This is a genomic window from Undibacterium sp. Ren11W, from assembly GCF_049340485.1.
GTDB lineage: Bacteria > Pseudomonadota > Gammaproteobacteria > Burkholderiales > Burkholderiaceae_D > Undibacterium.
Window position 1 is genome coordinate 57,672 of the sequence record NZ_JBMPPB010000011.1, and the last position, 57,671, is coordinate 115,342.

Consider the following 57,671-nt stretch of genomic DNA (forward strand, 5'->3'; position numbering starts at 1 on the left):
GGCTCGTAGTCCTGAAAGTCTAGACTCACGCTTGGGCTGGCGACGTATTCCCGAAAAATGTTGATGACGCGTTCTAAGTCGTCCGGGAAGTGTGCGGGTTTGATCTCTATCATCGAGTAATTTTAGCTTATGAAGAAAGCGTAGGTGCAGGTGGTGGCTGGTTTACAGGGATTTTTCTTTGCTAGGCAAACGCCGAGTTCAGCGGCAGTTTTCAAGTTGTGGTTTTATGGAATATTTTTTGCGCAGAAAAACCATAAAACCGCGACTTAAAAACTGTCCAGCACGCGTAGCGTGCGAGCTGCAACGACTTGTTATGCTGTTTTTTTACTTTTACGTGTAACACAACGACCTAAAACCTTCTAACGGCGAAAATAGTTATGCCTAAGTAATTTGTTGTGCCGGAGTTTCCTTTTGACATAAATACACTTCATAACTCGCTAATAGAAGACTAACAGACCAAGTATAAGCCCCATAAGAAAACCTAAAATCTTCCACACCACGCGAAGCTGGGCTAAAGCGATAAAGAATAGTAATACTCAAGGCAGTAAATAGCAAAAACAGCAGAGTAAAAGAAGGCGCTCTTATTTTAGTACTTGAAGCTTTACATAAGATGACATAGAAATACGCAATATTTGCGAACCAACGTGGCTCAGCAAAAATTATTGCGAACCAACCTACTGCTAAAACTTCTATGCCGAGAGGCCCCTTATCTATAGGCCAGGCATGTGATTTATATGCAGGCAGAAATAAGCTCACGAGATAAACTAATATTGATGCCTTCCAAAATATATTTTTGCCCATAAATTTCCTTAGCATAACTTGATATTTGCGTCACCGTGACGGGCGAATCGGACGGGTGACGCATAAAACGTTAAGAAAAAACTCTCGAAACCCGCTAGCAGACTAGCTTTGGAGAGTTTCGCTAGATTTTCAATACCACTAAAAAAACTGAAACCCGTCAGCTTATTTTCTTTCGATCATATCAATTAAATTAATGAAATTGAAATACTTTCTAGCTCGGTAAGTCGCAATCTTTGCGTAGGGCGTCAATTGCCGCAGGCGTATTGCGCCGTAAGCAATCTCAACAGGCAGCGCCACTGCGCATATTCCATGCGCGTCTTCAAGCACATAGGCCTGTAGGCCGCATGGGATATGCGTGCTGGCGGCATGCTGTTTTTGATTTGCTTTTGCCTGGTCGTGTTTTTACTTCTGTCGTTGGTGTACGATTGATGGCCGGTGGTAGACCGGCGGCTACTCCCTTTTCTTGCTTCGCCAAGAAAAGGAAGCAAAAGAAGGCGACGCAAAGTCGCTGCCCTTCGGGTGCCCGCCTGTGCAGGTCAAAAAATGGGAAATGAAGCAAACTCGCTGCGCTCAAACAGCTTCATTTCTAATCCATTTTCTGCCATGCACAAGCGGCAGCGCCACATGCGGAAAGCGAAAGTCAACACATCCGTGGTGCGACTTCCATTCCTCTAAAAACGCAATTCCAACGCACATCGAGCTACGGCAATCCGGTGCTTTTGACTTGGCTTTTGACTTGGCTTTTGACTTGGCTTTTGAATTGGCTTTTGAATTGGCCTTTGACGTGGCTTTTGAATCGAATTCGCATGTGGCGCTGCCAATTGTGCGGGGCGGAAAATGGATCAGAAGTGAAGCTTGTCTGAGCGTAGCGAGTTTGCTTCATTTCCCATTTTACGACCTGCACAATTGGGCACCCGAAGGGCAGCGACTTTGCGTCGCCTTCTTTTGCTTCCTTTTCTTGGCGAAGCAAGAAAAGGAAGTAGCCGCCGGTCTACCACCGGCCAGCAATCGCACATCAACCACAGAAGTCAAAACAAGACCAAGCAACAGCAAATAAAAACACCACCAAGCCACTGCGCATATCCCATGCGGGCTACAGGCCGACATGCCCGCAAACCCGCATGGAATATGCGTGAGCGGGCATGCCATTAAAAATTTTCGGTGTTATTTTAACTGTTCAGTCCGCTATGAAACGACACCAAACACAATCGCTATCGTCATACCGGACTTGATCCGGTATCCAGAATTCACCTTCTGGGGTGTCAAACTGGATGCCGGATCAAGTCCGGCATGACGGTTAAGGAATATTTTCATATTCAAAATATGCTCGGTCCGTAAAGGACTGAATAGCTACCAGTTATTCCAGATGCTTAGGATGGATACGTACCAGCAGGATACGTGGGCCGTTCATTTTTTTAACCACGGCATCAAACTGCGGGAACGCTATCTTTTGGCCTTCTACCGGCAGATCGCCCAGCTTAAACATAATCAGACCGCCTATCGACTCTACCTCTTCGCTATCGAGATCGATGCCCAATGCGATACCTAAGGTAAACAGCGGCAAACTACCCTTACCGATCAGGGTGCCATCGTCTAAGGTGGTCCAGTCATTTTCGTTTTGGCGGAACTCATCGCGAATCTGTCCAACTAAGGCGCTGAGTAAATTATCCAGCGTCAAAAATCCTACCGGTTTGCTGCCCTTATAGCCGACCATGGCGAAATGCGGTGCGCCCTTGCGGAAGCGCCGGAATAATTCTAATGCCGGCATATTCGGCGGCACATATTCAACATGGCGTAGATGCTTACTCAGATCACTGAGCGTCTTACCGCCTTGCTGAGCGAAGAATAAATCCTTCAGATGCAACATCCCCAACACAGTTTCATCATCGCTATCAAAGTAGGGATATCGGCTGAAACGGTTGCGGGTCGCGGTATCCATGTTTTCTTGTAGCGTAGCATTCTTATGCATGGCCACTACTTCATTGATGGGACGCATCAGATCGGAGATTTCCAGATCTCCAAAATCGAGCATCTGTGCCATGATGCCCCACTCGTCCGGCGTCAGATTTTTACTCACATGGCTGCCACGCAAAATGAGCTTGAGCTCTTCTGGCGAATAATGCGCATCGCCACCGTGCGCGGCATCCAAGCCAGCCCAGGATAATATTTTATTGGCGCTGTTATTAAGTACCCAGATAGCCGGATACATGGCCCAATAAAACACATACAGGGCTGGTGCGGTCCATAAAGAGATTTTTTCCGGCTGGCGTATCGCCATTGATTTCGGGGCTAACTCACCGACTACGATGTGTAAAAAAGAAATGGTGAAGAAAGCGAAAAAGAAGGAAATACCATGTACTAATTTAGGTGCGGTGACCCCCAAGGCGGTCAATAATGGTTCGAGCAATCGGGCAAAGGCCGGTTCGCCTATCCAACCTAATCCCAACGATGCAAGCGTAATCCCCAATTGGCAGGCGGATAAATAAGCATCCAGTTTTTGATGCACGGTCGCCAGCAAGCGCGCGCGCATACCACCAGATTTCGCCATACTGCGAACCCGGGTCTGACGCAATTTCACCAGACCGAACTCGGCCGCCACAAAAAAACCATTCAAAACCACCAAAAACAAGGCGGCAATCACAAGCAATAAATTATCCAACTGTACACTTTCTTTTTTGAGAACAGACGCTACTGTAGACTACATCGGCTCGCAGTGCAGCATAATTGAGCCGGGTCGACCAGACAGTTAACCAAAATATGCCAAAAATCCCAGACCGAGACGCATAGGTTTTCCGCCTGACACCATTGTAAATGAGTACATTATCCCCATCTACAACAATCGATACTAAGGCCACATCGCCGATACCACACAGCCGCCGTGAATAATCTCCGCGCGCAAAAATCGAATAAAATCCAAACTAGCGATGAATGGCAAACAATTGGAGAGTCCCTTGTCAATAGACACTATTCTGGAACGTATCACCCTCGCGACACAGCAAGACCCACACTACCGCGAGATAAGTTTATTACGCGAATTAGTGGCCAGCCTGAGGCCCAAAAAAAGCGATGATATAGCACAAGCGAGCGACAACATTCGCGCCCTGTGCTATCTGCTGGAGCAACAAGCAAGCTACAAAACCGCGTTACGCATGTATCTGCTGCAAGTGTGCGTGTCACGCAAATTATTGCATCTGCTGACCGATACTGGTATCACGCAAAATAAGGGCTTCTGGGGCGCCGCATGGCAAACCATCATGGATAAATTTTTACCCCCGCTGATCAATGATGATTACGTCAAAGACATCTTTGGTCAGCTGTTTGATCACAATCAAGATTATCTTTGGGTGCGTGGGGTCGAGGATAAAATCTGGCTAGATCTGATCAAGATGCTCGATTTTCTTCCGCAACGCGCCGGCACCGCCTACTCTAGCTTGACGCAGGAAACCTTGAGCGCAGTACAGGTCTTATCGTATCGCATCAGCGCCATCGGTCTAGAATCAGAATTAGTCAGAAACTATCCTGACATAGAGCGCTTCGAGTCGCCCTTCCTACGTCAGAACGATGAGGTGAATAATTATGTGATTCGCTACAGCGAGTCATTGGTGGACAACGCAGTGCAAGCAGACGATGCAGACCAAATTGAAGTACTGCTGCTGCAATGCGAAGAGGTCGTGCAAAAGATACGCCGCGTCGCCGCCGTGCAAGGGGTCTCTATCAGTCTGACCCGGCTACTGCTGCGCCTAACCCAGAGTATAGACAGGCTGCGTCATTTGCTCACCCTGCTAGACGCCCAACACTCAGGCGAAGCCGCGCAAATAAGTGTAGGCCTGCTTAAAGAGCTGGTATTGGCCGACAACCAGCGGCATAGTCTGCGCCAATTAATTCGGAGTAATACCGAGTTACTCTCTCTGCAAATGACCGAACGCGCCGGTAAAAGCGGTGAGCACTATGTCACCGGCAACCGTGCTGAATGGCTGGCGATGTTGTACTCCACTATGGGCGCGGGTTTCATCGTCGGCTTCATGGCGATGATCAAACTACTCTTCGGTAAATTAGCCCTGGCACCATTTGGCTTCGCCCTGCTGTACAGCCTGAATTATTCCACCGGTTTTATTTTGGTACACGTATTACATTTTACGATCGCCACCAAACAGCCCGCCATGACTGCGGCACTGATAGCCAAGTCTATCGATGACGGCAGACAGAAACTGGAAGAACTGATTGAACTGATAGTGCGCGTACTGCGCTCGCAATTTATTGCCATCATCGGCAATATCGCGCTCGCCATGCCGACCGCTTATGCCATCGCCTGGGCCTGGTATGGCATCTATGGTACACATCTGGTCAGTCCCGATAAGGCGGCACATCTACTACAAGACATCGATCCGCTCAGAAGTCTGGCACTACCGCATGCCGCGATCGCCGGTGTCTGCCTGTTCTTGTCCGGCTTGATTTCGGGCTACTACGACAATACCGCCAGTTACGCCAATATCCCGGCCCGACTACGCCAATTAAATTGGCTGAAACGTCTGCTAGGTGAGCGTCGCCTACTCACCATGACCACCTACATAGGAAATAATTTAGGCGCATTAACTGGTAACCTATTCTTTGGCATCATGCTAGGTACCATAGGCCAGTTAGGTGTGTTTTTCGGCCTGCCTATCGATATCCGCCACATCACTTTCTCCAGTGCGAATTTCTCCTTCGCCCTGGTCGGACTGGATCATCAGATGAGCTGGAGGCTGGTAGTCAACTCGCTGAGCGGCATACTCTTGATCGGGATGGTCAATTTGGGTGTCAGCTTTACTCTCGCGATGCTGGTAGCACTACGCTCACGCCGCGTCAGCCTGGATCAGGAAAGAACCATTTCGAGAATGATATGGCGACGTTTCCTGTCTGCTCCCAGAGATTTTTTCTTCCCGCCTAAGTCTGAAACGAAGAATGACACACTGACACGTTAAAAAAAAGATGACATATTTTAATAAATTTATGTCATCTTTTTTTCATCTGCCGCGTTGTTAGCTTTATGGCCTTAAAAACTAAGGGCTAGTAAACCCAGACACGCCTATTTTGAAAGCGAACCATGACATTTCCTTCTAAGCTCAGCATCGCGCTGTTGACCCTAACATTGGGCCACGCCGCTTCTGCGCACGAATATTCGGCACAATTAAGGGCTAAAAAATATGCCGAAGTAGAACAAGCAGTGGGGGCAAAACTTGCTGTGGATGCCCACAACCTTGATGCCCTGGTAGCGAAAACTCAGTTGATTATTATTGAGGGCAAAGAAAGCCGCCTGGATGAAGCTGCCAAAATTGCGGAAATTTGTATCAGCGCGCATCCGCAAAGTTCGGATTGCCATCAAGCCTTAGGCAATGTGCTGGGTACCAAGGCAATCACCGCTGGCATCATGTCGGCCATGAGTTATGCCGGAAAGGTAAGAGACTCATTCCTCAAGGCGATAGAACTAGACCCGCAAAATTACAAGGCCAGGGCATCGCTACTGCAATTCTATTTGCAAGCGCCCAGCTTTGTAGGTGGTGGCAAGGGCAAAGCCCAGACTTTAATTGCCGAAACCAGCAAACTTAATCCCACGGCAGGCCTGCTAATGCAAGCCAATTTCGATCTCAGTGATGAGAAAAATTCACAGGCAGAAGCCTTAGCCTTAAAAGCCAATACGACCGGATCAGATGTTTTTCAGGATATGCAAAGAGATGTCTTGGTGAGCATAGGGCATAGCTATATACAGGATAAAAAATTCGCCGATAGCGAACGCGTGTTTCGTGACCTGACACTACGTTATCCAAATCAGGCCGTAGGCAGTTACGGCATGGGAAAATCCTTGCAAGAACAAGGCAAACATAAAGAAGCAATCGCCTATTTAGAAAAATCCATAGGCATAGAGGCGAGTGCTTATGCCTACTATCGCGTGGGACAATGCTGGCAAGCGAGTAGCGACAAATCCAAGGCCATCCTTGCGTATGAAAAAGCGCTGACAATCAAACCTGAATTACGAAAAAAAGTAAAAACGGATGTGGAAGAACAACTGAAGAACTTAAAAACCTGAACCAGGGTAATCGCGAAGCATGACGTACAACTGGACGTAAAAAAAGGAGATGAAAATCTCCTTTTTTTATGCGCAGCAGCGAAAAATATTAAGCCATAGTACGATCAAAGCTGGGGATCACTATATGCCTGAATTTATTCGAAAAACGTATCTGTTTGGGCGCATGTTTTTTGGCAATCTGACGTGAGACTTCACGCAAAGTATGACTACTCATCCTATCAAAAAATTGCATTAATGATTTTTTCTGAGTTTGCGCATTAATCAAAGTAATTAGTTGTTCAGGACTAAGAAAATATTCATACCCCTTGCCAAGTCGATTCGAGAGCACCGCCTGCGAATCGAGCACCACGTAATTATGAAACACCGGCTGTAGCTCACGGCCAAAGCGGGTAGGCAAGTCCAGATACCTGAACAGTCGCTTCAAGGCGACTTTATTCCGTTTCAGCTGCTGAATTGGGGATGGAATGGCGCAGGACTCAGAGCGCTCATCGGTACTGGTGAAGTGCCTGTCCATACTGAGTGTGAGTTTGCGTTCGGCAGTTCTCGATTCCACAATAAAGATATGGAAATTATCTGTAATGAACAAATGATCAATATGCAGATGACCTTCATTCACAGAAAAACGCAGGTCATGCAAAACTGCCACATCCTGCCTGTCTTCAAAAATGGCATTAAAATCATCGGCCGTCACATAGGTGGCATCAATCGCACTTTGGGTCTTTTTTTTGTCCAGAAATAGTTGACGCTGATCGGAATTGGCCACCAGTTTCAGGCGCGACTCGGCATAATCTAAATGGGTAGGGACTGGCTGTAGACGTTTAATAAGCACTTGAATATTCCTGTAACTATGTTGCGGCTGCGGTATTTTTTACGCGGCACTTTGACAATATGTTAATCATAACATCAGATATTCCTTGTAATACTTAGTTACACCTATCGGTAGTTAGTAGAGTTTGTCTAAAGAATATCGATTAGCTGCCGATTAGTTGAGAATTTCCTTTCTGATTGAGAATTTAGCGGCAAGTAGTCCTAAGCCGCTATTTTATGTAGCTAACTTGCATCAAAACTACGCCGCAAGCATGACCGTAGTCCGAATAAGGGCTATTGTTATGAATGCACAACAAGCTATAAAAAAACCATGGCTTTACGTAAGTCTAATGGCATACGCCCCCGCACTTTCGCTGCTATTTGTCTGAGCGGGCTGCTGCTTGGCTGTCGCTCTTTGCCGGATAATCCGGAGCGCAGCATGTTGGATAAAGCACCTGCCGAATGGCAAAGCACACTGCCAGTAGCTGAAAATGCTACAACGTTGAACACCTGGTGGGCTAGTTGGAACGACCCTAGCCTATCCGCACTATTGAATCTGGCACAAGAACACAGCCCTACTATGGCGCAGGCCAGCGCCCGCATCGCGCAGGCACGCGCCAGTGCCAGTGCTGCCGGAGCCCGCTTATGGCCCAATATTGATCTCAATGCCAGCTATATTCGCGGTCACTATCCGCTGCTACCTCAGAACTTAGACCAAACAGTACTGACCACAGGTCTGGACGCCCGATGGGAACTTGATCTGTTCGGCGCCAACGCCGCCACCCACGACAGCCTGTTGGCGCGCCTCAGCGCACGCGAATACGAATGGCATGATGCCCGTATCAGCTTGGCCGCAGAGGTGGCCAATACCTATCTGGCCTTACGCAGTTGTGAGGCGCAGGCGCAAGACGCTTATGCAATATTAGCCTCGCAGACAATCAGCCAACGCATGTATCAAGAAAAATTGACAGTCGGTTTTATCTCTGCCAATGACTTGGCGCAACAAAATGCAATCCTGGCCGCCAGCACCGTGCAAGAGCAACAGCAACAAAGCGAATGCGCTATCTTGTTGAAATCTCTGGTGGTCTTGGTGGATATAGCCGAACCAGAATTGCGCGCAAAACTAGCGATGGGCTACGCCACCTTGCCGCAATCCGGCAATTTTATTGTCGCCAGTCTCCCCATCGAGGTTTTACTCAAGCGCCCGGATATGCGCGCCGCCATGCAAAATCTGATGGCAAGCGCGGCCGAGATCGATGCCGCCGAGGCGCGGCGTTATCCGTCAATTTCCCTACTTGGCTCTATCAATTTATATGGTGTACAAATTTCAGGACAAACTGCCAATCTAAAAGGCTGGTCGTTCGGACCTAGCCTGAGCTTGCCATTGTTCGATGCTGGCGCCCGCAAAGCTGATGTGCTGCAGGCACAGGCGCGCCATGCCGAAAGCCAAGCTGGGTTTCGGCGACAAACGCTGATGGCTGTGCAAGAAACGGAAGTCGCCATGCTCAGACTCGATCTGGCGAATCGTCAACTGCAGCAACATCAGCAGATATTGGAAGCGAAAAACCTTGCCCTACAGGGCGCCGAGGCCGGCTGGAAATTCGGTAGTGTCAGTCTGCTAGAACGAGAAGAAAGCCGGCGTCAGCAACTGGCAGCACTGAGCACGCAATGGCAATTGCAGCGTGCACGCGGCAGTGCCTGGATCGCTCTGTATAAGGCGGTGGGCGGTGATTGGCAAGCGCCCGCAAGCCACGACAGCGATAACAAAAAATAGGCGGCAAAATAGGCGGCAATACCCGCATCAAGTACACCCATCATTGAGCTGGTCACCAGAATGTTCTGGCAGACCAGCCCACAAAGAAGTGGAGCAGGATAATGAAAGCTGGATTCGACAAACGCATCATTTTTGGCCTGGTGGCAACGCTGATCTTCGTCGGCATGGGGATCTTGCTATTGTCCAGCAAAAATGCCGAGACCGCCGATTCCGGCAAAACGCAGACTGCCAGCGCGGCGAATGCGGGCAATCCGGCGTTGACAGTCACCGTCTCAACACCAGTCAGCAGCGCCTGGAATACCAGCCTGACTGCCACAGGCAGCGTGGCGGCATGGCAAGAAGCCATCATAGGCAGCGAACTCAATGGAGTACGTCTGCAAGAACTACTGGTGCAAGTCGGCGATCAGGTAAAACGTGGGCAATTACTGGCCACGTTTTCTACTGACTTACTCGGCACCGAGCAGGCGCAACAGAGCGCGGCGCTGGCCGAGGCCGAGGCGATTTTTGCCGAAGCCAATAGCAATGCCAGACGTGCCATGCAATTGAAAGAAAGCGGCTCTATCAGCGACCAGCAAATCAATCAATATGCGACCTCCAGAAATACCGCGGCGGCGCGCGTTTCTGCCGCCAAAGCCAGCCTGCAAGCGGCCGCATTAAGGCTGCAACATGCACGGGTGCTGGCCCCCGACGATGGCATCATCTCAGCGCGCAGCGCCACCGTAGGCGCAGTACCACAAAATGGTCAGGAATTGTTTCGTCTGATACGCCAGGGAAAACTGGAATGGCAAGCTGAGCTTAGCGCAGATGAGAGCATGCGCCTGAACCTAGGACAAACCGTCAACATTTACTACGGAGAACGCCAGAGCGAAATGATCAAAGGCAAACTCAGAATGCTGGCACCGACGCTCGATCCGCACACCCGCAAAGCGTTAGCGTATGTCGATCTGGAGGCACCAGCCAACAGCAAGCTCAGACCTGGGATGTTCGTCAAAGGTGAATTTTTTATGGGTGAGAGCACTGCGCTGTCCGTGCCTGCCAGCGCAGTGCTGATGCGCGACGGTTACGCCAGCGTGTTCGTGCTGGAAAACGCCAACAAAGTGAAGCAAGTACGTGTCAGTACCGGCCGTATACAACAGGGCCGCGTAGAAATTACCAAGGGCATCAGCAGCAGCGCCAAAGTGGTCGACAGCGGCGCTGGATTTTTGGGCGATGGTGATACCGTCAAATTAGTCAACGCCCAAACTAGCACCAGCCAAAACGCAGGCAACGGGAAAAGCGGCAACATCAAAGCGGCATCAGGAAAATGACATGATCAATTTTTCTTCCTGGTCGATCAAAACACCGATCCCCGCTCTGCTGTTATTTATACTGCTGACGCTGGCAGGCTTAACGGCCTTCCACAAGATGAAGGTGCAGGATTTTCCTGACATCGATCTACCCATGGTGACCGTGGCCACCGCGCTTCCAGGTGCGGCACCGGCCCAGATAGAAAACGAAATCACCCGCAAACTCGAGAACGCCTTCGGCACCCTGCAAGGCATCAAACACATCTATTCCACGGTGCAAGATGGTCTATCGATTACCACCATCGAGTTCGTCATGGAGAAGCCCGTCAACGAGGCCGTCGACGATGTGCGCAATGCGGTCAGCACCGTCAGAGCTGAGTTACCGGGCGATACCAAGGACCCGATTATTAGCAAAATTGAGTTTTCAGGCGTGCCGTTTTTGGTGTACACGGTGGCCTCTGGCAAACTTGATGAAGAAGGTCTGTCCTGGTTAGTCGACAATCAAGTCACGAAGGCTCTGATGTCGGTACCAGGTCTGGGAAAAGTAGTCCGGGTCGGTGGTGTCAATCGCGAAATACGGGTAGAACTGGATCGCGAAAAAATGGCGGCCTTAAATGTCTCGGCGGCCGAAATATCGCGTTTGCTTCCCCAGATACAACGCGACGCCTCTGGCGGCCGCAGCACCGTAGGCAATACCGAGCAAGCGATACGCACGCTGGCTGGTGCCAGCGATGCTGAACAACTGAGCCAGCTAGAATTAGCGCTCAATGATGGACGGCGTTTGCAACTACGGCAGATTGCCAGGGTAGTCGATACCGTCGCAGAGCGGCGCTCGATCGCCCTGCTTGATGGCAAGCCGGTGGTTGGCTTTGAACTCACGCGCAGCCGTGGATCGAGTGAAATTACGGTCGCCAACGGCGTGCATGCGGCACTACAAAAACTGCAATTAAGCCATCCCGACGTTAGGCTCGACGAAGCCTACAATATGGTCGATCCGGTACAAGAGTCGTTCAGCGGCTCCATGTATGTCTTGATCGAAGGTGCCTTGCTGGCGGTACTGGTGGTCTGGTGGTTTTTGCGCGACTGGCGTGCCACACTGGTCTCGGCTGCGGCCCTGCCGCTGTCGGTGATCCCTACTTTTTTGGGCATGTATCTATTTGACTTCACGCTCAACACGATTACCCTACTGGCGCTGGCCCTGGTGGTCGGGATACTGGTGGATGATGCGATTGTCGAAATCGAAAACATCGTGCGCCATCTGCGCATGGGCAAGACCCCTTATCAGGCGGCGATGGAAGCGGCCGATGAAATAGGCCTGGCAGTAATCGCCACCACCTTCACGCTGGTGGCGGTGTTCTTGCCTACCGCTTTCATGAGCGGCATTGTCGGTAAATTTTTCAAACAATTTGGCTGGACCGCCGCGCTGGCAGTCATGACCTCATTAGTGGTAGCGCGCTTGCTGACACCGATGATGGCAGCGTATCTGCTCAAACCGATACTGCACGAGAGCGGCGATGGAAAAATCATGCAGCAGTATATGCGGCTAGCCAAATGGTGTCTGGAGCATAGACTGATGACGAGTATTTTTGCCGGGCTGTTTTTCTTTGGCTCGCTGGCTCTGGTGCCCTTATTGCCTACCGGCTTTATCCCGCCCGATAATCGTTCCCAAACCGTAGTCAGAATAGAGCTGGCACCGGGCGCACGTTTTGATGACACTATGGCGATGGCCGAACTGGCCAGTAACCTACTCAAGCAGCGCAAAGATATCAGCAAAATTTACACCACCATAGGGAGCGGCAATGCGGGTTCCGATCCGTTTGCACCGTCTGGCAATAGCACGGTGAATAAGGTCAATCTCACCCTCACCTTGTTGCCGCGCTCAGCGCGCACTTTCACCAAGAGCGAAATAGAAAACCAATTGCGGCAAACCCTGCAAGTCTTGCCCGGCGTGCGGATTACCATAGGCATAGGCAATGCCGGCGAAAAATTTCAACTGGTCTTGACCGGTGAAAATCCCGACACCTTAAGCAGCGCCGCAGAGGCGGTACAACGCGATCTGCGCACCCTGCAAGGTATAGGCGCGATTAACTCCAGCGCCAGTCTGCTGCGCCCCGAAGTCATCATCAAACCGGATTTGGCAAGAGCGGCCGACCTGGGTGTCAGCACCAGTGCAATTGCCGATGCCATACGCATTGCCAGCATTGGCGATTTTGATACCAGCCTGGCCAAACTCAATCTACCGGAACGTCAACTGCCCATCGTCGTCAGGTTTTCAGAAAATGCCCACGCCGATCTGGCCCAATTGGCGCGACTCAATGTCGCCGGAAAAAATGGCGATGTGATGCTGGGCCAGGTTGCCAGCCTCAGCCTCGGTAGCGGCCCCACCCAGATCAGTCGCATGGACAGAGCGCGTAATGTCAGCTTCGACATAGAGCTGAACGGCAAGACCCTGGGGGAAGTCAGCGATGCTGCCGACCGCCTGCCCAGCCTGAAAAATCTACCGGCCGGCATCGTCCGGCGCGAAGTGGGCGATGCCGAAGAAATGAAATCTCTGTTCGCCAGCTTCGGTCTGGCCATGTTCACAGGCGTGCTGTGCATCTACATGGTGCTAGTCTTACTGTTCCATGATTTTATGCAGCCTGTCACGATACTGGCCGCGCTACCGCTCTCAATAGGCGGTGCCTTTATCGCCTTGTTAGTGACTGGTAGCGCCTTCTCTATGCCCTCGCTGATCGGCCTGATCATGCTGATGGGGATCGCCACCAAGAACTCGATCTTACTAGTTGAATATGCGATCGTAGCGCGGCATGGCGGCATGTCGCGCAAAGCCGCCTTGCTAGACGCCGGCCATAAACGCGCCAGGCCGATAGTCATGACCACCATCGCCATGGGCGCCGGCATGCTACCTATCGCATTAGGCATAGGGATAGATCCTAGCTTTAGAGCGCCGATGGCGATCTCGGTAATAGGCGGCCTGATCACCTCCACCTTCCTCTCGCTGCTAGTCGTACCCGTGGTGTTTACTTATGTGGATGATGTAGTGCAAAAATTTTTAAAGAAACCGAATCAACCGCATTGAGGCAGGCAAACTAGCGCAGCCTATCTGCTCCAAGAACAAGCCGCCACACTTATTTTAAATAGTAGCTAGCCCACCGCGCATATCCCATGCGCCCTGCAGGCCAGATAGGCTGGAAACCCGCATGGAATATGCGCCTTAGGCCTATGCTTTGCATCGATTTTGACGCTTCTACAGACAAACTCCTTGCGCCAAACATCGGCCGGCCAAGCGCAAGTTCAGCCAAAAATCACGCGGATCATTGATAGCGATTCCAGCGCAAAGTTCTTTCGTCGTTGGCCTCTTTGATCAAATGGCGCGCTTCCAAAGAGCGCGTCCCCTCATGATCTGGGCCGCCGCTCAAATGTAAGGCCAGTTCATGGATCGCCACCGGATATTCGGCTTCGGCCGATTTTTCTAACCAACTTTGTGCCAACGCTGCGTTCTTCGTCACACCCTCCCCAAGCGCGTAGGCGTTGGATAATAAAAACATCGCTTGCGCATTGCCGCCCGAGCTGGCCTGCTGTAAATAGTGCACAGAGAGCGCCAGATCAAGTGGCACGCCTTCACCGTACTTAGCCATTCTGGCCAACATAAAACTGGCCTTGGTATTCCCTCGCTGTGCTGCCGACACATAGTATTTCCAGGCAAAAGCATAGTTCTGCGGCAAACCCATTTTTGCTTTGTAATGCGCCTCGGCCAGGACAAATTGTGCCTCCTCATCTCCGGCCAGCGCTGCTTTGTTTAGCCAGATAACTGCCTGAGAAAAATCCGCGCCTGCGCTGGCTAATACCAAGCCTAATTCACGTTGCGCCACAGGCTGGTCTTGCTGCGCCCACTTAGTCAAACTTGCGATTGCTGTTGGCGTCTGGGTGTTGAGAGCGAGTACACCCAGGCTTTCGATTTGCGCGGAATTCGGTACCGGTTCCGCTCCTGTCAATTTTACGGCAGCCAAACCTAGTCCCAACATACACAAGACAGCCATGGCGATAGTCAAGGTGGTAGTCACGACGATAGACATAGGCTGTTTTAATAAAGCATTACGATAATTCAAGTTCATGTTCTTCAAAGGTAAAAATGCTACTTCCGGTCGACGGAAGTAGCACTGCATTAGCGCCCAGGAAAAAACGCAGATTGATTTGCTCCGAACTATTTGTTCCGAACTACTTGTTCAGATCTATCGCGTATTTAGCAAAACCGCTGGCATCTAAACCACCTTCGGCCTTCACAGTCGTCAATCCCATACTTTGCGCCAGACTTAACTTGCCCGGTGCAGAACGTAAAATCACCGGACCTTGCGTGGCGACTTTCACGAAACTCCAGCTTCGCGCAGCGCCATTTGCTGCGGCCGTGACTTTGCCTTGCTTTTTCAGGAAGTCACTGACCACAGCCTGATTCGCATCGGGCGACTTGATGATGGTTTTACTACCGTCTATACCCGGCACTTTGCCCCCGCCACCGGCGCGATAATCGTTGGTGGCAACGATGAAGTCATCGCCGTCAGCAATCGCCTTATCCATATAGCTCAAATTGACGATACGGCTACCGGCTGCTTTGGTGACATCAATCTGGTACTTCAATGCATTGTTCTCGGCATAGAACACATCGTAGTTATAAATGGTTGAATAGCTAGGCACCAAATCTTGTTCGCTAGTGAGCGCAGGGTCGATTTTTCCAAATTGTCCGGCCGCTGCTTCTAACCAATTTTTCAAATCTGAACCTTTGATTTTTACCGCTTGCAAATTATTATTTCCGTACAAGTACAAGTCACCCGGGTGTCGCACTTGCAAGCCAAACGGCGTCGCCAATGTCGCAGTCGGGGCCACATCGGTAAAATCTGTAGGGCCATTGCGACCAGCTTTAAACGGTGCGCTGCAAGAGATCACAGGGATAGCTTTATAACTGGCGATGGTGGGGTCGGTAGAGGTCGCGATGAAGCTTTTCACGTAGGCTATCTGCGCCTGATTCACGATCTGGATCGCGCTGACATCGCCGACCAGAGCGAAGAAGGCCGACATCTCAAAATCTGTCGTCGTGCCTAAGGCTTGCGTGGCATACGCCAGCGTTGCCTTATGCTCGGCATCCACCAATGGCGCGATACTAGGATCGGCCGCCACGATTGCTGTGCCATCGGTATATTTAAAACCGCGCGCTTCAACCTTAGTTTTGTCTTTTTGCACTACCCATTTACCCGACTGATAAATCAGCGTCATCTGGATAATACCCAGACGACGGCCCCAACTTTGCGCCATCACGGCAGGGACACCATTGACGAAACCGTTGATGCTATCCACCTGTGGCAATTTATCCAGTGCTGCATCGAGTGCCGGGCCACCGGTTTCTTTCGCCTTAGGGAAAATCAAATGCGCATGGCCCAGCATCAGGGCATCGATGCCAGTACTGGCCAGATGCAGGCTGCCGTTTTCCATCTTAGGGCTATACGGCGAAGCATCCAGACCACCATGCGAAAGCGCCACGATCAAGTCGGCACCTTTGCTGCGCAACTCTGGTACATACTTGAGCGAGGATTCTTGCACGCCATTGACCATGACTTTTCCAGCCAGGTGTTTTTGATCCCAATCCATCACTTGCGGCGGTACAAAACCCATGATACCCACATTGAGTTTTACGCTCATGCTAGTGCCATCAGGCTTGGTGGCGGTGAATTGTTTAGGCAGTATCGAATAAGGATTAAAAATAGGCTTCTGGCTAGTCACGCCGACCACATTCGACAGCACCACAGGGAAATTCGGTGCGCCGCAATTGGCTCCCTTTTGCACGCCCTCAACACCAAAATCGGTATTGGTGATCTGACTTAGGAAATTCAAGCCATAATTAAATTCATGGTTACCGACGCCCGCGCCATCGTATTTCAGCGCGTTCATGACCTTGTGCACCGCCAGCGTACCGCTGCAAGTAACTGGCGCGGCAACCGCTTGATAGTCACCCAGCAAAGTGCCTTGAATCACGTCACCGTCATCGAGCAAAACGTTATTTGGATTTTCGGCACGGGCAGCGCTGATCAGGGTGGCAGTGCGCTCCAGACCTAAGCTGGTGTCGGCTTTCAAGCCGTAATAGTCATAGCTCAGAATATTTTGATGGATGTCGGTGGTTTCCAGCAAAGCCACTTTCAGAGTGGTGCCTTCTGGCACCGCATTCGGGTCTTCCGAGGTCTTACCACATCCGGCCAGACTGATGATTGCCAGGGCCGATAAGTAAATTTTTTGTTTCATTATTATTCCGGAGCAGCGCTCTAAGCATCGTTAATCAAGATATACATGCACAAATAGTAGGCGAGCAAAATGCAGCCTCAAATTTACATTTGCAGAATTATCAACATTAATTGTGTCGAGAGTATGACGAAACAGAATAAGGGCTGGGAGGCGGTGTCATGAACTTAGCGACCGCGTAGGTCGGAAGGCGTAGCGTCTTCCGACCACCATCAAAATTTATGCAACGCCAGCGGCGGCATCGTGCTCCAGCTTACCCAGCACATGAAAGCATAGCCAGACTCCGGCTACGCCAAAAAACACAACGCCCAGGCCATAGCCAGCCAGCACCCCAATGGCGCCATACCAGTGGCTGCCCAGCCAGACAAAAGGGATCACGCCTAGTGTCGATCTGCCCCAGTTAAGCATGGTCGAATACAGAGGATAGCCGAGATTATTGAAAGCGGCATTGGCGACGAACAGGCAGCCGTTAAACAGAAAGCTGCCAGCCACAAACAGGCAAAAGAACACGATGATCTCGCGCCCCAAATCGAGCGCACCAAAAGCGGCGGCGATATGGCTGCCAGCCAGCGCCAGCAAGGCCCACATCACGCAGACATAGATCAGCGTAAACTTCAGGCTGTCGCGCATGGTGCTGCGCAAACGATCATAACGCTTCGCGCCCAGATTTTGCCCGAGGATAGGGCCGACCGCACCGGACAGCGCAAACAGGCCAGCAAACGCCACCGGTATCAAGCGCCCCACTACCGCCCAGCCAGCTACCGCATTGTCGCCATATTTGGCAATCGCGGCGGTCACCGCCGCATTGCCGACCGGGGTTGCTACCTGGGTCAAAATTGCCGGGATGCCGATGGCAAAGAAAGGTTTGAGGCCCTGCAAGAAGGCGGCGCGACTTGGTTGGGCATACAGTTGATGGATTTTCAGCACGCCATGCAAGCCTATGCTAATCAGGACCAAGCGTGCGCAGATATTCGCGTAAGCGGCACCATCGAGACCCAGTCCGAAGCCAAAAATAAACAGCGGATCGAGCACCGCGGTGGCGGCAGCAGCACCGAGCGTCACATACATGGCGCGTCTGGCATCACCGACCGCGCGCAGCAAGGCGCTCAGACACATACCCAGCGCCAGCAAGGGGATAGACGGCAAGACGATAGCGCAAAAGCGTTGTGCCAGTCGTGCCGTTTCACCCTGCGCACCCAGCATCTGCAACAGACTAGGCATCAAAGGATACGTGAGTAAAGTGAGCAGCAAACTGACCGCGCCTATGATGAGCAGCGCCGTGCCAGCCAATTGTTTAGCGGCAGCCAGGCCACCAGCACCGATAGCGCGCGACACCAGGGCGGTGGCGGCGATGGTCAGTCCGATTGCAATCGAGGTGTGGAAAAAAAGCAAAGTGCTGGCATAGCCTATCGCCGCCGCCAATTCTTGCTGGCCTAATTGCGAGATATAAAACAGATTTAAGACATCGACCAGAAACACCGCGATCAAGCCTATGGAACTGGTGGCCGTCATGGTGACGACATGACGCATGGTCGAGCCAGTTGTAAATTTACCGACGATAGCTTGCTGGGTGGCCATGTTGTTCGATTCAGTGAAGTCTTGCGGACGTTGGGGAAAAGTGCAGGCGCTATTTTCACCGCTTTTACTAAGTTTTGCTGATAGAACGCAATTCTATTTTTATTTCAAACCAGTTCCAATGAGCAAAGCAGCAAGCTTAGAAAATTTACTTTGCAAAATACTTACACTTTATTTGTTCTAATAGCTAATTAACAATGCTATGTTAGGCATATTGTTAACTTTTTTGAGATAAAAATGAAACTACAATCATTATTTCGCGCAGCGATGTTAATGCTGTCACTGAGTGCAATTTGTGTTCCGGCTAGCGCGGAGATACAACTAGAACAGTATGTCTGGGGTAGTTGGGACGGCTCCGAGTATACGCAAGCGAGCCGCAATGCGACCTCGTTCGACCATGCAGACACGCTTATGGCATCCACCGATGGCGCGCCATTTAGTCTTGCCGCGCTCCACCTGAATCTGAATTTAGGATGGGCCAATGACAAAATTGGGTATGCCACCGGCTACCTGAACGGTAAAAAGATTTACGAATATATTTTGGATTTCAAGCAAGCTAGCCCCACTGACGAGAATAACTTCAACCTAAAACTGAAGATGAATACTAGCCCGGTCAATTTGCTGATCTTTAATGCTAGCGGCTATCCCGACGGCGATCATCTATCGGTGCTCAACTATACCTTGGCGGTGCCAGAGCCCGAGACTTACGCCATGCACTTAGTTGGCCTGGCTTTGATCGGCAGTCTAGTTCGGCGCGCTAAGCAGCAGGCTTAGTTCAAACCCACGCTAGCGAGCGACGACGCTGGCTCTTCCGTTTTATCCAGTTTTATCCTGTTTTATTCAGTAGCGCGCAGGAGTAATGCTGAGGTTTTGCAAAGCACCCTGCCCGCCGCGCATATCCCATGCGGCCTGCAGGCCGGCATGGCCTCAAACCCGCATGGAATATGCGCGCTGGCAGGGGTAATGTTTTTTATGCGCGCAACTCCGAATTATAAAACAGGCAGTGTTCGCTAGAGATGCGGTTACGGCCCTGAGTCTTAGCATCGTACAGACGTAGATCGGCGGCCTTGATCAAATCTTCCAGACTGTGCTTGTCGGCGCTGCCCGCTACCCCGAAACTGGCGGTCAGCATGATCGATTTCGATTCTACCGGCAGCCCCAGTGCCTCCAGGGAGCCGCGTATGCGCTCGGCGAACAGACAAGCCTGATCCATATCGGTCTCTGGCAATAAGATTAAAAACTCTTCACCGCCCCAGCGCGTCAACACATCGCCGGCACGACAGGCTTGCTCGAATAATTCGGCACTGGCTTGCAGAGCACGATCGCCTGCATCGTGGCCATGCTGATCATTGATACGTTTGAAATGATCCAGATCGATCATGATCATACTCAGCGGGCGCTGATTGCGCTTGGCGTTGCTCCACACCGGTTTGGCCATATCCAGAAAAGCGCGGCGATTATATAAGCCAGTCAAAGAATCGTGACAAGCCAGATGCATCGCCCTGGCACCGGCAAACTGATAGCGGCGCGCTTGATGCGCCAGCGCCAATCCCAAAAACGTCAGCTCGGCAATCAGGGCCAGCGCCAGCGCCTGATAAGTGGCCGCATTTAAAGGCAAGTGATTCAGGGCCACCACCGCACAGACCCCGGCCACCACCAAAGCCGCTAACGTGGCGAGTAAAAAATATCGCGCAATCGCGCCCAGACTGACGATACTGCGCAGCGCAATCAACACTCTATAACCCAACCACAGCGCCAATAAAACCAGACCAACATTGGCTGCCGCCCGGTCACGCCCCAAGGCCACATACACCAGCACAATACTTAAACCGAGATTGCTGATCACTTGCACGGCCTGGCTCAGCGCCTGCGCGGGACGCTGCAATTGCAGAAAATGGCTGGCCACCAGCAGGCCAGTACAACTAAAGCCGACCATCAAACCGAGCATGCCGTACAAGGACCATTCTTGCCTAGTCCACAAAAAGCTCAGTTGATGGCCGTTATAGTCAAACTTCAGCAAGATCAGACCCAGCACATAGATCGCATACAAAAACACGCTAGGTTGCTGACGCCCGGCCTCAGACAAGGCCTGCCACAGTGAGTCACCCAGTCTATGCTCGGCATGGATCAGATCAAATGCGCCGACCTCGTCATTACTGGCCGGGTCGTAGGCGTTATGCACAGGCAGCTTGATTTGTTTCATTGCAAAAACCTCATGACGCGATGATGTTACTAAAGGAGAACTCGAAAATACCAGATGCTGCAAACACAATGTCTTTGCATTCGCAAGTTACATGCCAGCAAAATGACAGGGTATAAAAATTACTCGCCCCCTAGCCAAAGTCGATTTAGCCGGTTTTTTACATGTAAAGACTAGCGCTCTTTACACGACTTGCTTTTCCTTTACATGTCATCGACAATACGCCACAGTAAGATTTCGTAAACATTACTTTTTTCGACAACAAGGCAAGCCAGGCAATGAGCGTTTCAGCTTCAAATACCGTAGCGAACCCGGCAGCGTCTGACCTCCCCACGCTCAGCCATTACCAGATCCGCGCTCAGCTTGGCGAAGGCGGCTTTGGCGATGTGTACGAGGCCTGGGACAACAAGCTACGTCGCAGCGTCGCCATCAAGCGCATGAAGCATGTGCAGCATGCGCCAACTAGCCTGCTCAAAGAAGCGCGGCTGGCGGCGTCGCTACAACACGCCGCCTTTGTCAAAATATTTGCGATAGAAGAAGATGGCGACAGCACCGCCATCGTGATGGAACTGGTGCCCGGCATCACCCTCAGAGTCTGGGGCCATGGCCAGCCGCAAGAGGTTGCCCAGGTGCTGGAGCTGATACGCCAGGTGGCCGATGCCATGCAAGAAGCACATGCCGCTGGCCTTACCCACGGTGATTTAAAACCATCGAATCTGATACTCGAACCTGGCGGCAAGCTGCGCATCCTCGATTTTGGTCTGGCCACCCAGACCGATAGTCAAGCTACTGCCTCGGTCAGCCAGCTAGACCCGCAAGGCACCATCGCCTACATGGCTCCCGAACTAATGCTGGGCACGCTGGCCAATGCCAAGAGCGACATCTATGCGCTGGGTGTGATCTACTACGAACTGCTCAACGGTAGCCGCCCGCATGCCCATCTGAGCGGGCTGGCACTGGCAGCCGCGCATATGCAAGCGAGTTCAGACGGTTGGGATTACCCCGCCAATTTACCGACCCCGGTGATCCAGCTGATTCGCGCCATGACCGCCAGTAAGCCCGAGCTAAGACTGGCCAGCATGGCCGCCGTAGTCGAGCAGATCAAGGCGATTAGCCAGCGCATTAGCGACAACCCGCACAGCGCCAGCATACCAGCGCACGTGAGTAATCCGTTTGCAACTACGCTCAATGCGGCAGCCGGTAATCCGGTCAGCGTTACGCTCAGCGCCCCGCTCAGCATTGCAGGTTTAGCCGTCACCACATCAGCACCAGCAGCGGCTACTAAGCAGCCGCTCAGCCAGCCGCTGCGCTGGGGCATCGCGACCTTCAGTCTGACACTACTGACAGGATTACTGGTCTGGCAAATTGTTCCGCGCCTCAGCACCGCAGACAGCATTGCCAAGACCAGCGCCAGCAGCCCAGCCCTCAGCTCACCAGCCGGCCCGTATTCAGAAGCGCTAGAGATGCAGCAAGGTCTGGCCGCCCTCAAGCTGTTTGATCGACCAGGCAGCCTGGATGCAGCAGATAAAAATTTCAACACCATACTCAGCCACAACCCGAATAATGCGGCGGCCGCAGCAGGTCTGTCGCTGCTCTATAGCTTTCGTTATCAGAGTGATGAGCAAGATGAGGTTTGGCTGCAAAAAGCCGACGCCAGCGCCCAGCAAGCCCTGAAACTCAATGAGCAATTAGCCCTTAGTCATGTCGCCAAGGGTGTTGTACTCAATTTACAAGGCAAATCGGAACACGGATTAGCGGCGCAAGAACGTGCGCTGAGCCTTGATCCGAAAAATTTCTTCGCCTGGAATGAAAAAACCAACGCCCTCAGAAGCCTGCGGCGCTATGCCGATGCCAAAAAGAATGCCGAATTAGGACTGCAGCACTTCCCGCAGGAAAGAATCTTCGCCGACCAGCTGGGCACCATCCACTACGCGCAAGACGACTACAAGGCGGCCGAAGCCGCCTTCAAGCTCAGCATACAATTGCAACCGGATGCAGTATTTTCCTACGCCAATCTGAGTGCCGCCCTGATAAGTCAGAACCGCAACGACGAGGCGCTGGAAGTCTTGCAACAAGGTCTGCAACTACGTCCAAGCGCCTTGCTGTATACCAATCTCGGCAATGCCCAATTTTTACGCGGCGACTATGTGGCCGCCGCTACCGCCTTTGAATCGGCGGTATCACCAGACAAAGGCAATCCTGTCGATTATCTGGGCTGGGCCAATCTGGCCGATACCCTGCTATGGATACCCGGTCGCAAAGAAGAAGCACGCCAGGCCTATGACAAGGCCCGCCTATTACTGGCCCCGCGCTTAGCGCGCAACCCGAATGAGATTACCCTTGTGTCGCGCATGGGCCTCTACGCAGCACGTAGCGGCGACAAGGAGAGTGCGTTGGAATTAATCCAAAAAGCCATGACACTGGCCCCGAAAGACCCTAGCGTGCATTTCCGCGCGGGTCTGGCTTACGAATTATTGGGCAAGCGGGCAGAAGCGCTGACGGCAATCGGTAAGGCCAGGGAACTTGGCTACCCTGTCGGCTTCATAGAAAGCGAACCAGATTTGCTGGCACTCAGGCGCGATGCGCGTTATTCAAAAAAATAGTTGAGACAGGCATAAACATTGCTTAATACATAGCGATGCAAAGTTGCAAGTATCGTTACTAGCAAGTACTAACACAGGTAAGCTCACGTAATTTTTTATCGGTGTAGCAGTAAAACAAAGCGGTGTAATCAAGCAGTAAAGTTTTTTGGTCATCCTTTAACGCGCACTATCCAATTCTAGGAAATTTTATGTCTTCCAGCTCTAACTCAGCCAAGCCTATCTATACCTGTAATATTATTTATCATCCTTTACAGATTCCAGCACCTGCGGGCAATACGGCCAGCTATACATTTAATCCGCCATTGCCGGCGGATGGATTAAATCCCGGCGATCGTCTGCACTTCACTTTTAGCCCTGCCCCAGATGTAAAAACCCCAGGCAAACTAGACCAAGCCGTTTTGATCGCAGGCTATAAAGATGCACAGGTCTCTACCGACAGTTCGCCTTTTTATAATGATGCGAATAATATCGATATCCACTCCTTCCCCACCCTGACCATAGGCAAACGACCAGGCACCTGGGGCTTTACCGTGGCCTTTTCTCTGATCGTCCCCTCTATAGGGGCTAGCAAGACCACTACCCACTTCTACTTCCTGCCGGATCCTGAGCTCGTCGTCAAACCCCAATAATCCCCTCACCCCAGCAAACCCAAGCCCCGCAGATGTCGTCGTAAGGCTTCGCTCGGGGTTTTGAGTAAGGCGGCGCAACGTTCTACGTCGCCGCCACTGTTTGCCAGTGCCGCGCGAATTTCTTCCAGCGCGATTTGTTCTACCCTGCGTATCTGGCTATGCGTCTCTAGCAGCTTATACATAGAGGGACGCGAGACGCCCAGTTGTTGCGCGGCGGCCTGGATGTACCAGTCGTTTTCTTCCATCGCAGTCAGCACTTCGGCCTCGCTCAGTTCGGTGAGTTTTTTGCGCGCCGGTGCTGCTGACGTGGTCGCGGTGCTGGCGGTGCTAGTGGCGGTGCTGGTGGTGTTGGCAGTGTTGTTGCTCGCTGCAGGCACTGCGCTCGCGCCCAGCACGGTACGCGCACTGAGGCTTGCGCTAGAGAGAAAACTACTGGTGATACGCTCGGGCGAAATTTTTACCAGCGTCTCGAACAGTGGCACCTCGCCCATTTGCAGGGCCAGCATCACGCGCTTAAGTACATGCGCCAATTGCCGGATATTACCGGGCCACTCATAACGCGCAAAATCGGTAATCAAAGAGTGCGGCAATGTCAGGCTCAGTTCTGCCATCTGCGGATTACTCTTGAGCAGATGCTGCATCAAGACGCCTATATCTTCACGGCGCGCGCGCAGCGGCGGCAGGTGGATCACAAAACTTTCCAGACGGCGCAACAGGGCTTGATTGAAATGATCGCTATCGAGATCCTGATCGGTAGCGGCGATCAGCCTGGCGCTAGAGTGCTGATCGTGTTGCGCACCGAGCGGACGATAATCGCCGCCCTCTAACACCCGCAGCAGCATGGGCTGCACACTGGCCGGCGTATTGCCGATTTCATCGAGAAACAGAGTGGCGCCTTCGGCTTCGGCAAACAGACCTTTGCGGCCGGTTTGCGCGCCGGTGTAGGCACCCTTAACCGCGCCGAACAGATCGGCGGCGGCCAGCGATTCATTCAGTGCCGCCATATTCACGGTGACTAAAGCACTCTTGGCGCGCAGACTTAAGGCATGCACGGCACGCGCCGCGATCTCTTTGCCGGTGCCGGTTTCGCCCAGCAGCAAGACCGGTAAATCAGTACCGGCGACCTGACGAATCTGGTCGCGCGCCACGATGGCATGGCTGCCGACACCGAGCAAACCGGCCACAGGATTATTCTTGGGAAGGCAGCGCATCCAGTGCAGACACAAGATGATGCTGCGCCCCAGACCGAGAATCTGACCGCCTTCGATTTGCTCAGCACTCAGGCTGTGCGGTGCCAGCAACTCTTCGCCATTCAGTTCAACCACCATGCGGCTGGCCGACGGTACGATTTGCAAGCCGTTCTCGGCATCGCGCACCAGCTTAAGCGGATCGCGCGAAATCCCGCCATGTCCAAGCGCCAGGCCCTCTGCACCAGGGCGGCGAAACAGCGGCAAGTAGCGACTTACTTCCAACACCCCCGCTCCGCTACCGGCGATAAATTGCTCGCCGATGCGGCTAGCATCGGGATGCCAGACTATCGTCAAGCCCAGCAAAGGATTGGCATCCTGACTGAGGGTAGACAAGGGCGAGGTAAGGGTGTGCTCGGTATCGATCATGGCGTCGCTGTAGGCGTAAAAATACGTAAGCTGCTATTTTCACCGTTTTTGTGGATTTACGCTGGAATGCTTTGGGCAGTGTGGGTATTTTGAAAGTGCCTGCCCGCTCGCGCATATCCCATGCGGCTTTGCAGCCATGCTGGCCTGCAAGGCGCATGGAATATGCGCGCTGGCGGCATGCCATGTTGCGATCGCTGTTGCAATCAAGCGCATTCTCAGTCGCTGCTTTGATACAACTCTAAGGGCAAGCCATCCGGGTCGGCAAAAAACACGAAGGGCTGGCCGGTGTACTCATCGATGCGTACTGCTTCGAGCGCAATCCCCTTAGCCTCCAGCATGGCCTTGCACAGTGCTACATCGTCCACCGCAAACGCCAGATGCCGCAAGCCACGCGCCTCTGGGTAGGAGGGACGCGGCGGCGCATCCGCAAAAGAGAATAGCTCGATTTGCGACCCATCGGGCAAAGCCAGATCGAGCTTATACGATAGTCTTTGCTCACGATAATGTTCGGCCAGTACGCGCAGACCGAGTAGCTCGGTATAAAAATGGCGCGAGACCTGGTAATCAGAGCAAATGATGGCGGCGTGATGCAAGCGTTTTAGCATGGTCGAGCTTAAGCTGAGTGGACCGGCATATCGGATCGCGCATAAGGCGGCCCCTTGAGTTCAACCACATTGCCCTCTGGATCATTGAGGTACAGCGAGGGGCCGTCGCCTTCGGCACCATAGCGGGTCGCCACCGCACCAACCGTTATCCCCTTGGCCTGCAAAAATTCGCGTATCGCGTCGGCGTCGAAGGGCTCTAGGCGCAGACAAAAATGATCGAGATTGCGCCCGCCAGCGCCAGCAGCGGCACCGCCGCCCTTGCCCAGCACGCCATCTACCGGCACCAGATCAATTAAATGCTGGCCAGCGCGCAATTGCACCAGGCCGATATCGTCTAGTCGCCGCTCTACACGACAGCCCAAAACGCCACAGTAAAAATTGAGCATGCGATCGAGATCGCTGACGCGTAACACCAGATGATCTATACCAACAATATGTATCATATTTTCTTTCTAACGACGCCGGTACATGGCGGGGGTTTCGCCTACTTGTCTGACAAATAGGCGGGAAAACGTGGCGACGTCAGTGTAGCCGACTTGTTCGGTAATGCGCGCGATGCTCATGCGGCTGCTATGCAGGAGCTGCTTGGCCTTATCTACGCGCGCCACTTGCAATAGGCCTAGCGGCGTTTGCCCGGTCTCGGCTTTAACGCGCCGTAATAAGCTGCGGCTGCTGACATGAAAAGCTTGCGCCAGCGTCGCCAGATCGTAGCGATCAGTCAATCTTAGACTAAGCCATTGCGCCACCGACTGTGAAAATGTAGGTAGGCGTGCCGGCAACAAACTGCTATCGAGATACGGTGCCTGACTAGTACGCTGATTCGGCAGCAGCGCGATACGGGCCGTGGCGCTGGCGATTTTTGCGCCCAGTGCGCGTTTAACCAGATGTAGCGCCAGATCAAAAGTGCAGCTGACCGCGCCGCAGGTGATGATGCCGCCATCGCTGACCAAAATGGCATCCGGGCTGATCTGCGCGGCCGGGTAGCGACTCGCCAATTCAGCCGCAAACAGCCAGGCGGTGGTGGCTTTACGTCCCGCCAGCAAACCGGCCCCGGCCAATAAAAATGCACCGACACAGACCGCGGCGACCTGCGTGCCGCTAGCAAACAGTCGCTCAATTAAGGCCAGCTCGCGCGCCAGCGCCGTCAACCTGGCATCCCAATCTTCATGCTGCCGTATATCTAAGCCCGGTACGATCAGCACATCATAAGCCCCCTGTGCGCGCGTCACAGCTAGCGCGACGCCACCCGCCACCGTCACAGTACGACCGGCCACGGCGATCAGTGCTATCTCAAAAGCCTGACACCCTCGCTGCGCAAGAGCGCTGGCGATATTACTGGCGATACGCAAGATATCGGAGACCCCGAAGATCTCACTAGCCATGCAATTCTCATAGGCCAGGATGGCGATACGCAAGGGCGGCTGGGCGCGTGCCGAAGGTCGAGTTGGCATATTCTTTGAGCGTGGCGAGCTTACACACGATTTGGCGATAATCACCTCATAATAGGCGATATAGCCAATATCTGGCAAGTGCACTCAGAGCCAGAATGGGGCTTCCGATTTCACCAGAAAGCCTGTCATGAGTCACTCAAGTTTAGCCCTATTATTGTATGGCGCATGGTCGTTGACCCTGCTGTATGGCATTGCGATTTTGCGCGCCAGCATCACCATATCTGGCCAGCGGCGGCCGAATAATTTTGCAATATGGGGCGAGGATATTTCGCCGTTTTCCTACCGTTTATGCCGTGCGCACGCCAATTGTTACGAGAGCCTGCCGGGCTTTGCGGCGATCCTCTTGGTCGCCATCACCTCCGGCCATGCGCAGATTACTGACAGCCTGGCGCTATGGGCAGTAGCCGCCCGCGTCTGCCAATCTACGGTACATTTAATCTCGACCCGGCCCTACCCGGCCATCGCCAGATTTAGTATGCAGTGTGTGCAGATAGCGATACAAACCGTGTGGGTAATCGCCTTAGTGCGGCTAGCAGGCTGAACAGTAACGCTATTAGTGGTTTTTAGAAGTTCCCTAGCGATGTAGTCCTTTGTGCATAGACATAAAACTCTAGCGTAACAGCGACACCGTGCGCAGCGGTCGCACTACACTAGAAGGTGTCATGCCAAAAGTAGAGCGAAACATGTTGCTAAAGTGCGAAGAGTCTGAAAATCCGGCGTCCAGCGCGGCATCGGTCAGACTTGCTTGCGTACTTAATGCCAGCATGGCGGCGCGCACCTGGGTCCAGACCCGATAACTACGATAACTCACGCCCATTTCCTGACGAAACAGATGATTAAAACGTGAGCTCGATAGCTGCGCTATTTGCGCCACGCTGTCGCGCTGCATACCACGCTGCATGCCAGCGCCCAGGCTGGCTGCGCGCATGGCCTGCACACTGCGCAGCACCCGCGCATCGATAGAACCGGCGGTATGCATATCCCAACGCAACAGCGCCGGCAAATCAAAGTTGTGTAAATAGCGATCCATGCTGCTACGGCAAGGCGTATGGCTTACCGGGTCCAGCACTACAGTGCCGAGCCGCCCAAAGTGCCCGCGCAAACTGAGTGCTTGCGGCGAATCTGGCTCCAGGTACATGAGCGCAACATGCTCTCCACATGGGTCAAACATATGTTCGACACTGGCGTCTATCAGGGCACTGCGACAACTTGCAAGCTGGCCACCGGGCAGGTGCAAGCCAAAGCGCCCCGACAGGCCCAGTAGCAAAACCGGCGCGGCATGCTGATGCCAGCCCGTCGCCGGGATCTCGCCAAGATATAAAGCCCGGTCCCTGCCTAGCGTAAGTGTGTTGAGTGCGCGCATAGCCCAAACCTACAAGTAGTTAATCAAAAACACAGTTAGCATGCCCGATTCAAAGCTTATACGGAGATCATCTTGAAAAAAATTTTACTCGGCGTTTCCCTGATCGCACTGGCCGCTTTGGCCGCGCTGGCAGGCGCGTATTACCTATTGCCACAGCATTTTGTCGCTCCCTTGATTGCGCTCAATCGCGCCAGCGCCGGTTTAACAGAACACACCGTGCAAGTCGGGCCACACCGCCTGCACTATCTGGCCGGCGGCAGCGGAACACCGGTAATCCTACTGCATGGCATTTTTGCAGAGAAAGATCACTGGGTCGATTTTGCGCGGGCAATGAGCGGCCCCTATCAGCTGTTACTGCCCGATTTACCTGGTTTTGGCAGCAGCGGACCGGTGGCCGGCCAGACCTATGACTATGCGGCGCAGGTGGAGCGGCTGCGTGCCTGGATGGATGCCATCGGCGTTCAGCAAGCCCATCTCGCCGGCAGCTCGATGGGCGGCACCATCGCCGCCCTGTTTGCGCAACGCTATCCACAACGTGTGCTAAGCGTCGCATTTATTGGCGCACCGCACGGCATACGCACCCCCAGGAGCAGTGTGATGGACGGTCTGATTGATGCTGGTGCCAACAGCCCGTTGATCCCGGAAAACGAACAAGAGTTTGAGAAAATGCTCAAGCTGCTATTTGCGCAACGTCCATTTTTACCCTACCCGATTACCCAGCGGGCGCTGGCAGACGCCTTGCGCGACGCACCAGGCAAGCTGCGCATATGGAATCAACAGCTCGCCGACCGCTATCTACTCGATACCCGGATAGCCACAATAGATCAGCCGGTCTTGGTACTATGGGGCGCGCAAGACCATCTATTCGATGCCTCTGGTGCGGCGGTTTTGCAGCGACGCCTGCCAAGGGCAGAAGTTCAGTTGATCCCCGATGTCGGACACTTGCCTATGATGGAAGTGCCACGCGACAGCGCCCAAACGTATAGCCGTTTTCTCGGACAAAAATAAATTCATCCTGGTTGCGGGATCTTAGCGAAAGAAATTCTGAGGGCTAGTCAGGTATTTCAGATCACCGGCACATCTGAGCAAGCATCGTGTCGGGTGCTTGCGCGGTAGCCGGCGACTAGCTTCTTGCGGGGTTTTCCTCACTCACGACGCTGCATCATTTGGCGACGCAATCGCAGACCTCATTCCCTTTATCAAAAATGATGCGCCAGGTACCCGGCGCTTCGAGCCGCCAGATAGACGAAAAGCGCGCGATCAATTTACCTCTGGCGTTATACACTGGGCCAGAACTGTGCGCCAACGTGCCACTGTCCAGCACTTCTATCTGATCCGCTGCCCAGCTAAACGGTGGCTCCGCTTTGAGGTAAAACGGCCGCCACCCCTCAGCGACCTGCTGTTTGCCGCGTAACACCTTGTCGTTAGAAAAAAACACCGCTTCTTCCGATAAAAACTGGCTGAAAGCAGCATGGTCACGCTGCGCCATGCTGGCAGCAAAAGCCGTTTCGGCGGAGCGTACTTGCTGCTGCAGTTGCGCCAGATTTTGCGGCAGATGTTGAGCTTGCATTGGCGACATGCTGCTGCAGCCAGCGACTTGCGTCAGCCAGCAGAATAGCAACAACAGCGAGATGAATTTAAGCTTAGGCATAGCGAACTCCTTAGAAAACCACAGCCTAGCATAGGCAAATCTTCTTTTGCTTATTTACAATTAAGCGCCTAAGCAGCACCATTGCCTGATTTTAAATCAGCATAGGCCAGAGGCGCAGTATCCATGCGGGTTGGCAGCCATGCATGCTTGAAGAAGCGCATGGAATATGCGCGCTGGCAGGGGTGCTTGTAAATGATCAATTCAGCTTACCCAGCCTAGCCCAATTTGATACGCGTCAACAAAAGCGTGGCTAAATTGACGGCTATGGTTTTGTGGCGCAAGCTGGGCTTACAATCCGCGCGTTCACTCAATCTTCACCGTCACTCTACACCGCCATGACCACTGTTACGCCGCCTACCGTCCCTGCCCCGATCGCACCGCATACCTTGTTTGAAGACATGTTGGCCATTTTTACCGGCACCCTGTTTGTCTCACTCGGTGTGGCGATGTTTAATCAGGTCGGCTTACTCACGGGCGGCACTGCGGGTCTGGCATTTTTGCTGCATTACCGCACCGGCCTGTCGTTTGGTCTTTTGTTCTTTTTGATTAATCTTCCGTTTTACTGGCTGGCCTGGCGCCGCATGGGTTGGCGCTTTACGCTAAAGACCTTTTGCTCGGTGGCGCTGGTGTCGGTCATGGCTGGCTTGCATCCTAAACTGCTGTCGCTGGCGACGCTCTCTACCATCACGCCGTTTTATGTCGCCATCATCGGCGGCCTGATGATGGGGGTGGGCTTTATTGTGTTGTTCCGGCATCAGGCTAGTCTGGGCGGTATCAATATTCTGGCGCTGTATCTGCAAGACAAGCATGGCATCCGCGCCGGCAAACTGCAGATGGGCATGGATGTGCTGATCGTGATGGCCTCGCTGTTGGTGGTCAGCCCGCTGGCCTTAGCGGCATCGATACTCGGTGCGGTGGTCTTAAATCTGGCGATTACCCTCAATCACCGGCCTGGTCGCTATATGGCGCTGTCTTAATTTCGTCCGCATGGAAACATAGGAAGTTCAGCAGAGCTGGCAAGCTTCATAGATAATAGCTTTTTTATTATCCGTCCAAGAGAATAGCTCTATGAAAACCAAAGCCGCAGTTGCCTGGAAAGCCGGTGCCCCACTGACCATAGAAGAAGTCGATCTGCAAGGCCCGCAAGCCGGTGAAGTCTTAATCGAGATCAAGGCCACCGGGATTTGCCATACCGATTATTACACGCTATCCGGTGCCGATCCTGAAGGCTTGTTCCCGGCGATACTCGGGCATGAAGGCGCCGGCATCGTGGTCGATACCGGCCCCGGCGTAACTAGCCTGCGTCAGGGCGACCATGTGATTCCGCTGTACACGCCAGAATGTCGCCAGTGCAAATACTGCCTGTCACGCAAGACCAACTTGTGTCAGGCGATACGCTCTACCCAGGGCCGCGGCTTGATGCCAGACGCCACTTCGCGCTTCTCGCTGGATGGCAAGCCGCTATTCCATTACATGGGCACCTCGACCTTTTCGAATTACATCGTGGTACCCGAGATCGCGGTCGCCAAAGTGCGTAGCGATGCGCCTTTCGACAAGATCTGCTATATCGGCTGCGGCGTGACTACCGGCGTCGGCGCCGTGGTGTTTAGCGCCAAGGTCGAAGCCGGTGCCAACGTGGTGGTGTTTGGTTTGGGCGGTATCGGTCTGAACGTGATCCAGGCTGCCAAGATGGTCGGTGCCGACAAGATCATCGGTGTCGATATCAATCCACGCCGCGAAGCGATGGCGCGCAAATTCGGCATGACGCATTTCATCAATCCGAATCAGGTTGAGAACGTGGTGGATCATATCGTGCAACTGACCGATGGCGGCGCTGATTATTCGTTTGAATGCATAGGCAATACCAAGGTCATGCGGCAGGCGCTGGAATGCTGTCACAAGGGCTGGGGCCAATCTTTCATCATCGGCGTGGCCGAAGCCGGTGCCGAAATCAGCACGCGCCCTTTCCAACTGGTTACCGGGCGCGAATGGAAGGGCTCGGCCTTTGGCGGCGCTCGTGGCCGCACCGATGTGCCGAAAATCGTGGACTGGTATATGGAAGGCAAACTGAATATCGACGATCTGATTACCCATCGCTTACCATTAGAGCGCATCAATGAAGGCTTCGATCTGATGAAGAGCGGCGAATCAATACGTTCAGTGGTGTTGTTCTGATGAGTCAGCTCGAGTTACTTAGCGAGCACCGCTGCCATGGCGGTGCGCAGCGCTTCTACCGCCATGCGTCAGAAGAAATCGGCTTGCCTATGCGTTTTTCTGTGTATCTGCCACCGCAAGCGTTGGCGGGAGAAAACTGCCCGGCCCTGATGTTTTTGGCCGGGCTAACCTGCAGCGAAGAAACCTTCATGATCAAGGCTGGAGCTCAGGCTATCGCAGCCAGAGAAGGCATGATCCTGATCGCGCCGGACACCAGTCCGCGCAACGCCAATTTTCCCGGCGACAACGAGTCCTGGGATTTTGGCGTGGCTGCCGGTTTTTACCTCGATGCGACCGAGCAGCCGTGGTGCCGCCACTATCGTATGCATAGCTACCTGACGAAAGAACTGATCCCCTTGCTGATCACCGAACTAGCGGTCGATGCGCAGCGTCTCGGTATCATGGGTCATTCTATGGGCGGCCATGGTGCCTTGGTGTTGGCATTGCGCCATCCCGAGCTGTTTAAAAGCGTTTCAGCCTTCGCCCCGATTGCCGCACCGATACAAAGCCCGTGGGGTCGTAAGGCATTTAGCGCGTATCTGGGAGCGGATCAAACAAGCTGGGAAAATTACGACGCAAGCGCCTTAATGCAAGCGCAAAGCAGTGTGCCTTTTCCGGAGGGAATTTTGATCGACCAGGGTTTAAACGATCCCTATCTAGCAGAGCAACTGCACCCGGAACTGTTTGCACTCGCCTGTAAAAATCTGGGGCAGCCGCTCAATTTACGCCAGCATGAAGGCTATGATCATGGTTATTATTTCATCACCAGTTTCATAGAAGAACATTTATTGCATCATAAAAAACAGCTTTCCTCTTCTTGATTTTATATTAAAACTTAATAGCGGCATAAGAAATAGAAGGTGCGAGCGCCCACTCACACCTTCCGAATAAGTACTCTATTTGCGCGCTGATTTTTATTTGCCGTAGACAATTTTGTGTAAAATTGTGCGACATGGTCGCGCATCGCGCCCACCCCGATAAGAAAGTATCAAGATGAGCAAAGTAGTCATCAGCGGCACCGGTCTGTACACCCCATCCAACTCCATCTCCAACGCCGAACTCGTCAGCAGCTTTAACGCTTACGTGGCGCAATTTAATCTTGATAACGCCGCTGCAATTGCCGACGGCTCGGTCACAGCCTTAGAAGCGTCGAGCGTAGAATTTGTCGAAAAAGTCTCGGGTATCAAATCGCGTTATGTGATGGAAAAACAAGGCATTCTGGACATCACGCGCATGGTGCCACGGATACCGGAACGCAGCGATGACGAACCTTCCATCATGTGTGAAATGGCAGTTGCCGCATCGCTGCAGGCACTAGAACGCGCTGGAAAAACGGCGGCCGATGTCGATGCCGTGATCGTCGCCTGCAGCAATCTGCAACGCGGCTACCCTGCCATTGCGGTAGAAGTGCAAGGCGCACTGGGCATAGAAGGTTATGGCTACGACATGAACGTGGCATGCTCATCGGCTACCTTCGGCATACAAGCGGCAGTCAGCGCGATACAAAGCGGCCAGGCGCGTGCCGTATTAGTGGTCAGTCCGGAAATCACCAGCGGCCATCTGAACTGGCGCGATCGCGACAGCCACTTTATTTTTGGCGATGCCTGCACTGCCATCCTGTTAGAGCGTGCCGATCTGGCCACCTCCAAGCATCAGTTTGAAGTAGTTGCAGTGAAATTAAAAACCCAATTCTCGAACAACATCCGCAATAACTTCGGTTTCTTAAATCGCGCCGACGAGTCCGGCATAGGCAAGCCAGACAAACTATTCCACCAGCAAGGCCGTAAAGTCTTTAAAGACGTCTGCCCTATGGCCGCCGCCATGATCACCTCGACCACGGCCGCCGCCGACATCCAGATCAGCGACATCAAACGCTTCTGGCTGCATCAGGCTAACCTCAACATGAACCTGTTGATCGCGCGCCTGATCTTGGGACGTGACGCCACCACCGAAGAATCGCCAACGATTTTGGACACTTACGCCAATACCTCATCGGCCGGTTCCATCATCGCCTTCCACAAGCATCAGGAAGACCTGGCCATTGGCGCGATTGGGGTGATCTGCTCGTTCGGTGCAGGTTACTCGATAGGCTGTGTGGTGGTGAAGAAGCTGGGGTAAATCCCGCAGCTGTTTAAAAAAGCTCGCCGCGTGCGAGCTTTTTTATGTCTACCCGCTTGATGCCTAACAATGGGCGTCCAGCACAAGCATTAAGGCTACAGATTAGCGCCTTCTTCGGCGAAAGGAAAAAGCTAAAAAAAAGATCCAGCGCCGTATTATTGCAAAACGATGCTGAACCATTTACTTGAGCTTATTTATTCAGGCGCTAAACCTGATTCGATAAACCGATACTAATACTGCCCCTAGCTTAGTGCTGCATTTGCACCATCTGACTAAACAGACTTGCGGCGCCCTGCAATACCAAAACCAAGCAGACCCAGACCCATCAGGAATAAAGTCGCTGGCTCAGGAACTTGGCGCACAGAGACCAACACATCGACAGAGCTGGTCACACCTTCAGCGGTGTAGACCAGATTAGGACCAACAAACATGGCATTAACGAAATTACCCAGCATAAAATCAACAATCCAAGTAGTGTTGTCATTCGCCGTGAATGTTACGCTCTTTAATGCTTCTATCTTAACAGCGTAAGAATCATCGCAAATAGAACCATTTGGATTTGGAACTGGGCACGGCGTTGTATTCGGAGTTTCTGTGAATGCAATTTCAACCGGATTAGTATTATCCAAAACTACGGACGCACCACCATTACTGTCGGTAATCATGAAGCGATCAAGGATGGTCTGATTAGTCCAGCTAATTGCGTCATTAATCACATTGTTAAAGTGTGACAATCTAGACATCGTCGTCCAGGAAGTGCCCAGTGCGCCGCCGAATGTCTGCAAATTCATACCGCTACTCGAAGAGCCTGCGCCGTTACCCACACCCCAGCTAATGTCATGGTAGGTATCAGTTGAAGTAGGATTAACGCCAAGTGTGCCATTCGATCCAGTAGTATTGCCCGCCGTATTAACTCCATAATGAATAGCCGTATTGGCTGGGTTCTTTACAAAGCCACCCGCCTCAGTAAACGTAAACAGAGGTACCGCGCTAGCTGCCATGGAAGTAAATGCCGCCGCTGCGATAACACATACCGTTAAAGCTTGTCGTAATGTATTGAGTTTCATGATATCAATTCCTTTCGTTACACAATAAAGATGAGGTATCCAATCACTAAGTCGTTCAATTTAGAAACAAGATACGTGAACGCCTTCACTTGACATTAGCAATGAGCGTGCCACCAGCAAATAAATCTCGTAGGCTATTGATATCTATATTAAAAAAAATATAACAGGTTTATAAAATGCAAACAAATGCAAACAAATGTAAAAAATGTAAGATATTTCGACAAGTATTAAATGGCTGTGTGCATTAAATCCAGCTATCCGATTATTCAGGATAAATGCTGATGTTTTAAGAATCTCTGAATTGCCTTGAACCGGCGGCATCAGACAATAAACCATTGCCACTCTGGTAATCGTCTGATACTTGGCGCAACGCCTTTATGCTGCAGATTGACAGGAAAAATACGGCAGCGGCGCAATTTATTCTCTACTGGCAAGTATCCCACCTGGCTCCCCCTACCGAAGAAAATCCCCGCTCAGGCCCTGGGATTTGATGCGTGAATGCAATACGTTAAAAAATCAAAATCTCCTGCAAATACTCACGCGCTTATTGTGTTTGGGGAGCTAAAAACCTATGAAGAATATCGAATCATCAATTCCATATGAGATTTCAAAGCACGTTATGATGTGAGAAATATATTGTCATAAATTACATTAATGCCTATGATTTACACGGATCAGTGGATTTTAGAAGATAAAGGACTTACGCAAAATCGCCCCAGCTTCGTTGCATCCGCCTTGCCGTACTAAAGTAAGTCTTCGGCGGTACGCCTAGCGAGAACAATTTTGCGTAAGTCCTAAGATAAAAAAGAGAGATCTTGCACTGATCAATTTTAGGTATCGCCCGGAGAATTTTCCCCTTTTGCAACAGAAAGTGAACTCCTCCCAAAATTTGCCTTGTTTAACGAACGCGACAGAACCGTAATTCGTAGAGTCTCCGCATTAACACGATGTAGTGCAACATATTGGGGCTAGGCAATGGTAATCCAGAGACTGTTAGGCAAGCGGGACTTATTGGTTCCTTATTTTAAGTTCCGTAAAAAACTGCAGAACGATTTACAGTCGGCATTACTCAATGAAATTTTTGCGCTTCGCTATGAAGTATATTGCCTCGAGTGTCACTACCTCCCTCCAGAGGAGTTTCAGAATGGTTTAGAAAGCGATGAATATGACGCATGTTCAGTGCATTTTGCGGCGTTTACGCTTGATGACATGATCATAGGCACAGTCAGGCTAGTGCAACCGGCCGACAAACAAATCTATCCATTCGAAAGCCATTGCAGCGTTTTTGACGGCTATGTAATGCCACCAAGGGAGCAAGCTAGTGAAATTTCCCGATTGGTCGTCAAAAAAACCCACAGGCGCCGGCGCGGCGACTCCATGCAAGGGATTTCGGAATCCTTTGCAAAAAATGGCAAAACTGCCGCGATACAACCGCATCACGGCGGTGATAGACGAAAGGGAAATAGCCCTATGCTGTTACTCGGCTTATACCGGGAAATGTACCGGCATAGCCGTCAAAATGGCATTCGTTTTTTGTTTGCCGCCATGGAGCGATCATTAGCGCGTTCACTGGACAAGATGGGCTTTCGCTTCGTACCGATTGGCCCCCAAACCGACTACTATGGTCCGGTGACCCCATTCATTGTCGACCTCGATGAGCTCAATGAGCGATTAACCCGGGAGAATAAATTTCTGGCCGCCTGGTTTAATGACGAGCCGATTCCCATGTCGGTAATAATCAAAACGCTAGCCGAAAGTTTATGGGACAAGTGGACGAAAAAAAATCTCCCCTAAAAAAATAAATAAACCGTTAAAAATCATCAATGACTACGCTCCCCCCCAGATTTGCCCGCAGCCTGATACCTTCGCAGTGACAAAAAACCAGCACGAAAAAACTATTTCGCCTCGGCGAAATAACTCTTGCAGGCTTTTCGCCGGGCCGCAAATAAGTCTCCGGCCTATCGCGTGTTGCTGGACGAGCCCAGGGTAAATAGCAAATCAATTATGACCGCGCGCGATTTCGTGCAGCTTTGTCCTATACTCGAAAAGAGCAATACCTTTCAGCGCGTTCCTCTCGATACGCTAAATCAACGAAGCGTTCGCATTAGCTTCGGTTACTACCAACGATAGCGCGGTGGCCGACAAAGCGTGATCTGCTCGTTCGCAGCAGCTTACTCGATCGGCTGTGTGGACGTCAAAAAACTGGGATAAATCCCGCCGCTGTTTTAAAAAAATCTCGCCGCGTGCGAGCTTTTTTTATGCGCGCAGCCAATGCGGGCAATGACCAGCGCTGACACCGAGAGTTATAAAGGATACAATGCTTTAATCAAGACTTTGCATCAACCTTAAACTCACCCCTCCTATTTATGCAGCACGCCATGCTAGATCTACAGCTGATCACACAATTGGTTTTTGATCCAAACAATTTCAGCTACAGCGCGCCACAAAAAGAAGCGGAAAGCGCAGAGTACGCAGCTGCCAGCTTCACCCTAAACGGCAAGGCGATACGCTTTCGGCTATCCAAAATTACCCCGACCAAGATCGGCCAATTTGTCACGCTGTGGAAGCGTATAGGGCAAAGCACGATACAGCCATTTGATGCTGACGACCCATTAGATTATGCGTTGATCGCATGCCGTCATGCAGAAAATTTTGGGCTGTTTATCTTCCCGATGGCGCTCTTGCTACAACAGGATATCGTGGCGCAAAACGGGCAAGGCGGCAAGCGCGCCATCCGCGTCTATCCGCCCTGGGATCAAACGCTCAACCGGCAAGCGCAGCGCACGCAAGCCTGGCAACTACACTACTTTCTAAATCTTAGCAGCAACACGCCTATCGATATGCAGCGCGCCCTCAAGCTATTTGCCTAAAGCCTCAGAAAAACAGGAAACCAGATGCCGGCACCAACGACAATAAACACGACTGCAATCAAAGAACAATCCAGAAATTTATGCGTGGTGTTTGTACACGGCTGGAGCGTGACCAATACCGATACTTACGGCGCCTTGCCAGAACGCTTGCGTCTGGAAGCTGCCAGCGCCGGACTGGTGCTACAAGTTGAAGATATTTTTCTGGGGCGCTATATCAGCTTTCACGATGAGGTGCAGCTCAGTGATATTACGCATGCCTTTGATTGCGCCATCCACGATCAACTGTCCGCGGTACTGGCCGATGGCACGCGCTTTATCTGCATCACCCACTCCACCGGCGGCCCGGTAGTACGCGACTGGTGGCATCGTTATTACCAGCAACGCGCTAGAGCCGGCATCTGCCCCATGAGTCATTTGATCATGCTGGCACCTGCCAATTACGGCTCGGCGCTGGCGCAATTGGGCAAGCAGCGCATAGGCAGATTAAAGGCATGGATGGGCGGCGTAGAGCCTGGTCAAGGCGTACTCGACTGGCTAGAACTAGGCAGCAATGCCTCCTGGGATCTCAATACCGACTGGATTATGAGCGACGGCAGCCAGATCGCCCCAGACGGTTGCTTCCCGTTTGTGCTGACCGGGCAGAGCATAGACCGCGCCTTTTACGACAACCTCAATACCTATACCGGCGAGATCGGCAGCGATGGCGTAGTACGTACCGCTGCAGCCCATCTGCAAGGCGCTTACTTGGGTCTGGTACAAGAACCGCCCAAACCCGACCCCGCCCAGCCAGGCATGTACCTCGCCGCGACGCTGGAAGTGGGTAAGTATCAACAGGCACCGCAAAGCGCCTTACTGGTGCTGGCCGGGAAATCCCATTCCGGCGAAAAAATGGGCATCATGCGCAGCGTCCAGGCAGCTTCCAGCGATACCCAAAGCGCGGCCACCGTGGCGGCCATACTGGCATGCCTGCAGGTACAAACCAGCGCGCAATACGCCAACCTGTGTGCCGAATTTGCGATTGCGACTGAGCAGGTACAAGCGCGTAAAGTACTGGAAACCGAAAAACATTTTCTGATCGCCGACACCCATTTTTTCCACGACAAGCATGCCATGTTGATCTTTCGGGTGCGCGACGACCAGGGCCATGCCATCAGCGATTTTGATTTACTACTGACCGCCGGACCAGAGGCCGACCCGAATCATTTACCCCAGGGATTTTTTGTCGATAGACAGCGCAATCAGCGCAACCCGGAAGTGATCACCTATTACTTCAACCGCGACGTCATGAAGGGTTGCGATGCGATTGTCGATGACGAAGGAAATATCCTGCGCGCAGCGCTGCCGGGTGCCGGCATGCTAGGTTTTAAGATCATCGCCAGACCCGATACGGGCTTTGTACACTACCTGCCCTGCGAGATCAAGGCGACAAAGGAAATGCTGGAATCTGCGCTGCGCCGCAACAGCACCACCCTGATCGATATACGCTTACGCCGCATCGTCCACAAAGAAGTATTCCGCAGCGGCCCGCTACTGGCAGGCGGACAATCTGTGGACTTTGCCAACGTCCAGCCTGGACCCGAGATCGTCGACACGAAATAGGAACACAACGAAGCCTGCATCAATCTTAAAAAACGACTAGCCCAGCGCGCAATACCGGTGCGGCTTGCAGGCCGGCATGGCCTGCAAGCCGCATGGGATATGCGTGGTGGCCAGGGGGGGCGGTCTAAAGTAACAAGTGCAACACTTCTGTACACTTTCAAAAAGACAGGAGTGAAATATGAGCTACACACATTTAACTGAGTTAGAACGAGAATTTATCGCAAGGCAGTTACAGGAGAAGCAAAGCAAGCGAGAGATAGCCAGGCAACTGGGGCGCAATGTCACCTCGATTTGTCGCGAGGTAAAAAGAAGTTGCGATGAGCATGGCCAATATAGACCCATCCATGCGCACCAAAGAGCGCATCAGAAACGTCATATTGCCAGACGACAGCGCAAATTGGCCTCGCGCTATGCGGAAGGATTATGGGCGAAAGTCCGGTTTAAACTAGAACGGGCCTGGTCACCGAATCAGATTTCTTTATGGTTGCAAAGAGCATTTCCAGATACTCCGGATTATCACGTGTCACATACAACGATCTATCACCATATCTACCTGTTGCCTAAGGGCGAATTAAAACGCCAGATAGTGAGCAACTTGCGGCAGGAAGGTAAAAAACGTAAAAGCGCACGCAAGGCAATGGTAAACCATGGATTAAAGACCTGGTGCACGCGCGCCCTGAGGAGGTGGAATTACGTACGCGTCTGGGGCATTTCGAGGGCGATTTACTACTGGGCAGCATTCATTCGCCCGGTGCCGTTGGCGTCCTCTACGAGCGGACCAGTCGCCGCGTGAGTCTGATTAAATTAGAGCGACGCGACGCTTATTCTGCCTACCAGGGTTTTGCCTGTGTTTTATCTAAAATGTCGCTCGGAGCCTGTCTCACCATGACCTACGACCAGGGCTCAGAGATGGCAGAGCACGAACGGATCACGGATGCCACTGGAATCAAGGTCTATTTTTGCGACCCACATAGCCCCTGGCAACGTGGCGGCGTCGAGAATACCAATGGCTTATTGCGTCAATATTTACCGAAAGGCATGGATATGTCAGCGCTCACGCAATATCAGCTCAATCGCATTGCCATGAAATTAAATGAACGTCCTCGTGTCACGCTGAAAGGACGCACACCAAATGAGGTGTGGACACACATGCTTGATGGCTTAACATTTGAAGAGGCTACCAATCAGCCTCTTCTAAAAATCTAGTGTTGCACTTGGAACTTTAGACCGCCCATTTTTAATTCAATTAGGATGGATGCAAGCCGCGTTTTTACATAACTTCGCTTTGCATCTGCCCCTGCTTGTGCTCACTAAAGCAGCGAATTTTCTCTCAGCACACGCTCGACTTCGTCCAAACCACAAACATGAAATGCGCGTATGCCTAGCTTGCGTGCGGAGTAAACATTCTCTAGCGAATCATCGAAGAAAATCGTTGCGTCAGCGTCCTCACCGCATTCATGAAGTGCGCGTACTAAGCATGCCGAATCCGGCTTGATAAACCCCAGCAGGTGCGAGGAAAGCGACAAGTGAAAATACTCACGAAAGCCATTGAAACGCTGCCAATGGATGGCGTTCGAATTACTTAAACATGCCACCGTATATTGCTGACGCAGCTGTTTTAGTAATTCGATTGCGCCCGGGTAGAAAGCTTTCGGCCATGTAGCAAACTCGGCGAGGAAAGTGCTAACGTCGAGCGGAAGGCACCATTCCTCAATCAAGCGCGTCGCAAATATTTGCGGCGATGTGATACCTAGTTCGAACTCTCTGACTATAGAACTAGCAAGCCACTTACTCTTAATTTCCGTGTTGGACAAATTTGATGGCAAGAGTTTGTTTAAGCGCTCAAAGCAAACGTTCTCTACGAGCACGCCACCAAGGTCAAACAAGAGTAAGTTCGGGCGTTTCATATGTGTCTTAACTAGCGTATATAAAAACCCCGTTTTGCAAGCGCAAGGCAAGCAAGCTGGAAAAGCTTGTATAAAATTGATGGGAAATTTGATTCATTTAACAAGTGTGCCGTATTTACGAGGCTTAACGCAAGTAAAGCGGCAGTATCCAGCGACGTTTTAACATCGACTGGCCTAGGCACCCGTCCTCCTAGGGCGATCGCCACCCTGCAAATATCCAAGTATTAACACAACTCATCCCCGCAATTTGACGCTTCATCCCATTAAAATCGCCATTCAAAACCTTGGCCCTTGAAGCGCTTGGCTTGCTCAGTGATACTCCAGCATCCGTATTTCCTACAACAATGCTGCAAGCCCAGGGATCTATCATGTTAGCTAAAACACTCATCGCACTCGCCATCACCGCCACTCTGGCGGCCTGTAGTCATGACAAAGAGAAAGATGCCAAAAGTGGCGAGGCGGCTACCAGCGCCAGCGCGGTAGCAGAAAAAGTCAGTGACGATAAAAAGAAGAACGAAAAGCCAGCGCCCAAATTACTCATCGCAGCCGAAGACATCCTGACAGTGCAAAGCAATGCACTCGCTTCCGGCCCGGTGATCACCGGCTCGATACAGCCTGAGCGCAAGGCCGATCTGCGTTCTGAAGTGTCGTCCGTGGTACTGCAGGTGCTGAAAGAAAATGGTGAAACCGTCAAGCGCGGCGATGTCTTGGTCAAACTCGATGAAACCTCGATCCGCGATAATCTCAACTCTGCCGAAGACAATGCGCGCAGCGCCGCCATGTCGCTAGACCAGGCCGAGCGCGCCTTGCAAAGACTCAAAACCCTACGCGCTTCGGGCATGGCATCTTTGCAGGCACTCGATGAAGCTGAGGTGCGCAAGAACACGGCGCAGAGCGAACTCTCGGCCTCTAAAGCACGGGCCGCGGCAGCGCGTCAGCAATTGCAACGCACAGTGCTGCGCGCGCCGTTTGACGGCATCGTCAGTGAACGGAAAGTGTCGGCCGGTGACACCGCCTCAATCGGCAAGGAAATGCTCAAAGTGATAGATCCTAGCAGTATGCGTTTTGCCGGCCGCGTCTCTACTGACAAGATTGCCATGGTCAAGGTAGGGCAGTCAGTGAGCTTTCGCATCAATGGTTATGCAGGACAAGAGTTTCGCGGCAAGGTCACGCGGCTAGACCCGGCCGCCAACGATGTCACGCGTCAGGTCGAAGTCTTGGTGGCGTTTGCCGATGTCGCACAACCGAAAGTCTCGGGCCTGTATGCCGAAGGCAATATCGAGGCGCAGAGCGTGAATGCCTTGACACTGCCGGAGGCGGCTTTGGTCAAGGTCGGCGATAAATCTTACGCCTGGCAAATCAAGGGCAAGAGTCTGGCACGCGTCGATCTGCAAATCGGCAGGCGTGATCCGCGCACCGGCGATTTTGAAATCCGTAGCGGTTTGGCTGCCGGCGACATCGTCATGCGCAGCCCTAGCTCTAGCTTTAAAGATGGCCAGAGCATAGAGCTGGCAGTACCTAAATTGGCAGTGCCTAAGCTGGCACTGGCTGACAACGCTGCTAACGCTGCTGCGCAAGGAAAATAATCATGTTCCTCTCCGACTTCAGCATTAAACGACCGACGGCTACTATCGTCCTGATCCTGGCCCTGATGGCGATGGGTTTGCTGGCCATGACAAAACTGCGCGTGAATCAAAACCCCGATGTCGAGGTGCCGGGTCTGGAAGTGTCGATCGCCTATCCCGGCGCCTCACCCGACACGGTAGAGCGTGAAATTATCAACCGCATAGAAAAATCCCTGCAAAGCATCTCCGGCGTGACCGAGGTGTATTCCAGCTCAAAAGAGGGTAGCGCCAGTTTCGAGGTCTTGTTTTCCTTCAAGAAAAACATGATAGAAGCTAGTGACGAGGTGCGCAATGTGATCTCTAGCGTGCGCTATAAACTGCCTAGCGAAATGCGCGAGCCGGTACTTACGCGCTTTGATCCGTCTACCCAACCGATCATGAATATGGCACTGTCTTCCAGCAGCCAGACTCATGCAGAAATTTCGCGTCTGGCCGAAGACACACTTGCAAATAAGCTGCGCGGCATCAGCGGCGTCGCCACCGTAGTAGTGAACGGAGCACTCAAACGCGAACTATCGGTACTTTTACGGGCAGAAAAGCTGCGCGAATACAATGTCTCGGTAGGCGAGGTGGTCACCGCTTTGCGCAACCAAAATACCAATGCGCCAGTCGGCAAAGTGCGCGGCGCACTCGATGAGGAAAGCATACGTCTGGTTGGCCGCATAGAATCACCGGAAGAATTCCAAAATATTGTCGTCAAGCGCAATGGCGAACAGATCGTGCGTCTGGCGCAAGTGGCCACCATCCAAGACGGCTTTGCCGACCTGAATGGAATGAGCATACGCAGCGGCAAACCGAATGTCGGCATACAGGTAACCCGCTCACGCGATGCCAGCACGGTCAGCGTCGCCACTGCAGTGCGCGAGATGGCCAAAGAAATCAATAAAGATCTGGAAAAAACTCAGCCCGGCACCAAGCTGGAAGTGACCCGCGATGGAGGCAAAGATGCGCAAAATAGTCTGAACAATGTGATCGAATCGCTGATTTTCGGTGCGGTGCTAACGATTTTTGTGGTGTATGCCTTTTTAAATTCCTGGCGTTCTACCCTGATCACGGCACTGAGTTTGCCGACCTCGGTGATCGCAGCTTTTATCGCGGTCTGGCTATGCGGTTTTACTCTCAATTTTATGACTTTGCTCGGGCTGTCGCTGGCGATAGGGGTGCTGATCGATGATGCGATCGTGGTACGAGAAAACATCGTCCGCCACATGCAGCGTGGCTCGGACCGCCGCACGGCAGCACTGGAGGGTACCGCTGAAATCGGCATGGCAGTGGCCTCGACCACCTTTTCCATCATCGCCGTGTTCATCCCGGTGGCTTTCATGCCTGGTATGCCAGGCGAGTGGTTCCGCCCGTTTGCTCTAACCGTGACTTGCTCAGTACTGGTCAGCCTGGGAATCTCCTTTACGCTCGATCCTATGCTGTCGGCTTACTGGGGCGACCCGGCCGACCACCATAAAGCGCCAAAAAAAGGCATCAGCCTTGTATTGGCGCGCTTTAACGACTGGTTTGATCATCAGGCCGACCGTTATGGCAATGTGATCGCCTGGGCCTTGCATCACCGACGTGCCATGGGTGCGATTGCCTTAGTCAGTCTGGTCAGCGCACTGGCCCTGCAAGTGAAATTCGGCGGCACCAGTTTCTTGCCAGTGGCCGACTCTGGCAACCTGATGATAGAGGTGCGCACACCGTCCTCGTCCTCACTGGAATATGCACGTCTGAAAATGGAAAGAGCCGCCGAACTGGCGCGTACTCTGCCGGAAACCAAAGACACCAATAGCAATATCACGACCGCCGGTGGCCGCATCTATGTTGATATCGGCAAACGCAATGAAAGAAAACGCAGCGCCAAGGAAATCGCGGTTGAGCTGCGTGAAAAAGTGCGGGTACTGGTCGGTGCCGAATATGTGGTGCTCGATGATTTGAACAACGGTGCCCGAAAACCGGTACAGATAGAATTTACCGGTCCCGATTCGCGCAAACTGCTGGAAATCACCAACGCCTATATGGAAAAACTGCGCATGGTGCCGGGCGCGGTCGATATCGGTCTGTCTGAGCAAGATCCTAAAAAAGAGCTGAAGATAGAGCTCAATCGCGGTCTCGCCAACTCCATGGGAATCTCGGCCAGCGATGCGGCGCAAGCCCTGCGCGTGGCGTTTGCTGGAATAGAGGTGGGCGATTGGGTAGATCCTACCGGCGAAGCGCGTGATGTGGCGGTACGCCTGCATCCGGATGACAGGGTCAGCAAAGAAAATATAGAACGTCTGCCGATTGCCGTCACTGGCACCAATCAGATGGTGCCGCTAGACCAGATCGCAAGCCTGAGCATGGGCAAGGGTCCGTCCGGCATAGAACACGCCAACGGCAAACGCACCATTACGGTCTCAGCCAATGCCCAGGGCCGCTCTAACGGCGAAGTGATTGCTGACGCCATGAAACTGGCAGAATCCTTTAACTATCCACCTGGTTATGGTTTGTCGCTGGGTGGTTCGGGCCAGGATCAGCAGGAAGTGTTCGGTGCCATGCTAATTGCCCTGCTGTCAGGTATAGGTTTGATGTACCTGATCCTGGTGATACAGTTCGGCTCCTTCACGGCACCGCTGGGTGTGATGTTGTCTTTGCCGCTGTCACTGATAGGCGTCGTGCTGGCTCTAATGCTGACTGGTGGCACCCTCAACCTGATGAGCTTCATCGGCATCATTATGCTAATGGGTCTGGTCGCCAAAAACGCCATTTTGTTATTGGATGCGGCACGCAAACAAGAAGCCGAAGGGGCCAGCCGCGAAGACGCCTTAATGCATGCTGGACGCATGCGCCTGCGCCCTATTCTGATGACCACCTTTGCCCTGATCGCCGGCATGATGCCAGTCGCGATTGGCCTAGGTGAAGGCGGCGAGTTTTACCGTCCGCTGGCGATTGCCATCATAGGCGGCACCATCACCTCGACCATTCTGACCTTGCTGGTAGTACCGACCTTCTACGACAGCATAGAAATAGCGCGTGACCGTATGATGGAAAAAATGCGGCTGCGCATGGAACGCACTAACCCGGTAGTCGGATTTTGTTTGACGATGCTGGAAGCCTTGATGACCTTGATTTTCCTACGCTTAATTTATCGCGCAGCCAAGAAAGCGTTTCAATTGCTTGCCAAGCGCAGCAGTAAGATCAAATTGACAGCAACAGTACCGATCGCCAGCGAGTAAGTTAGCCTCGCCAGACGAGCAAACATGATTTCCGTTTTGGGCCTGCGTTTGCAGGCCTTTTTTTGCGCACAGCGAATTAACAGGCGCAAAGGCAAAAAAAATCGCATGAATTAATCACGCGATTTTTGAATCAGCGATTAAACTTTTTGAGCTTAATCGGCTTGTTCCACTTGCTTTCTTTTACGTGCGATCCCGGCGAACAGACCCAGGCCCGCCAATAACATGGCATAGGTTTCTGGTTCTGGTACCGGTGCCGTCATACTTGCCACTTGGCTGGCATTGAGTGCATGGTCATAAGTGCGGATGTAGTCAACTGCGCCAACGCCAGCTTCAGCTTTATTGGTGGCGACGTCATCCATGAAAAAATGCGCAGGATTACTGCCGAAATTTGCATGATTGCTGCTGTCGTTAAAGCTAGCGATTTGCGCGCCATTGACATACATGGTCACCATAGAAGCTGCGTCACGCGTCAAGGTCAATCGTGCATCGACGCCATTGGCGAGACTGGAAAGCGCAGCGGCGTCAGGGTAAAAACTCCATTTTGTGCCATAGGCGTACATGCCAGTGTCGCTCGCCAGATTACTGAAGTCGACTATCTTTTGATACCCACCCAGATTATTCAAATGAAAGCTCATATCAACGGTGTACACGCCGCCCAAAGCCACATCCATCTTCAGCCCCTGGTTTTTTCCAAAGCTGTAGTCGTTAGCGCTCAGGCTACCGCCAGCACTCACCAGAGCAGGTCCGCCGAAATCGTCATTCAGATTGCCATTCAAACGGTATTGATGAGATTGAGCAGCAGCGCTACCAGAGATTGCCAATAACAGCGCGGTGCTCAGAACATATTTCAGTTTCATGAGAGTCCTTCAGATGGATTTAAAAAAATAAGTCCCGAGTATCCTGATCTAAGCGACGGCAGTCAAACAAAATTTTGTAAAATACACATCTAATTCTGTAACAACTGGAGCAACATTTGCATGTCGCCCCACAAACAGCAAGCGAAGCGCATTCTTCAATTACTTGGCGTTGACGATGCCCCGGAAATCGAAGGGCACTACGATGGTATTGACTTTGCCGTTGGCGACGCCTTCGGCGATTTTCAGGTTGGCCATCGCGTTCATGTAACCTATCGCTCCGGCATTGGCATTGAGTGCGGCAATCCGTTCCGCTTCTTTTTTAGCCGTCTGCACTTCTACTTCCTTGGTCTTGAGTTCATTCTGGGCGCGTACCAATTCATTGGCGCTATTGACGATGATGTCGGCGGGAGTGATTGCACGCACCTGTATCTGCGAGACCGTAATTTTGTCGGCCAGTTTTTCTTCGGTCAACGTCTTGATGATGTTTTCGCGTATCTGCTGCTCGATCAATGGGCGATTATCGGCCATCTTGAGCGATTCATAGCCACGCGCCACCTTGTAGGCGGCATTGCGCGCACTCAGGGCAACGTAATTTTGCATCAATAAAATGTCTTTGTCTTTTTCTGAGATTCCATGAAAAGTACGATTTTTGGTGGTCCATAACTCAGATACCGCGCTAGGGTTAATGTTGTACACCACCGTCATATCGAAATCCTTGATGGTCGAATTATCCGAAGCCAGCGGCGTCATATTATCGACAGCCACCGCCACATCCTGGATCTTGAAAGTGAGAATATCGCCGATGATGGTTTGATTAAAGGTGCCCGGCAAACGCTCGGCAGGATCAGTGGTTTTATCAAAATTAATCCGCAAGCCAACTTCGCCGGTACCGATGCGAGTACAGCCGCTGTTCAGCAAGATCATCGCAGTCAACAACGGGATAGAAATTCGGGTAAAAAGTTTTTTCATTTGCAGTATTCCTTAGGCGTTTTAATGTGGGCTCACCGTCAGCTTGACGCTCAGCTAGATTGAGAAGCTGGTGGCAACAGATACACGCAAGAGAATAACTCAAAATGGGATCAGTCTTTGCCCCAAACTGCATGAGTTGAAGCACGAATGATCAGCGGAGAAATTATGCCCTGCCCTGACACGCAATCCCCATGCGGGCTGCAGGGCAGGCAGGCCGGAGAGGCGCATGGAATATGCGCACTGGGCCTATTAAAATTCAAACAAGAGTAATCAGGATACCGACTACTTATTGATTTTTTTCTGCTCGGCGAGCGTCTCTTCATCCATTTTGCGGATGAAAAAACGGATGAAAAACACGCCCATGCCTATCATGAAGGCGATACCGGCAATACTTGCACGACCGTAGTCAGTGGAAAAAAGATCGCTTAACAATTTCATGGCTTACTCCTAAATAGTCAATCGCCTCAGTATGCAGCGCTTTAATTTCTCCAGCCTTGATGTCCATCAAACGCGGCTGTTTGCGCTTACTATCGTGCTCGCAAACACCTAATGGCTGGTGCCGGCCGAGCGCGTAATTTTATTGAAGACATTATATTTACCGCTAGGCTTTTTCATAGGAAGACGTTTCACCACCTGCAGGGTTTTGGCATCGTAAATCACCAGTTCGCCATCGTTCTCCCAGATACTCACCAATGCATATTTGCCGTCGCGGCTGAACTCGGTGTGGGCGGCCACCTTGCCCGGACTGGGGCGTAACTGGGCGATCACTTCGAGTTTTTGTTTGTCTATGATCTGGATCACGTCACGGTCTTTAGTGCCGTTAAATACATCGACCCAGGCGTAAGGCGTATTTTCGTGGCTGCGCATGAAAAAGCCAGGCCCCAAGGTTGGAATTTGCTTTTCGATTTGCCAGTTCGTCATATCGACGACAGTGACCACACCTTCTTTTAAGTTAGGTGTGGCCAGCACAGGCTTGCCTTGATATGCCCAGGTAATGCCCGAGCCCAGATGCGGCATACCGGGCAGCGCCACCGTGGTGATTCTTTTGCCGGCATTCAGATCGATAACCTGACCCACGCCACCACGCGAAGATCCTATCAAATGGGTGTAACTGCCATCGAAGAAAAAATCATCGACGTAGTCATCCAACTGGATGCGGCGTGGCTGAAACGATGGTGTGCCATTTTTATCGGTATAGCTGAATTCCCATACTTCTGGGATATCTTTCAATGCGGCGATAAAACTATTGCGCGGGGCCGCGTCATACACGGCCGACACGCGTGAGGATTTACCGCTATCGTCTTTGACGTCTATGATTTTGACCGGCCTCAGGTCTTGGGTGTCTAGCACTACCATACTGTGCGGCAGATAATTGGCAATCATGGCGTAACGACCATCGCTGGAGATGGCCAGATTGCGGGTGTTGATACCGACCCGTATTTCGGAAATTAATGTCAGATTCCAGATATCGTATTTAGCGACCCAGCCATCGCGCGAGGCAAAATACACATAGCGCCCATCGGGCGAAAATTTAGGGCCGCCGTGCAGGGCATAACGGGTGGCAAAGCGTGTAATCGGTTCAAACTTGTCGCCATCCAAAATCGTCGCATGATGGTCACCCAGTTCAACCACGATAAATAAATTCAGCGGATCGGCCGTGAACACCGGCGTATCCGGCAACTTGTTGGTCTGATGAGCTATGCGCGAGGCTTGCATCTCCTTGAGACCCCAGACTGGCGTGCTTGCCAGCGGTGTATAGATCAAGTCAGTCAGCGCCTTTACTTCGGCGGCGTTGAGCTTATCGCTAAAGCCCGGCATCTGGGTCGCGATGCGTCCTTCGGCGATGGTTTTGATCGCCTCCGGACGGCGCAAACGTTCCAGATTGCCCGGCAATAAGGCCGGGCCGTTCAGTCCTAGTCTATCGGCACCGTGACAGGAAGCGCAATTGGTCTGATACAGGGCATTGCCGTCTATCTTGGCCTCGACCACCGCAACAGGAGCATCGGCAGCAGCGGCAAATGTGGATGCCGCCAGCAAGCCTAACAACAAAGTATTCAGAGGCCAGGGCATCATGCTATTTTTACTCCGCGGATAGGAATATAAGGCGATAAGGTGACACGCTCGCGTTCGCCGCTGACTCCTATCTCTTGATCAGACAGATAACAAGCCGGATCTTCCTGCCATGGGTCGTTAGTCAGTTGCAAGGCGCGCACCCGGGTATTGCCGCCGCAGACATCAAAATAACTACACTCACCGCAGCGCCCTTTAATTTGACGTGGCACTGCTTTCAGGCCTGCCATTAAAGGATCAGAAACATCGGTCCAGATATCAGAAAATTTGCGTTCGCGCACATTGCCCAGCGGATAATGCCACCAGAAGGTATCGGGATGTACCACGCCTAGATTATCGATATTCGCGACATTCACGCCTGAGGAATTGCCACCCCACTGCGCTAATTTGGCACGCAATGCCGCTTCACGTTCCGGAAAGCGGGCGCGCACCCATTGCAATAGATAGACGCCATCAGCATCGTTATTCCCGGTGACAAATTCTTTTTCCAGACCGCGCTGTAAATACGACCAGCAGGTATCAAATAACAGATCCATGGCGTCGCGCGTAGTCTGCAAAAAGGCATCGTGGGCGCGATTTTTGTTGCCACGCCCCGCGTAATTCAAATGCGATAAATAGAATTTATCGATGCCTTCCTCCTCCACCAGTTTGAGCAAAGCCGGCAGATCGTGGGCATTGTCTTGCGTCAGTGTGAAGCGCACACCGATCTTGATACCAGCATCGCGGCACAAACGCACCCCATGCAGCGATGCATCAAACGCACCTTGCTTACGACGAAATTCATCATGGGTGGCACGCATGCCATCTAAGCTGATGCCGACATAATCAAAACCGATCTCAGCGATTTGCGCGATATTGCTTTCATCGATCAGGGTGCCGTTGGTGGACAGGCCGACATAAAAACCCATCTGTTTGGCGCGTCTGGCGATCTCATAAATATCCGGGCGCAATAAAGGCTCACCACCGGACAAGATCAGCACCGGCACCCCGAAACTCTTCAGGTCGTCCATGGTGGTAAACACTTCGGCCGTGCTCAATTCTCCGGCAAAATCCTTATCGGCAGAAATCGAATAGCAGTGCTTGCAAGTGAGATTGCAGCGGCGTATCAGATTCCAGATTACTACCGGCCCGGGCGGATTGCGCTTAGGTCCTAGTGGAGTTGGTGCGGCGATTTCATGCATATATTGGCTGATACGAAACATGATTTTTTCCTCTATGCGGTAGGCTGAGTTAATGGCTTAGGAGCGTTTTTGGCCCTATTTTTTTCTGATAATCTCAAACCAGTTTTTTTCAAAATACGGGTGCTATACAAAATCTCATGCGCGCGCACTTGCGCTCCCAGTAGTATGCCAATCTGCACCACCTGGACTTCCACTTCTTCGCGGCTCTTACCATGCACCATGGCAAACAGGTTGTACGGCCATTGCGGCAAATTGCGCGGGCGGCGGTAGCAATGGCTGACGAAAGGCAGCTTGCCGACCTGCTCACCGAGCTGGTCTATCAGCTCATCAGGCACATCCCAGACCGACATGCCATTGGCGCGATACCCGAGCGCGTAATGATTCGGCACCACGCCTATGCGACGTATCACGCCGCTACCCTGCATCTGGCTCATGCGCTGCATCAATAACTCAGGGCTGATCTGCAATTGTTCCGCGATCTGATGGTAGGGCCTTGGCACCAGCGGCAAGCCGCCCTGGGTGGCGACGATGATGGCGCGGTCAAGTTCGTTGTGATTATTTTGATGGTCGTTATTCATAAGGTTCAGGCGCGTAGCTTTAGCTCGACAAAATATTCCTTAGTCTTAGGAAAATTAAACACTCTGCATCCGGTTTCTTGCTCTATCACTTTAATGACGTCAAAAATCTGCGCTGGGGTTTCAGTGGCGACGACAAACCACATATTCAGTGCGTGCTCGCGCTCATAGTTGTGCGCCACTTCGGGCAAGGCATTGACTTTGGCAGCGATCACTTCGTAGTGGTCGGCTGGCGCATGCAAGGCTGCCAGAGTAAACGCGCCACCGGCTTTTTCGATCTGAAACAGCGGGCCAATACGGGTCAGGATGCCGCGTTCTAGCAGGCTGGCCAGACGCGTAATCAGCGCGTCTTCGCTGATGCCTAGTTCATCCGCAGCGCGCTGATACGGGCGTTCGCACACCTGCAAGCCGCCTTGCAAATGATTGATGATGGCTTTATCTATCTCATCCATGGGCTAGCTCTTTCATTTTTTCCTGATCGGCGCTGGCGTTCATGTAATGCGCACCGCGCTGCTTGAAGCGGCGTTGGCTAAACAAGTTCGTATGCGGATAGTGATCCAAACCGCAGGCTTGCGCTAATGCGCCTATGCGTGCTTCCACTTCGGCGCGGTCTTTGCCATGGATCATGCAAAATAAATTGTAAGGCCAGTGCGGCAACTGCCTTGGCCGGCGATAGCACAAGGTCACTCTGCCGGAGGCGGCGATGCGCTGCCCTACCGCGCTGACCTCGGCATCCGGCACATCCCACACCACCATGGCGTTAGCGTTAAAGCCCAGCTCATGATGACGTACGATGACACCGAAGCGTTTGATCACGCCTTCTTGAGACCAGCGCTGCAGCGTCGCCAAAGCAAATTTTTGCGGCACGCCTAATTCGGCGAACGGTAGCGCCACCAGGGGCAAGCCGTGTTGCAGCGCCGCCAGCAAAGTTTTTTCTGTCTGGTTCAAGGGCTGAATTTGCTTGCAATGAGCTGGCAGTTCACAGGCGTTCGGTGCCAGCTGTTCACGATAATGCTGGCCGGATGCACTCAGATCAAAGCCCAAATCAATATGAAAATCCTCCAGCATAGGCAAGATTAAAACGGCACCGCATTCGCAGGCCAGTTCTATCTGATGCAAGGCGGCATGCAAATGTTCTAGCGTGGCGGCGGTGGCGACAAACCACAGGTTGTAGTGATGCTCGCGTTCGTAATTGTGATTGACTTCGGCGCGGGCGCTGACGAAGGCGGCCACTTCGGCCAAGCGTTCGGCCGGCACCGCCAGGGCTGCCAATGCGCTGGCACCGAGCACATTCGGGCGGAACACGGCACCGACCCGGCTGATGGCACCGCTGTTCTGCAAATGACGCAAGCTGGCGATCACGCTGGCTTCATCGCTAGCCAATTGCTGCGCCAGCGCGGCATACGGTCTGGCCAGCAAAGGAAAATCGCGCTGAAAGCTATTTAACAAATTAAACTCAAACGCAGTTGTAGAGCCGCTGCTACGGAGATCCAAAGGGGCATTCATCTCAAAACCCTATGCGCGCAGCGCGATTGGTAAAGAAGATGCCGCTCGGTGCCTGCGCCGCTAATTCTTTGCGTACTGCAAAATTACTGGTGTCGTAGATCACCACGCGATTGTCATCCCGGGCCGAGATCCAGACGGCTTCGCCACGTGGGGTAAATTCCATATGCAATACCGCTTTACCTGGTTCCAGATGTTTGATCACGCTGCGTGTTTCCACATCGATCACTTGAACCTGGCCGTTGTCCGGGAAGGCAAAATTCACCCAGACCTGGCGGCCATCGGGACGCGCAATCACAAACACTGGCTGCCCCGCCACCTTAACGCGCGCCACTTCTTTCCAGCTTTCGGTATCCATCACCAGCACTTCATGGCGACCTATCGCCGGCACGTAAGCGAAACGCCCAGCCACCGCCCAGCCGCGCAAGTGCGGCATCTTGTACACGGGAAGTTTTTCACTGCCCTTGCCATAACCATCCAGGATACGGCGCACGCCTTTTTCCGGGTGCCACATATCGAGCAGGGCCATGCCATCTTCGCCGAACAAACCGGCCATATAAAAACGACCGTCAGGCGTGATCAGGCCATCATACGGCTCGCGCCCTATGTTCTTAAATTTTTCTACGCGTGGATTTTTAATATCGCTAAGGTCGACAGTCCAGATTTCACCGGCGTCAAACAGACTCCAGACAAAGCGATTGCCCGGCGCATCGGCCAAGCCCACCACTTTAGAAAATTTGCCTTCGCTGCCATATGCGGCCGGAATATCGGCCACCAGCTCCAAAGTATCGGACTTGAAAATTTTCACGCCGCCCGGTGTGTAATTTTGTGCCGCAACAAAGCGGCCATCCTGCGAGATCGCGCCGCCTATGCTGTTACCTGCCTGCATAACGCGTAAGGCGATTGCGCCTTTCAGCAGATCGACCTTGCTTAAGCCGCCGTCGCGCCCGAACACATAGGCGTAACGGCCATCGCGTGAATACACCAGCGAGGCATGCGAGAGGTCGCCCAAGCCAGTTACGCTGGCGATCGATGTCATACGGGTGCTTTCGACGATCTGTACGCTACCGCTGGCGCGTTCTATGATCACGCCCAAGTCGCCAGTGCCGCGTAATGCAGATGGATGCGTATTGACTGAGCTAGCGCAAGCACCGAGTAAAGCCACGCTAGCCACACACAAGATACGAGCAAATCTATTTTTCATCGGGAAATCCTTTTTGTAACTGCGCCACTATCCATGCCGCTTCGGCCTCACTCAAAAAACGCTGCCAGGGCGGCATCGCGGTGCCGGGTCTCCCAAACAAGATGGTCGCTTGCAGGCTGCTGGCCGGCTTATCTTTAAGCGTAGCGGGCAATAAGGCAGGTCCTAGCCCGCCTTTCAGGGTCAAACCATGGCAAGAGCCGCAATCCTGACGGACCAGAGTAATCAGTTCGGCGCGGCGGCTTGGATTGGGTTGCTTTGCAGTCGTTTCGGCCATAGGCGAAGCCGCCAGTGCCAGCGGTATCGTCAGCAAAGCGCCCACGCACAGGCAACAAAGCAGCAATAGTCTTTGCAATGACGCAAGCGCCCATCTTGCGGGAATGCCGGCGGGTATTTGGGACGTTTCCAATCAAGCACTCCTTTCTCAAAGTTGATCGCCAGGGATTCAATGCCGCAACCATGCAGGGAAGAATTCGACAGTGCCAAAGCACCAAAATCTTTGCCGCGAAGCGCGCCCTCAGCTGCATCAGCGAGTGTCACAAGATTACTCTGCGCAAAATTCTTATTCATTGATAGGCGTCAACGATTTTCTAGCTACGCCTCTATAAAATCAATTTATCCCGAACAGCAAGCAGAGAACCCCTCATGAGCCAGCCGCCCGCCTCCCCCGCCATTAGCCCACGGCATACTCAGGGTAGGGTTTATCTAGTCGGCGCTGGCCCTGGCGACCCGGATCTCTTGACTGTACGCGCAGCCAAATTACTGGCACTGGCCGATGCGGTGGTGTACGACCATCTGGTCAGCACAGAAATCCTGGCGCTGATTAAGGCCGATGCAGAACTAATCTATGTAGGCAAGCAGGAAAGCCGGCACAGCCTGCCGCAAGACGGCATCAATGCTTTGTTGGTGCGCTTGGCTAAGCAAGGTAAAAATGTGGTGCGTTTAAAGGGCGGTGACCCTTTCATCTTTGGGCGTGGCGGCGAAGAGGCCGAAGTGCTGGCGACTGCGCAAGTGCGCTTTGAGGTAGTGCCCGGTATCACCAGCGCCAGCGGTGCCTCAGCCTACGCCGGGATACCTCTGACCCATAGAGACTATGCGCAGTCTTGCATCATCACCACCGGTCACCTGAAAGATGGCAGCCTCAATCTGGCCTGGGATGCGCTGGTGCAGCCGCGCCAGACGGTGGTCATTTACATGGGCCTGGGTGCCTTGCCAGAAATCAGCCGTCAACTAATCGCGCATGGTAAAACACCAGTCATGCCGGTGGCCGTTATAGAAAACGGCACGACCCAGCGCCAACGCGTGATTACCGGCAATCTGAGCGACATCGCCGCCAAGGTCAAGGCAGAAGGATTTCTATCCCCCTGCCTGATCATCATCGGCGAAGTGGTTAGCCTGCGCGAGAAATTACAGTGGTTTATCCCTGCCGAACCAGCGCCCGGTGGAATTGAAAACGCCATCGAAAACCCCATAGAAAAAGCGCTCGATAAGCCAGCTAAAAACACCGCGACATTCGCCTACGCCTGAAAAAAACGACAGCTAGCCGGAGCCGCATACCCCATGCGGGCTACAGGCCAGACAGGCTGGGAACCCGCATAGAATATGCGCGTTAGCCGGGTCGCCAAAATTATCCTGGCAGATCGATGACCGTTTAATTCAGTAGCTGCGATGTGCTTCGCGTAATCGCACGCAGCTCATTATGCCCTGGCGTATCCGCTGGCTAACGGTGCACGAAAAACCAGGCCAGCTAACGGAAAAATACCATCATGCCCTCACTCAGAAATCCACAAAAACATATACTCCCCAATTTTTAACATCAAATAGACCTATTTGCGCATATATGGCCTGCGTACTTAAAAAACACTAGGGGGAGTATGCTATGCAAGTGCCTAAAGCTTCGTATCTAAGCTGTCAATATCCACGGGCGTATTGCCCCGCATAGCATGTTTAAGGAACAGTGTCATACGCAAGTTCACACCTTAGTTACCACACCGTACAACCT

49 protein-coding genes (1 of these 49 only partly in view) are annotated in these 57,671 nt (G+C 52.4%); 23 read left to right on the top strand and 26 right to left on the bottom strand.

The features are described from left to right. Together ACO0K8_RS19930 and ACO0K8_RS19935 are read right to left on the bottom strand one after the other, a co-directional pair. A protein-coding gene (locus ACO0K8_RS19930; RefSeq protein ID WP_422948396.1) for a GNAT family N-acetyltransferase crosses the window boundary here: on the bottom strand, positions 1–113 show its beginning. 379 nt of this gene lie to the left of the window's left edge; the window shows 113 of its 492 coding nt (coding positions 1–113); its start codon is at positions 111–113; its stop codon lies beyond the left edge, outside the window. A 268-nt stretch (positions 114–381) separates the two neighbouring features. After that, a complete protein-coding gene (locus ACO0K8_RS19935; protein WP_422948397.1) occupies positions 382–801 on the bottom strand; it encodes a hypothetical protein in 420 nt (139 codons plus the stop codon). A gap of 463 nt (positions 802–1,264) precedes the next feature. On the opposite strand from ACO0K8_RS19935, the gene ACO0K8_RS19940 reads away from it, so the two are divergent. Beyond that, a complete protein-coding gene (locus ACO0K8_RS19940) occupies positions 1,265–1,858 on the top strand; it encodes a hypothetical protein (protein ID WP_422948398.1) in 594 nt (197 codons plus the stop codon). Positions 1,859–2,158: 300 nt separating this feature from the next. On the opposite strand, the gene ACO0K8_RS19945 is transcribed toward ACO0K8_RS19940, so the two are convergent. Further along, complete coding sequence (locus ACO0K8_RS19945; RefSeq protein WP_422948399.1) at positions 2,159–3,460, bottom strand: hemolysin family protein; 1,302 nt, start codon at positions 3,458–3,460, stop codon at positions 2,159–2,161. Positions 3,461–3,752: 292 nt separating this feature from the next. Here ACO0K8_RS19945 and ACO0K8_RS19950 point away from each other — a divergent pair, with 292 nt between their 5' ends. Next, positions 3,753–5,762, top strand: a complete 2,010-nt coding sequence (locus ACO0K8_RS19950) for a site-specific recombinase (protein ID WP_422948400.1) — start codon at positions 3,753–3,755, stop codon at positions 5,760–5,762. 122 nt (positions 5,763–5,884) lie between these two features. Beyond that, entirely contained in the window at positions 5,885–6,865 is a 981-nt protein-coding gene (locus ACO0K8_RS19955; RefSeq protein WP_422948401.1) for a tetratricopeptide repeat protein, read from the top strand. 88 nt (positions 6,866–6,953) lie between these two features. On the opposite strand, the gene ACO0K8_RS19960 is transcribed toward ACO0K8_RS19955, so the two are convergent. After that, a complete protein-coding gene (locus ACO0K8_RS19960) occupies positions 6,954–7,694 on the bottom strand; it encodes a nuclease-related domain-containing protein (protein WP_422948402.1) in 741 nt (246 codons plus the stop codon). A gap of 309 nt (positions 7,695–8,003) precedes the next feature. Between ACO0K8_RS19960 and ACO0K8_RS19965 the strand changes: the two genes are divergently transcribed. The 3 genes from ACO0K8_RS19965 (at position 8,004) to ACO0K8_RS19975 (ending at position 13,811) form a co-directional block, all read left to right on the top strand. After that, entirely contained in the window at positions 8,004–9,446 is a 1,443-nt protein-coding gene (locus tag ACO0K8_RS19965) for an efflux transporter outer membrane subunit (RefSeq protein WP_422948403.1), read from the top strand. 101 nt (positions 9,447–9,547) lie between these two features. After that, complete coding sequence (locus ACO0K8_RS19970) at positions 9,548–10,753, top strand: efflux RND transporter periplasmic adaptor subunit (RefSeq protein ID WP_422948404.1); 1,206 nt, start codon at positions 9,548–9,550, stop codon at positions 10,751–10,753. A gap of 1 nt (position 10,754) precedes the next feature. Beyond that, the gene (locus ACO0K8_RS19975) at positions 10,755–13,811 is read left to right on the top strand and encodes an efflux RND transporter permease subunit (protein ID WP_422948405.1); all 3,057 of its coding nucleotides are present in this window, start codon (positions 10,755–10,757) and stop codon (positions 13,809–13,811) included. A 235-nt stretch (positions 13,812–14,046) separates the two neighbouring features. Here the strand turns inward: ACO0K8_RS19975 and ACO0K8_RS19980 are convergent, their stop codons facing one another. From ACO0K8_RS19980 to ACO0K8_RS19990, 3 genes are all read right to left on the bottom strand, one after another. Next, the gene (locus tag ACO0K8_RS19980; protein ID WP_422948406.1) at positions 14,047–14,847 is read right to left on the bottom strand and encodes a tetratricopeptide repeat protein; all 801 of its coding nucleotides are present in this window, start codon (positions 14,845–14,847) and stop codon (positions 14,047–14,049) included. A 103-nt stretch (positions 14,848–14,950) separates the two neighbouring features. Further along, positions 14,951–17,020: a bifunctional 2',3'-cyclic-nucleotide 2'-phosphodiesterase/3'-nucleotidase gene (locus ACO0K8_RS19985; RefSeq protein ID WP_422948407.1), complete on the bottom strand. Its 2,070-nt coding sequence runs from the start codon at positions 17,018–17,020 to the stop codon at positions 14,951–14,953. Positions 17,021–17,236: 216 nt separating this feature from the next. Further along, a complete protein-coding gene (locus ACO0K8_RS19990; protein ID WP_422948408.1) occupies positions 17,237–18,595 on the bottom strand; it encodes an MATE family efflux transporter in 1,359 nt (452 codons plus the stop codon). Between the two features lie 234 nt (positions 18,596–18,829). Between ACO0K8_RS19990 and ACO0K8_RS19995 the strand changes: the two genes are divergently transcribed. Continuing rightward, on the top strand, positions 18,830–19,366 hold the full coding sequence (locus tag ACO0K8_RS19995) for a PEP-CTERM sorting domain-containing protein (RefSeq protein WP_422948409.1): 537 nt from the start codon (positions 18,830–18,832) through the stop codon (positions 19,364–19,366). Between the two features lie 196 nt (positions 19,367–19,562). On the opposite strand, the gene ACO0K8_RS20000 is transcribed toward ACO0K8_RS19995, so the two are convergent. Continuing rightward, complete coding sequence (locus tag ACO0K8_RS20000) at positions 19,563–20,795, bottom strand: diguanylate cyclase (protein WP_422948410.1); 1,233 nt, start codon at positions 20,793–20,795, stop codon at positions 19,563–19,565. Positions 20,796–21,070: 275 nt separating this feature from the next. Here ACO0K8_RS20000 and ACO0K8_RS20005 point away from each other — a divergent pair, with 275 nt between their 5' ends. Then, complete coding sequence (locus ACO0K8_RS20005; RefSeq protein WP_422948411.1) at positions 21,071–23,395, top strand: protein kinase domain-containing protein; 2,325 nt, start codon at positions 21,071–21,073, stop codon at positions 23,393–23,395. A 188-nt stretch (positions 23,396–23,583) separates the two neighbouring features. Continuing rightward, a complete protein-coding gene (locus ACO0K8_RS20010) occupies positions 23,584–24,024 on the top strand; it encodes a hypothetical protein (protein WP_422948412.1) in 441 nt (146 codons plus the stop codon). 5 nt (positions 24,025–24,029) lie between these two features. On the opposite strand, the gene ACO0K8_RS20015 is transcribed toward ACO0K8_RS20010, so the two are convergent. From ACO0K8_RS20015 to ACO0K8_RS20030, 4 genes are all read right to left on the bottom strand, one after another. After that, positions 24,030–25,640: a sigma 54-interacting transcriptional regulator gene (locus ACO0K8_RS20015; protein WP_422948413.1), complete on the bottom strand. Its 1,611-nt coding sequence runs from the start codon at positions 25,638–25,640 to the stop codon at positions 24,030–24,032. A gap of 215 nt (positions 25,641–25,855) precedes the next feature. Next, positions 25,856–26,245 carry a VOC family protein gene (locus ACO0K8_RS20020; RefSeq protein WP_422948414.1) on the bottom strand — a complete coding sequence of 130 codons (390 nt, stop codon included), beginning with the start codon at positions 26,243–26,245 and terminating at the stop codon, positions 25,856–25,858. A gap of 8 nt (positions 26,246–26,253) precedes the next feature. Then, positions 26,254–26,688, bottom strand: coding sequence for a VOC family protein (locus ACO0K8_RS20025; RefSeq protein ID WP_422948415.1), 435 nt, complete (start codon positions 26,686–26,688; stop codon positions 26,254–26,256). A 9-nt stretch (positions 26,689–26,697) separates the two neighbouring features. Beyond that, on the bottom strand, positions 26,698–27,696 hold the full coding sequence (locus ACO0K8_RS20030) for a GlxA family transcriptional regulator (RefSeq protein WP_422948416.1): 999 nt from the start codon (positions 27,694–27,696) through the stop codon (positions 26,698–26,700). 127 nt (positions 27,697–27,823) lie between these two features. Here ACO0K8_RS20030 and ACO0K8_RS20035 point away from each other — a divergent pair, with 127 nt between their 5' ends. Continuing rightward, positions 27,824–28,237 carry an MAPEG family protein gene (locus ACO0K8_RS20035; protein ID WP_422948417.1) on the top strand — a complete coding sequence of 138 codons (414 nt, stop codon included), beginning with the start codon at positions 27,824–27,826 and terminating at the stop codon, positions 28,235–28,237. A 69-nt stretch (positions 28,238–28,306) separates the two neighbouring features. Here the strand turns inward: ACO0K8_RS20035 and ACO0K8_RS20040 are convergent, their stop codons facing one another. Continuing rightward, positions 28,307–29,059 carry a helix-turn-helix transcriptional regulator gene (locus tag ACO0K8_RS20040; protein WP_422948418.1) on the bottom strand — a complete coding sequence of 251 codons (753 nt, stop codon included), beginning with the start codon at positions 29,057–29,059 and terminating at the stop codon, positions 28,307–28,309. Between the two features lie 72 nt (positions 29,060–29,131). Between ACO0K8_RS20040 and ACO0K8_RS20045 the strand changes: the two genes are divergently transcribed. Further along, entirely contained in the window at positions 29,132–30,067 is a 936-nt protein-coding gene (locus ACO0K8_RS20045; RefSeq protein ID WP_422948419.1) for an alpha/beta fold hydrolase, read from the top strand. Positions 30,068–30,221: 154 nt separating this feature from the next. Here the strand turns inward: ACO0K8_RS20045 and ACO0K8_RS20050 are convergent, their stop codons facing one another. Then, positions 30,222–30,710, bottom strand: coding sequence for a YybH family protein (locus tag ACO0K8_RS20050; protein WP_422948420.1), 489 nt, complete (start codon positions 30,708–30,710; stop codon positions 30,222–30,224). A gap of 335 nt (positions 30,711–31,045) precedes the next feature. Between ACO0K8_RS20050 and ACO0K8_RS20055 the strand changes: the two genes are divergently transcribed. From ACO0K8_RS20055 to ACO0K8_RS20070, 4 genes are all read left to right on the top strand, one after another. Then, positions 31,046–31,687, top strand: coding sequence for a YitT family protein (locus ACO0K8_RS20055; protein ID WP_422948421.1), 642 nt, complete (start codon positions 31,046–31,048; stop codon positions 31,685–31,687). A 91-nt stretch (positions 31,688–31,778) separates the two neighbouring features. Further along, complete coding sequence (locus ACO0K8_RS20060; RefSeq protein WP_422948422.1) at positions 31,779–32,885, top strand: S-(hydroxymethyl)glutathione dehydrogenase/class III alcohol dehydrogenase; 1,107 nt, start codon at positions 31,779–31,781, stop codon at positions 32,883–32,885. Beyond that, positions 32,885–33,745 (top strand): S-formylglutathione hydrolase, encoded by an 861-nt coding sequence (gene fghA / locus ACO0K8_RS20065; RefSeq protein ID WP_422948423.1) that lies wholly within the window; start codon positions 32,885–32,887, stop codon positions 33,743–33,745. The genes ACO0K8_RS20060 and fghA overlap by 1 nt, the downstream gene beginning before the upstream one ends. A gap of 172 nt (positions 33,746–33,917) precedes the next feature. Then, positions 33,918–35,042, top strand: a complete 1,125-nt coding sequence (locus ACO0K8_RS20070) for a beta-ketoacyl-ACP synthase III (RefSeq protein ID WP_422948424.1) — start codon at positions 33,918–33,920, stop codon at positions 35,040–35,042. Positions 35,043–35,314: 272 nt separating this feature from the next. Here the strand turns inward: ACO0K8_RS20070 and ACO0K8_RS20075 are convergent, their stop codons facing one another. Next, entirely contained in the window at positions 35,315–36,109 is a 795-nt protein-coding gene (locus ACO0K8_RS20075; RefSeq protein WP_422948425.1) for a THxN family PEP-CTERM protein, read from the bottom strand. Between the two features lie 975 nt (positions 36,110–37,084). Here ACO0K8_RS20075 and ACO0K8_RS20080 point away from each other — a divergent pair. The 5 genes from ACO0K8_RS20080 to ACO0K8_RS20100 all read left to right on the top strand — a co-directional run bounded on the left by ACO0K8_RS20080 (position 37,085) and on the right by ACO0K8_RS20100 (position 41,784). Beyond that, entirely contained in the window at positions 37,085–37,903 is an 819-nt protein-coding gene (locus tag ACO0K8_RS20080; protein WP_422948426.1) for a PEP-CTERM/exosortase system-associated acyltransferase, read from the top strand. Positions 37,904–38,487: 584 nt separating this feature from the next. Continuing rightward, positions 38,488–38,979, top strand: coding sequence for a MepB family protein (locus ACO0K8_RS20085; RefSeq protein WP_422948427.1), 492 nt, complete (start codon positions 38,488–38,490; stop codon positions 38,977–38,979). A gap of 24 nt (positions 38,980–39,003) precedes the next feature. Further along, positions 39,004–40,578, top strand: a complete 1,575-nt coding sequence (locus ACO0K8_RS20090; protein WP_422948428.1) for an esterase/lipase family protein — start codon at positions 39,004–39,006, stop codon at positions 40,576–40,578. Between the two features lie 178 nt (positions 40,579–40,756). Continuing rightward, positions 40,757–41,371 carry a transposase gene (locus ACO0K8_RS20095; protein ID WP_422948429.1) on the top strand — a complete coding sequence of 205 codons (615 nt, stop codon included), beginning with the start codon at positions 40,757–40,759 and terminating at the stop codon, positions 41,369–41,371. Next, complete coding sequence (locus ACO0K8_RS20100; RefSeq protein WP_422948430.1) at positions 41,263–41,784, top strand: IS30 family transposase; 522 nt, start codon at positions 41,263–41,265, stop codon at positions 41,782–41,784. Before ACO0K8_RS20095 ends, ACO0K8_RS20100 begins: the two co-directional genes overlap by 109 nt. Positions 41,785–41,888: 104 nt before the next feature. Here the strand turns inward: ACO0K8_RS20100 and ACO0K8_RS20105 are convergent, their stop codons facing one another. Continuing rightward, positions 41,889–42,485, bottom strand: coding sequence for an HAD-IA family hydrolase (locus tag ACO0K8_RS20105; RefSeq protein WP_422948432.1), 597 nt, complete (start codon positions 42,483–42,485; stop codon positions 41,889–41,891). Positions 42,486–42,853: 368 nt separating this feature from the next. Here ACO0K8_RS20105 and ACO0K8_RS20110 point away from each other — a divergent pair, with 368 nt between their 5' ends. Together ACO0K8_RS20110 and ACO0K8_RS20115 are read left to right on the top strand one after the other, a co-directional pair. Next, the gene (locus tag ACO0K8_RS20110; protein ID WP_422948434.1) at positions 42,854–44,071 is read left to right on the top strand and encodes an efflux RND transporter periplasmic adaptor subunit; all 1,218 of its coding nucleotides are present in this window, start codon (positions 42,854–42,856) and stop codon (positions 44,069–44,071) included. Between the two features lie 2 nt (positions 44,072–44,073). Continuing rightward, entirely contained in the window at positions 44,074–47,313 is a 3,240-nt protein-coding gene (locus tag ACO0K8_RS20115) for an efflux RND transporter permease subunit (RefSeq protein WP_422948435.1), read from the top strand. A gap of 152 nt (positions 47,314–47,465) precedes the next feature. Here the strand turns inward: ACO0K8_RS20115 and ACO0K8_RS20120 are convergent, their stop codons facing one another. From ACO0K8_RS20120 to ACO0K8_RS20165, 10 genes are all read right to left on the bottom strand, one after another. Beyond that, entirely contained in the window at positions 47,466–48,170 is a 705-nt protein-coding gene (locus ACO0K8_RS20120; protein WP_422948436.1) for a PEP-CTERM sorting domain-containing protein, read from the bottom strand. Between the two features lie 159 nt (positions 48,171–48,329). Beyond that, positions 48,330–49,139, bottom strand: coding sequence for an SPFH domain-containing protein (locus tag ACO0K8_RS20125; RefSeq protein WP_422948437.1), 810 nt, complete (start codon positions 49,137–49,139; stop codon positions 48,330–48,332). A 282-nt stretch (positions 49,140–49,421) separates the two neighbouring features. Continuing rightward, positions 49,422–49,577, bottom strand: coding sequence for a DUF3149 domain-containing protein (locus ACO0K8_RS20130; protein ID WP_422948438.1), 156 nt, complete (start codon positions 49,575–49,577; stop codon positions 49,422–49,424). Positions 49,578–49,685: 108 nt separating this feature from the next. Further along, positions 49,686–51,212, bottom strand: coding sequence for a cytochrome D1 domain-containing protein (locus ACO0K8_RS20135; protein WP_422948439.1), 1,527 nt, complete (start codon positions 51,210–51,212; stop codon positions 49,686–49,688). Then, on the bottom strand, positions 51,209–52,411 hold the full coding sequence (gene nirJ / locus ACO0K8_RS20140) for a heme d1 biosynthesis radical SAM protein NirJ (protein ID WP_422948441.1): 1,203 nt from the start codon (positions 52,409–52,411) through the stop codon (positions 51,209–51,211). The genes ACO0K8_RS20135 and nirJ overlap by 4 nt, the downstream gene beginning before the upstream one ends. An 11-nt stretch (positions 52,412–52,422) precedes the next feature. Further along, complete coding sequence (locus tag ACO0K8_RS20145; protein WP_422948442.1) at positions 52,423–52,968, bottom strand: Lrp/AsnC family transcriptional regulator; 546 nt, start codon at positions 52,966–52,968, stop codon at positions 52,423–52,425. A 5-nt stretch (positions 52,969–52,973) separates the two neighbouring features. Continuing rightward, positions 52,974–53,417 carry an Lrp/AsnC family transcriptional regulator gene (locus ACO0K8_RS20150; protein WP_422948443.1) on the bottom strand — a complete coding sequence of 148 codons (444 nt, stop codon included), beginning with the start codon at positions 53,415–53,417 and terminating at the stop codon, positions 52,974–52,976. Further along, positions 53,410–54,471, bottom strand: a complete 1,062-nt coding sequence (locus ACO0K8_RS20155; RefSeq protein ID WP_422948444.1) for an Lrp/AsnC family transcriptional regulator — start codon at positions 54,469–54,471, stop codon at positions 53,410–53,412. The genes ACO0K8_RS20150 and ACO0K8_RS20155 overlap by 8 nt, the downstream gene beginning before the upstream one ends. A 1-nt stretch (position 54,472) precedes the next feature. After that, positions 54,473–55,672 carry a cytochrome D1 domain-containing protein gene (locus tag ACO0K8_RS20160; RefSeq protein WP_422948445.1) on the bottom strand — a complete coding sequence of 400 codons (1,200 nt, stop codon included), beginning with the start codon at positions 55,670–55,672 and terminating at the stop codon, positions 54,473–54,475. Continuing rightward, positions 55,662–56,078, bottom strand: coding sequence for a c-type cytochrome (locus tag ACO0K8_RS20165; protein WP_422948446.1), 417 nt, complete (start codon positions 56,076–56,078; stop codon positions 55,662–55,664). The genes ACO0K8_RS20160 and ACO0K8_RS20165 overlap by 11 nt, the downstream gene beginning before the upstream one ends. A 236-nt stretch (positions 56,079–56,314) precedes the next feature. Between ACO0K8_RS20165 and cobA the strand changes: the two genes are divergently transcribed. Beyond that, on the top strand, positions 56,315–57,196 hold the full coding sequence (cobA, locus tag ACO0K8_RS20170) for a uroporphyrinogen-III C-methyltransferase (protein WP_422948447.1): 882 nt from the start codon (positions 56,315–56,317) through the stop codon (positions 57,194–57,196). Positions 57,197–57,671: the final 475 nt, after the last annotated feature.

Coding starts and splice junctions, on each gene's coding strand:
- ACO0K8_RS19935 (WP_422948397.1), bottom strand. CDS start 801: ATGGGCAAAAATATATTTTGGAAGGCATCAATATTAGTTTATCTCGTG.
- ACO0K8_RS19955 (WP_422948401.1), top strand. CDS start 5,885: ATGACATTTCCTTCTAAGCTCAGCATCGCGCTGTTGACCCTAACATTG.
- ACO0K8_RS19965 (WP_422948403.1), top strand. CDS start 8,004: ATGGCTTTACGTAAGTCTAATGGCATACGCCCCCGCACTTTCGCTGCT.
- ACO0K8_RS19970 (WP_422948404.1), top strand. CDS start 9,548: ATGAAAGCTGGATTCGACAAACGCATCATTTTTGGCCTGGTGGCAACG.
- ACO0K8_RS19975 (WP_422948405.1), top strand. CDS start 10,755: ATGATCAATTTTTCTTCCTGGTCGATCAAAACACCGATCCCCGCTCTG.
- ACO0K8_RS19980 (WP_422948406.1), bottom strand. CDS start 14,847: ATGAACTTGAATTATCGTAATGCTTTATTAAAACAGCCTATGTCTATC.
- ACO0K8_RS19985 (WP_422948407.1), bottom strand. CDS start 17,020: ATGAAACAAAAAATTTACTTATCGGCCCTGGCAATCATCAGTCTGGCC.
- ACO0K8_RS19990 (WP_422948408.1), bottom strand. CDS start 18,595: ATGGCCACCCAGCAAGCTATCGTCGGTAAATTTACAACTGGCTCGACC.
- ACO0K8_RS19995 (WP_422948409.1), top strand. CDS start 18,830: ATGAAACTACAATCATTATTTCGCGCAGCGATGTTAATGCTGTCACTG.
- ACO0K8_RS20000 (WP_422948410.1), bottom strand. CDS start 20,795: ATGAAACAAATCAAGCTGCCTGTGCATAACGCCTACGACCCGGCCAGT.
- ACO0K8_RS20005 (WP_422948411.1), top strand. CDS start 21,071: ATGAGCGTTTCAGCTTCAAATACCGTAGCGAACCCGGCAGCGTCTGAC.
- ACO0K8_RS20010 (WP_422948412.1), top strand. CDS start 23,584: ATGTCTTCCAGCTCTAACTCAGCCAAGCCTATCTATACCTGTAATATT.
- ACO0K8_RS20015 (WP_422948413.1), bottom strand. CDS start 25,640: ATGATCGATACCGAGCACACCCTTACCTCGCCCTTGTCTACCCTCAGT.
- ACO0K8_RS20020 (WP_422948414.1), bottom strand. CDS start 26,245: ATGCTAAAACGCTTGCATCACGCCGCCATCATTTGCTCTGATTACCAG.
- ACO0K8_RS20025 (WP_422948415.1), bottom strand. CDS start 26,688: ATGATACATATTGTTGGTATAGATCATCTGGTGTTACGCGTCAGCGAT.
- ACO0K8_RS20030 (WP_422948416.1), bottom strand. CDS start 27,696: ATGCCAACTCGACCTTCGGCACGCGCCCAGCCGCCCTTGCGTATCGCC.
- ACO0K8_RS20035 (WP_422948417.1), top strand. CDS start 27,824: ATGAGTCACTCAAGTTTAGCCCTATTATTGTATGGCGCATGGTCGTTG.
- ACO0K8_RS20040 (WP_422948418.1), bottom strand. CDS start 29,059: ATGCGCGCACTCAACACACTTACGCTAGGCAGGGACCGGGCTTTATAT.
- ACO0K8_RS20050 (WP_422948420.1), bottom strand. CDS start 30,710: ATGCCTAAGCTTAAATTCATCTCGCTGTTGTTGCTATTCTGCTGGCTG.
- ACO0K8_RS20055 (WP_422948421.1), top strand. CDS start 31,046: ATGACCACTGTTACGCCGCCTACCGTCCCTGCCCCGATCGCACCGCAT.
- ACO0K8_RS20060 (WP_422948422.1), top strand. CDS start 31,779: ATGAAAACCAAAGCCGCAGTTGCCTGGAAAGCCGGTGCCCCACTGACC.
- fghA (WP_422948423.1), top strand. CDS start 32,885: ATGAGTCAGCTCGAGTTACTTAGCGAGCACCGCTGCCATGGCGGTGCG.
- ACO0K8_RS20070 (WP_422948424.1), top strand. CDS start 33,918: ATGAGCAAAGTAGTCATCAGCGGCACCGGTCTGTACACCCCATCCAAC.
- ACO0K8_RS20075 (WP_422948425.1), bottom strand. CDS start 36,109: ATGAAACTCAATACATTACGACAAGCTTTAACGGTATGTGTTATCGCA.
- ACO0K8_RS20080 (WP_422948426.1), top strand. CDS start 37,085: ATGGTAATCCAGAGACTGTTAGGCAAGCGGGACTTATTGGTTCCTTAT.
- ACO0K8_RS20085 (WP_422948427.1), top strand. CDS start 38,488: ATGCTAGATCTACAGCTGATCACACAATTGGTTTTTGATCCAAACAAT.
- ACO0K8_RS20090 (WP_422948428.1), top strand. CDS start 39,004: ATGCCGGCACCAACGACAATAAACACGACTGCAATCAAAGAACAATCC.
- ACO0K8_RS20095 (WP_422948429.1), top strand. CDS start 40,757: ATGAGCTACACACATTTAACTGAGTTAGAACGAGAATTTATCGCAAGG.
- ACO0K8_RS20105 (WP_422948432.1), bottom strand. CDS start 42,485: ATGAAACGCCCGAACTTACTCTTGTTTGACCTTGGTGGCGTGCTCGTA.
- ACO0K8_RS20110 (WP_422948434.1), top strand. CDS start 42,854: ATGTTAGCTAAAACACTCATCGCACTCGCCATCACCGCCACTCTGGCG.
- ACO0K8_RS20115 (WP_422948435.1), top strand. CDS start 44,074: ATGTTCCTCTCCGACTTCAGCATTAAACGACCGACGGCTACTATCGTC.
- ACO0K8_RS20120 (WP_422948436.1), bottom strand. CDS start 48,170: ATGAAACTGAAATATGTTCTGAGCACCGCGCTGTTATTGGCAATCTCT.
- ACO0K8_RS20125 (WP_422948437.1), bottom strand. CDS start 49,139: ATGAAAAAACTTTTTACCCGAATTTCTATCCCGTTGTTGACTGCGATG.
- ACO0K8_RS20130 (WP_422948438.1), bottom strand. CDS start 49,577: ATGAAATTGTTAAGCGATCTTTTTTCCACTGACTACGGTCGTGCAAGT.
- ACO0K8_RS20135 (WP_422948439.1), bottom strand. CDS start 51,212: ATGATGCCCTGGCCTCTGAATACTTTGTTGTTAGGCTTGCTGGCGGCA.
- nirJ (WP_422948441.1), bottom strand. CDS start 52,411: ATGTTTCGTATCAGCCAATATATGCATGAAATCGCCGCACCAACTCCA.
- ACO0K8_RS20145 (WP_422948442.1), bottom strand. CDS start 52,968: ATGAATAACGACCATCAAAATAATCACAACGAACTTGACCGCGCCATC.
- ACO0K8_RS20150 (WP_422948443.1), bottom strand. CDS start 53,417: ATGGATGAGATAGATAAAGCCATCATCAATCATTTGCAAGGCGGCTTG.
- ACO0K8_RS20155 (WP_422948444.1), bottom strand. CDS start 54,471: ATGAATGCCCCTTTGGATCTCCGTAGCAGCGGCTCTACAACTGCGTTT.
- ACO0K8_RS20160 (WP_422948445.1), bottom strand. CDS start 55,672: ATGAAAAATAGATTTGCTCGTATCTTGTGTGTGGCTAGCGTGGCTTTA.
- cobA (WP_422948447.1), top strand. CDS start 56,315: ATGAGCCAGCCGCCCGCCTCCCCCGCCATTAGCCCACGGCATACTCAG.